This is a genomic window from Streptomyces iranensis (assembly GCF_017874715.1).
Classification (GTDB): domain Bacteria; phylum Actinomycetota; class Actinomycetes; order Streptomycetales; family Streptomycetaceae; genus Streptomyces; species Streptomyces iranensis.
On the sequence record NZ_JAGGLR010000041.1, the window covers coordinates 1 to 57671 of the forward strand.

Annotated in this window: 48 protein-coding genes, 5 tRNA genes, 1 pseudogene and 1 riboswitch (1 of these 55 running past the window's edge); of the genes and pseudogenes, 22 read left to right on the plus strand and 32 right to left on the minus strand. The window is 68.7% G+C overall.

The features are described from left to right. Window positions 1–259: 259 nt before the first annotated feature. The 4 genes from J2Z30_RS46720 to J2Z30_RS46735 form a co-directional block, all read right to left on the minus strand. Window positions 260–328, minus strand: a tRNA-OTHER gene (locus tag J2Z30_RS46720). Between the two features lie 57 nt (window positions 329–385). Further along, a complete protein-coding gene (locus tag J2Z30_RS46725; protein ID WP_044572147.1) occupies window positions 386–1495 on the minus strand; it encodes a DUF1152 domain-containing protein in 1110 nt (369 codons plus the stop codon). A gap of 81 nt (window positions 1496–1576) precedes the next feature. After that, the gene (locus J2Z30_RS46730) at window positions 1577–2335 is read right to left on the minus strand and encodes an SDR family NAD(P)-dependent oxidoreductase (protein WP_044572145.1); all 759 of its coding nucleotides are present in this window, start codon (window positions 2333–2335) and stop codon (window positions 1577–1579) included. A 181-nt stretch (window positions 2336–2516) separates the two neighbouring features. Continuing rightward, complete coding sequence (locus tag J2Z30_RS46735; protein ID WP_044572143.1) at window positions 2517–3878, minus strand: MFS transporter; 1362 nt, start codon at window positions 3876–3878, stop codon at window positions 2517–2519. Between the two features lie 286 nt (window positions 3879–4164). On the opposite strand from J2Z30_RS46735, the gene J2Z30_RS50500 reads away from it, so the two are divergent. Then, a complete protein-coding gene (locus J2Z30_RS50500) occupies window positions 4165–4701 on the plus strand; it encodes a hypothetical protein (RefSeq protein ID WP_245389271.1) in 537 nt (178 codons plus the stop codon). 134 nt (window positions 4702–4835) lie between these two features. Here the strand turns inward: J2Z30_RS50500 and J2Z30_RS46745 are convergent, their stop codons facing one another. The 3 genes from J2Z30_RS46745 to J2Z30_RS46755 form a co-directional block, all read right to left on the minus strand. Then, entirely contained in the window at window positions 4836–5510 is a 675-nt protein-coding gene (locus tag J2Z30_RS46745; protein WP_044572141.1) for a DUF4232 domain-containing protein, read from the minus strand. Window positions 5511–6071: 561 nt separating this feature from the next. Next, window positions 6072–6350 carry a hypothetical protein gene (locus J2Z30_RS46750; protein WP_044572139.1) on the minus strand — a complete coding sequence of 93 codons (279 nt, stop codon included), beginning with the start codon at window positions 6348–6350 and terminating at the stop codon, window positions 6072–6074. Then, the gene (locus J2Z30_RS46755) at window positions 6347–6700 is read right to left on the minus strand and encodes a hypothetical protein (RefSeq protein WP_044572137.1); all 354 of its coding nucleotides are present in this window, start codon (window positions 6698–6700) and stop codon (window positions 6347–6349) included. The genes J2Z30_RS46750 and J2Z30_RS46755 overlap by 4 nt, the downstream gene beginning before the upstream one ends. A 520-nt stretch (window positions 6701–7220) precedes the next feature. Here J2Z30_RS46755 and J2Z30_RS46760 point away from each other — a divergent pair. Next, window positions 7221–7517 carry a hypothetical protein gene (locus J2Z30_RS46760; RefSeq protein ID WP_044572135.1) on the plus strand — a complete coding sequence of 99 codons (297 nt, stop codon included), beginning with the start codon at window positions 7221–7223 and terminating at the stop codon, window positions 7515–7517. Window positions 7518–9070: 1553 nt separating this feature from the next. On the opposite strand, the gene J2Z30_RS46765 is transcribed toward J2Z30_RS46760, so the two are convergent. The 5 genes from J2Z30_RS46765 to J2Z30_RS46785 form a co-directional block, all read right to left on the minus strand. Further along, the gene (locus J2Z30_RS46765) at window positions 9071–9448 is read right to left on the minus strand and encodes a hypothetical protein (RefSeq protein ID WP_209469140.1); all 378 of its coding nucleotides are present in this window, start codon (window positions 9446–9448) and stop codon (window positions 9071–9073) included. A gap of 140 nt (window positions 9449–9588) precedes the next feature. Beyond that, a complete protein-coding gene (locus tag J2Z30_RS46770) occupies window positions 9589–10392 on the minus strand; it encodes an aminoglycoside phosphotransferase (protein ID WP_044572133.1) in 804 nt (267 codons plus the stop codon). 79 nt (window positions 10393–10471) lie between these two features. Next, window positions 10472–10612, minus strand: coding sequence for a hypothetical protein (locus J2Z30_RS46775; RefSeq protein WP_209469141.1), 141 nt, complete (start codon window positions 10610–10612; stop codon window positions 10472–10474). Window positions 10613–10615: 3 nt separating this feature from the next. Then, window positions 10616–11731 (minus strand): radical SAM protein, encoded by a 1116-nt coding sequence (locus J2Z30_RS46780; RefSeq protein WP_044572131.1) that lies wholly within the window; start codon window positions 11729–11731, stop codon window positions 10616–10618. Further along, window positions 11724–12167, minus strand: a complete 444-nt coding sequence (locus J2Z30_RS46785; RefSeq protein ID WP_245389272.1) for an ATP-binding protein — start codon at window positions 12165–12167, stop codon at window positions 11724–11726. Before J2Z30_RS46785 ends, J2Z30_RS46780 begins: the two co-directional genes overlap by 8 nt. A 161-nt stretch (window positions 12168–12328) precedes the next feature. Here J2Z30_RS46785 and J2Z30_RS46790 point away from each other — a divergent pair, with 161 nt between their 5' ends. Then, complete coding sequence (locus tag J2Z30_RS46790) at window positions 12329–13645, plus strand: NsdA family TPR-like regulatory protein (RefSeq protein WP_044572127.1); 1317 nt, start codon at window positions 12329–12331, stop codon at window positions 13643–13645. Here the strand turns inward: J2Z30_RS46790 and J2Z30_RS46795 are convergent. From J2Z30_RS46795 to J2Z30_RS46820, 6 genes are all read right to left on the minus strand, one after another. Beyond that, entirely contained in the window at window positions 13642–14184 is a 543-nt protein-coding gene (locus J2Z30_RS46795; RefSeq protein WP_044581629.1) for an NUDIX hydrolase, read from the minus strand. The two genes, J2Z30_RS46790 and J2Z30_RS46795, sit on opposite strands and share 4 nt — an antisense overlap. A gap of 143 nt (window positions 14185–14327) precedes the next feature. Beyond that, window positions 14328–14404 (minus strand) — tRNA-Phe (locus J2Z30_RS46800). A gap of 4 nt (window positions 14405–14408) precedes the next feature. Beyond that, window positions 14409–14483: transfer RNA gene (locus tag J2Z30_RS46805), tRNA-Asp, on the minus strand. Window positions 14484–14730: 247 nt separating this feature from the next. Further along, window positions 14731–15552 (minus strand): DUF1684 domain-containing protein, encoded by an 822-nt coding sequence (locus tag J2Z30_RS46810; RefSeq protein WP_044572126.1) that lies wholly within the window; start codon window positions 15550–15552, stop codon window positions 14731–14733. A 214-nt stretch (window positions 15553–15766) separates the two neighbouring features. Further along, window positions 15767–15842, minus strand: a tRNA-Glu gene (locus tag J2Z30_RS46815). Between the two features lie 81 nt (window positions 15843–15923). Continuing rightward, window positions 15924–17576 (minus strand): metallophosphoesterase family protein, encoded by a 1653-nt coding sequence (locus J2Z30_RS46820; protein ID WP_078956755.1) that lies wholly within the window; start codon window positions 17574–17576, stop codon window positions 15924–15926. Window positions 17577–17747: 171 nt separating this feature from the next. Here J2Z30_RS46820 and J2Z30_RS46825 point away from each other — a divergent pair, with 171 nt between their 5' ends. From J2Z30_RS46825 to J2Z30_RS46845, 5 genes are all read left to right on the plus strand, one after another. Next, entirely contained in the window at window positions 17748–18098 is a 351-nt protein-coding gene (locus J2Z30_RS46825; protein ID WP_037953306.1) for a metallopeptidase family protein, read from the plus strand. Window positions 18099–18499: 401 nt separating this feature from the next. Then, window positions 18500–18991 (plus strand): hypothetical protein, encoded by a 492-nt coding sequence (locus J2Z30_RS46830; RefSeq protein ID WP_078956753.1) that lies wholly within the window; start codon window positions 18500–18502, stop codon window positions 18989–18991. Window positions 18992–19214: 223 nt separating this feature from the next. Continuing rightward, on the plus strand, window positions 19215–21566 hold the full coding sequence (locus J2Z30_RS46835; protein WP_044572122.1) for a DEAD/DEAH box helicase: 2352 nt from the start codon (window positions 19215–19217) through the stop codon (window positions 21564–21566). A gap of 108 nt (window positions 21567–21674) precedes the next feature. Next, window positions 21675–21747, plus strand: a tRNA-Lys gene (locus J2Z30_RS46840). Between the two features lie 224 nt (window positions 21748–21971). Next, window positions 21972–23066, plus strand: coding sequence for a hypothetical protein (locus J2Z30_RS46845; protein WP_044572120.1), 1095 nt, complete (start codon window positions 21972–21974; stop codon window positions 23064–23066). Window positions 23067–23267: 201 nt separating this feature from the next. Here the strand turns inward: J2Z30_RS46845 and J2Z30_RS46850 are convergent, their stop codons facing one another. The 3 genes from J2Z30_RS46850 to J2Z30_RS46860 form a co-directional block, all read right to left on the minus strand. Beyond that, a complete protein-coding gene (locus tag J2Z30_RS46850; protein ID WP_044572118.1) occupies window positions 23268–23822 on the minus strand; it encodes a hypothetical protein in 555 nt (184 codons plus the stop codon). Between the two features lie 309 nt (window positions 23823–24131). Beyond that, window positions 24132–24725: a hypothetical protein gene (locus J2Z30_RS46855; protein ID WP_245389273.1), complete on the minus strand. Its 594-nt coding sequence runs from the start codon at window positions 24723–24725 to the stop codon at window positions 24132–24134. Window positions 24726–24851: 126 nt separating this feature from the next. Next, on the minus strand, window positions 24852–25211 hold the full coding sequence (locus J2Z30_RS46860; RefSeq protein ID WP_044572113.1) for a hypothetical protein: 360 nt from the start codon (window positions 25209–25211) through the stop codon (window positions 24852–24854). Between the two features lie 570 nt (window positions 25212–25781). Between J2Z30_RS46860 and J2Z30_RS46865 the strand changes: the two genes are divergently transcribed. From J2Z30_RS46865 to J2Z30_RS46880, 4 genes are all read left to right on the plus strand, one after another. Further along, entirely contained in the window at window positions 25782–26552 is a 771-nt protein-coding gene (locus tag J2Z30_RS46865; RefSeq protein ID WP_044572111.1) for a DUF6227 family protein, read from the plus strand. Window positions 26553–26848: 296 nt separating this feature from the next. Further along, entirely contained in the window at window positions 26849–28240 is a 1392-nt protein-coding gene (locus tag J2Z30_RS46870; RefSeq protein WP_052701442.1) for a PP2C family protein-serine/threonine phosphatase, read from the plus strand. 318 nt (window positions 28241–28558) lie between these two features. Continuing rightward, a riboswitch (cyclic di-AMP (ydaO/yuaA leader) is annotated at window positions 28559–28694 on the plus strand. A gap of 11 nt (window positions 28695–28705) precedes the next feature. Beyond that, window positions 28706–29959: a M23 family metallopeptidase gene (locus tag J2Z30_RS46875; protein ID WP_044572109.1), complete on the plus strand. Its 1254-nt coding sequence runs from the start codon at window positions 28706–28708 to the stop codon at window positions 29957–29959. A gap of 138 nt (window positions 29960–30097) precedes the next feature. Beyond that, window positions 30098–31042 (plus strand): aldo/keto reductase, encoded by a 945-nt coding sequence (locus tag J2Z30_RS46880; protein WP_044572107.1) that lies wholly within the window; start codon window positions 30098–30100, stop codon window positions 31040–31042. Between the two features lie 166 nt (window positions 31043–31208). Here J2Z30_RS46880 and J2Z30_RS46885 read toward each other — a convergent pair whose 3' ends face one another. The 4 genes from J2Z30_RS46885 to J2Z30_RS46900 form a co-directional block, all read right to left on the minus strand. Then, complete coding sequence (locus J2Z30_RS46885; RefSeq protein ID WP_044581623.1) at window positions 31209–31508, minus strand: hypothetical protein; 300 nt, start codon at window positions 31506–31508, stop codon at window positions 31209–31211. Window positions 31509–31582: 74 nt separating this feature from the next. Beyond that, entirely contained in the window at window positions 31583–31891 is a 309-nt protein-coding gene (locus J2Z30_RS46890) for a hypothetical protein (protein WP_044572104.1), read from the minus strand. A gap of 102 nt (window positions 31892–31993) precedes the next feature. After that, on the minus strand, window positions 31994–32203 hold the full coding sequence (locus J2Z30_RS46895; protein WP_044572102.1) for a DUF397 domain-containing protein: 210 nt from the start codon (window positions 32201–32203) through the stop codon (window positions 31994–31996). Then, complete coding sequence (locus tag J2Z30_RS46900; protein ID WP_044572100.1) at window positions 32203–33048, minus strand: helix-turn-helix domain-containing protein; 846 nt, start codon at window positions 33046–33048, stop codon at window positions 32203–32205. The genes J2Z30_RS46895 and J2Z30_RS46900 overlap by 1 nt, the downstream gene beginning before the upstream one ends. Window positions 33049–33268: 220 nt before the next feature. Between J2Z30_RS46900 and J2Z30_RS46905 the strand changes: the two genes are divergently transcribed. From J2Z30_RS46905 to J2Z30_RS46940, 9 genes and pseudogenes are all read left to right on the plus strand, one after another. Further along, on the plus strand, window positions 33269–33901 hold the full coding sequence (locus J2Z30_RS46905; RefSeq protein ID WP_052701441.1) for an ATP-binding protein: 633 nt from the start codon (window positions 33269–33271) through the stop codon (window positions 33899–33901). Window positions 33902–34118: 217 nt separating this feature from the next. Further along, window positions 34119–34523, plus strand: a pseudogene (locus J2Z30_RS50505) (transposase); the annotation flags it as partial. A gap of 777 nt (window positions 34524–35300) precedes the next feature. Further along, window positions 35301–35732 (plus strand): very short patch repair endonuclease, encoded by a 432-nt coding sequence (locus J2Z30_RS46910; RefSeq protein ID WP_245389275.1) that lies wholly within the window; start codon window positions 35301–35303, stop codon window positions 35730–35732. 272 nt (window positions 35733–36004) lie between these two features. Next, window positions 36005–38557, plus strand: a complete 2553-nt coding sequence (locus J2Z30_RS46915) for a Z1 domain-containing protein (protein WP_044572098.1) — start codon at window positions 36005–36007, stop codon at window positions 38555–38557. Beyond that, entirely contained in the window at window positions 38554–39579 is a 1026-nt protein-coding gene (locus tag J2Z30_RS46920; RefSeq protein ID WP_044572096.1) for a PD-(D/E)XK motif protein, read from the plus strand. The genes J2Z30_RS46915 and J2Z30_RS46920 overlap by 4 nt, the downstream gene beginning before the upstream one ends. Then, window positions 39576–41564 carry a hypothetical protein gene (locus J2Z30_RS46925; RefSeq protein WP_044572094.1) on the plus strand — a complete coding sequence of 663 codons (1989 nt, stop codon included), beginning with the start codon at window positions 39576–39578 and terminating at the stop codon, window positions 41562–41564. Before J2Z30_RS46920 ends, J2Z30_RS46925 begins: the two co-directional genes overlap by 4 nt. Continuing rightward, window positions 41561–42457 (plus strand): hypothetical protein, encoded by an 897-nt coding sequence (locus tag J2Z30_RS46930; protein ID WP_209469143.1) that lies wholly within the window; start codon window positions 41561–41563, stop codon window positions 42455–42457. The genes J2Z30_RS46925 and J2Z30_RS46930 overlap by 4 nt, the downstream gene beginning before the upstream one ends. Further along, window positions 42457–44301, plus strand: coding sequence for a DNA cytosine methyltransferase (locus J2Z30_RS51545; RefSeq protein WP_308280274.1), 1845 nt, complete (start codon window positions 42457–42459; stop codon window positions 44299–44301). The genes J2Z30_RS46930 and J2Z30_RS51545 overlap by 1 nt, the downstream gene beginning before the upstream one ends. A gap of 9 nt (window positions 44302–44310) precedes the next feature. After that, the gene (locus J2Z30_RS46940; RefSeq protein ID WP_078956750.1) at window positions 44311–45666 is read left to right on the plus strand and encodes a DNA cytosine methyltransferase; all 1356 of its coding nucleotides are present in this window, start codon (window positions 44311–44313) and stop codon (window positions 45664–45666) included. Window positions 45667–45775: 109 nt separating this feature from the next. Here the strand turns inward: J2Z30_RS46940 and J2Z30_RS46945 are convergent, their stop codons facing one another. The 7 genes from J2Z30_RS46945 to J2Z30_RS46975 form a co-directional block, all read right to left on the minus strand. Further along, window positions 45776–46975 carry a L,D-transpeptidase gene (locus J2Z30_RS46945; RefSeq protein WP_044572092.1) on the minus strand — a complete coding sequence of 400 codons (1200 nt, stop codon included), beginning with the start codon at window positions 46973–46975 and terminating at the stop codon, window positions 45776–45778. Between the two features lie 53 nt (window positions 46976–47028). Next, window positions 47029–47868: a hypothetical protein gene (locus tag J2Z30_RS46950; protein WP_044572090.1), complete on the minus strand. Its 840-nt coding sequence runs from the start codon at window positions 47866–47868 to the stop codon at window positions 47029–47031. Continuing rightward, the gene (locus J2Z30_RS46955; protein ID WP_044572088.1) at window positions 47861–48460 is read right to left on the minus strand and encodes a SigE family RNA polymerase sigma factor; all 600 of its coding nucleotides are present in this window, start codon (window positions 48458–48460) and stop codon (window positions 47861–47863) included. Before J2Z30_RS46955 ends, J2Z30_RS46950 begins: the two co-directional genes overlap by 8 nt. Window positions 48461–48525: 65 nt before the next feature. Then, window positions 48526–50523, minus strand: coding sequence for a PrsW family intramembrane metalloprotease (locus J2Z30_RS46960; RefSeq protein ID WP_372453417.1), 1998 nt, complete (start codon window positions 50521–50523; stop codon window positions 48526–48528). 62 nt (window positions 50524–50585) lie between these two features. Continuing rightward, complete coding sequence (gene trmB, locus J2Z30_RS46965) at window positions 50586–51326, minus strand: tRNA (guanosine(46)-N7)-methyltransferase TrmB (protein ID WP_245389284.1); 741 nt, start codon at window positions 51324–51326, stop codon at window positions 50586–50588. A 556-nt stretch (window positions 51327–51882) separates the two neighbouring features. Beyond that, a complete protein-coding gene (gene lhgD, locus J2Z30_RS46970; RefSeq protein WP_044572080.1) occupies window positions 51883–53097 on the minus strand; it encodes an L-2-hydroxyglutarate dehydrogenase in 1215 nt (404 codons plus the stop codon). Between the two features lie 327 nt (window positions 53098–53424). After that, window positions 53425–54888, minus strand: a complete 1464-nt coding sequence (locus J2Z30_RS46975) for an NsdA family TPR-like regulatory protein (RefSeq protein ID WP_044572078.1) — start codon at window positions 54886–54888, stop codon at window positions 53425–53427. A gap of 982 nt (window positions 54889–55870) precedes the next feature. Between J2Z30_RS46975 and J2Z30_RS46980 the strand changes: the two genes are divergently transcribed. Beyond that, window positions 55871–57671, plus strand: partial view of an asparagine synthase-related protein gene (locus tag J2Z30_RS46980; RefSeq protein ID WP_078956749.1) — the 5' portion only. 287 nt of this gene lie beyond the right edge of the window; 1801 of the gene's 2088 nt are visible here — the first part of the coding sequence; its start codon is at window positions 55871–55873; its stop codon lies beyond the right edge, outside the window.

Sequence of the window (57671 nt, forward strand, 5' to 3'; positions counted from 1 at the left end):
CCGACGAACCCGACCTGCCCACCGAACTCACTGCATAGCCTCAACAACGGATCACCGAGTGGCCGTCGATACACCACTCCAGCGGACGTGACCGCAGATCTCGGGGTCCAGGGGCGGAGCCCCTGGTTACGGGAAGGGGCGGGGAGGGGAAAGGAAAGCATCGCCATGCGGATCCGCCACGTGGTCCGCCGGACACCCCGGCAGGGGCGGGCACACAAAAAGTCCCTCCCCTGCGATCAGGGGAGGGACTTTTCCAAGGAGCGCCGAGCAGGCCTTGCACCTACATCCCTCGTTTGGAGACGAGTATCTTTCCTTAGACGACCGACGCATCAACTCCCGCCCTCCAGGGCGGCGTTGCGAGATCAACTGTACCCCATCCGGGGGATCACAGCCGCCACAGCGGGGCGTCGTACCGCTCGGGCTGAGTCCCGATCAGCAGCGCCCGCAGATCGGCGCGTTGGACACCGCTCAGCCCGAGGATCTCGGTGAGACGGCGGAAGGTGGTGTGGCTGACCCCGCGGGCGCGGGCCTCCTCCGCGAAGCGGGCGACCCCGGCGAGTACGGCCCTGGGCCGGAACGGCCCCTCGGGCGCCGCCCCGAACCGCGCCGCCTTCTCCCGTTCGTAGTCGATCTCCGAGTAGCCGCAGATCTCCCGGCAGTGCCGCTCGGCCTCGGCCAGTCCGGTGGTGTCGGCGATGGCCCCGGCCAGCCGGTTCCGGCGGAACGCGGTGTCGAGATCCGCCTCGTGGACCACGGCCCCGTCGTCCGTCAGGGGAATGGTGAGCCCCGCGTCCCGTACCTCGCACAGCCCGCGCACCCCCCGCGCCGCGGCCGTGAGCATGCCGGTGGCCTCCGACGGGTGCCATTCCATGACGGGGCCGATGGGCGCGACATCGTCGGCGGTCAGCGTATGGACCACCCGCTCCAGCCGTTCGTGCAGCACCCCCACCGGAATCTCCCCGTCCAACCCGGGCCCGGCGACCAGCAGCCGGATCTCCGCGTTCACCTGTGCACACGCGGCGAGCGACAGCGCGTCCCCGAGCGGGCTCCGCAGCGTCGGCTCATCGCCGTGCGCGAGGATGTCGCCGCCCACGTCCAGCAGGTCGATCGACGCCGGGGTCAGGTGCTCGAGCAGCTCCTCCAGCTGCCGGACCATGCCCTCCACGCCGTGGTGGGGGTCGAGCAGGGCGAAGGTGTGCGGCAGCTCGGCGGCCAGCCGGGGCAGCGTGGACCCGGCGGGGGCCACGGGCTTCGCGTCCTCGGGTACGGCGTACACGCTCGGCGTCAGCGCCCGCAGACCGGTGAAGTCGGCCGCTGCCCGGGGCCCGGGGACGGGGTCGACGAGCAGCCGGTCCCAGGCGTAGGTCAGGACCACCGCCCGGTCATCGCCCGTCCCGCGCCCACGCCCACGCCCACGCCCGTACAGGGCCCGGTCGAGCACCGCGGCGGCAACGGCGTCCCCGCCTCCTCCGCCCGCCACGATCAGCCGCGTCATCCGCCCAGCGTACGGCGGGAACGGACAATTCCGTCGAACGAGACGCTGTCGTCAGAGCCGCGATCGTCAGAGCCGCGGTCATCAGTGCGCGGTGAGCCCGCCGTCGACCACGAGCTCCGAGCCGGTGACGAACGACGACTCGTCGCTCGCGAGGAAGAGCATCGCCGGTGCGATCTCGTCCGCCCGGCCGGCGCGGGCCATCGGCGTCCGCACGATGTCCGGCTGCTGATCGCCCTGCTCGTCCAGGAGGTCCTGGATCATCGGGGTCGCGATCACCCCCGGGTGCAGCGAGTTGACCCGTACGTTGTCGCGCGCGTACTCGACCGCCGCGGTCTTCGACAGCAGCCGGACGGCGCCCTTCGACGCCTGGTACGCGGCCGCCGCACCGCTGCCCACCAGCCCCAGCACCGAGGATGTGTTGATCACCGACCCCCTGCCGCTCGCGCGCAACAGCGGCATGGCCGCCTTCATCCCCAGCCAGGTGCCCTTCTGGTTCACCTCGATGACGCGGTCCCAGGACGCCTCATCGGTGCCCTCGATGCCCGGCCAGTCCAGGATCCCGGCGATGTTGACCAGCACGTCCAGACGGCCGAAGCGCTCCCGTACGGTGGCGATCACGTCGCCCCACGCCTCCGCCGAGGCGACGTCCAGCGTGGCCGAGGCCACCTCGCTGCCGCCGCGCTTCCCGATCCGTTCCTCCAGAGCCTTCAGGGGTTCTGGGGCCACATCGGTGAGGAGCAGCCGTGCTCCCTCCTGCGCGAAGAGCTCGGCGGTCGCCGCGCCGATCCCGCCCGTCGCTCCGGTGATCAGGGCGACCTTGCCGTGCAGACGTCCAGACATGGGTGCTCCGTTCCTCGTCTCACTCTCGAGCCGACGACCCGAGACTCGACTCGCGTCTCGACCCGCGTCTCGACCCGAATCCCGACCCAGTCTGCGCAGGTCAGCGGGGGTCAACCAGGACGCGCGCTGCCTGGGTGCGGCACACCCAGGCAGCGATACGGGAACGAGGCCGACGGGCCCGTCAGACGGTCTGGGACTTCACCTCGGCCCCCTCCGGCTCCTCCGGCTCGCCCGGCTCCTCCCGACCACCCTTGCGGTCCTTGCGGACGGCCGGGTTGGTCTCGGGAGCGGCCGCCACGGCGAAGACCGTGACCGCGCCCATGCCGATCAGGAACAGCGCGATCGGCCAGGACGCGTCCGCCCAGGCGAGCAGCGCGGTGGCGACGATGGGGGAGAACCCGCCGACGATCATCGACGCGAGCTCATGCCCCAGGGCGAGGCCGCTGTAGGCCACCCGGCTGGCGAAGAGTTCGGTGAAGAACGCCGGCTGGGTGCCGATCATCGCCCCGTGGCCGATGACGACCGCCACGAAGATCGCCACGAAGATCAGCACCGGATTGCGCGAGTCGAACATCGCGAAGAACGGATAGGCCCAGACGATCACCGCGATCGCGCCCCCGATATACACCGGCCGGCGCCCGATGCGGTCGGAGAGCGCCCCGAACATCGGCATCGCGAACGACTCGCACAACATCCCCACCACGAGCGCGGCCAGCACCACCCCCTTGCCCACCCCGACCTCGGCCGCGTAGGAGAGGCTGAAGGTGAGGAAGAGATAGCTCGCACCGGTTTCGGCGACCCGCGCCCCGAAGGCGATCAGTATCGACTTGGGGTGGGTGCGGATGACGTCGAGTAGCGGCGGACGGGACTTCTCCGGTTCCGACTCCGTATCCCGGAACGCCGGCGTCTCCATGATCCGGAGCCGGATCAGCAGTCCGACGGCGGTGAGCAGGATGCCGACCACGAACGGAATGCGCCATCCCCAGGCGAGGAAGGACTCCTCGGTGGTCACCGACTGGGTCAGCGCGTAGGCGGAGGCGGAGAGGACGAACCCGAGCCCCACCCCGGTCTGGCTCCAGGCCGAGTAGAAGCCGCGGCGGTGGCTCGGCGCGTGTTCGCTGACGATCAGCACGCCGCCGCCCCACTCACCGCCGACGGCGATGCCCTGCACGATCCGCAGCGTTATCAGCAGCACCGGCGCCCAGGCCCCGATGGTGGCGTACGTGGGCAGCAGACCGATCAGACAGGTCGCGACGCCCATGATCACCAGAGTGGTCACCAGCATCGACTTACGGCCGATCCGGTCACCGAAGTGCCCGAAGATGATGCCGCCCAGCGGCCGGGCGAGGAACCCCACCGCGTTGGTGCCGAAGGCGGCGATCGTTCCCACCAGCGGATCGAAGGTCGGGAAGAAGAGGGAGTTGAAGACGAGCGCGGCGGCCGTGCCGTAGAGGAAGAAGTCGTACCACTCCAATGCGCTACCGAACAAACTTGCGATCGCCGCCTTGCGGACTTCGCGCTGGGGGCCCTTCACGTCTGCCATGTCGGCTCTCCAATGGCCGCTTCGAATGGGATCAAGACCTGCGGCTCGGGTGTGTTGGGGGATTGTTCGCAGCTGGTTCTCATGGCGGGAATGGCGGCGTTCCGCTCACCGGGACAGGACGCGAACCGGCGGTCTTAGGCCTCTTGGGAGAGCTGCACCCGTACGCCTCTCACACGTCCCACGTTCGTGGGATTTGCATACTTTCATGCCTTACTCTCCGCTTCGCCTGGTCACGCCTTCACGGTGGCGGTCCCGTCCAGGGGCCCGTGACGAAGGGAAGACACACATGCGTGGAAGGCTCGTCATCGCTGCCGCGGCATTGACCATGGCGCTGACGCCAGGCGTCGCGTCGGCGACACAGGACGGCGACGACCAGACGACCGGCTCTTACAGCGCCGAGGCGACCATGCCGCAGGGCTCCGAGGGGACCGAGTCCCACGGCTCCGGGGCGACCGGTTCCGTCAACTCCGAGGCGACGGCTTCCCAGAGCGACGAGACGACTGGTGCCCAGAGCGACGAGACGACTGGTGCTCAGAGCTCAGAGGTGCCCGCTTCCCACGAAGCCTCCGGTCCCGACGAGGGCGTGCCCGGCTACGAGGTGGTCACCCTGCCCAATAAGAACGTCCCGAACTTCCAGCGGCGCACGGTGTACTGCCCGCCTGGGAAGAAGGTCATCGGCGGCGGTGCTGAGGCCCGGGGCGACAGCGCCATCCTCGTCGGCAGCTTCCCCACCGATGACGCACGGGGCTGGATCGGGCTGGGCCGCCAGACCACCACCGACAACGTGGGCATCAGCGTCTTCGCCATCTGCGCCAACGTCTGATCGTTCATGCGGGACAAGGGCGCCCCCGTGGGCGCCGCAGGCAAGGAAGAAGCCCCCTCCGGATGCACCGGGAGGGGGCTGTGCCCTGGTGGGAGCGTCGGTGGCCGGGGCCGACCGACCGTCCGCGCCGAGGCTTATTCCGGCGTGCTGACCGGGCTGACGAAGGTCCCCGGGTGGGTGGCGCCCGACTGGTCCAGCAGCGCACCGCCGTACGGCCAGTCCAGCGAGAGGTTCGTCTCCTCGTTCGGCGGGGTGATCACGACCTGGTCCGGCGCGAACTTCTTGTCGTCGTCGCGGGTTGACGCCAGGAAGGTGATGTCGAAGGTGACCCGCCCGCCGGCGTCGACCCGGACCGGCTTCGGCTTGTCGTCGGTGCGCCGCAGGTCCCAGGTCTGGCCGTGCTCGGTCTGGAGCTGGACGCCCGGGAAGCCGACCATGGTGCAGTCGGTGCTACCGGTGTTCTTCAGCACCACCCGGGCGGTCTGCTGCCCGTCGTACTCCATGTCCGGACCGCCCTCGAAGTTCGACCACGCGGCCTCCAGGTGGTCGCTGGTGCAGCGGCTCGCCGACGAGGAGCCGCCCGAGGCGCTGCCCGCCTTGGCGTCGATGTCCTCGCCGGAGCCACCGGTCGAGCCCGAGCCACCGCCAGAGCCCCCCGACGTGCCGTTCGCGGTCGCCGACGGCGAGCCCCCCTTGGCGTCGCTGTCGGATTCGCCGCCTCCGCAGGCCGTGAGCGAGAACGCGGCAGCGGCGATCAGCGAGGCGACGGCGACGGTGCGGGTGCGGCGGAGAACGGTCGTGCGCGACATGGGATCCCCCCAGGGATGGTTGACGTGTGGGCCGAGGACGCGGTGCGTTGTCCACGGTGCGTTCCGCGTCCTGGGAACAACCTTGTTCGCCGCCGCTGCCGATCGGCTAACCCACGGCTAACACGCCGCTGTCGCACTCAACGCGATGGCCCCGAAGCCCTCCCCGGACAAGGAAGAAGCTCCGGTGAGGGCTGCGGTGGCTGGGGCCGGGGTCGAACCGGCGACCTTCCGCTTTTCAGGCGAGTTGATCAGGCGCAGTGGATCACGCTCCGGCCTGGGAAGGTTCCAGGCTGACGGCCCGTGGTGTGCCGCTGTTGACCGTGGTTGTCCGCCGCCGTTGCCGTCAGACTGCCGTCAGGCGAAAGGTGTTGGCGGACCGAGGTTGAGGTGGTTGCTTCACTTCCCTGGAGTCCGGTGCCGTGGATGTCAGCCGGAGCCAGCGTTTCTTGCGGAACCTGCGTTTCATTCCCTCGGCTTCCTTCTTCTTACGCTATGCCACGCCGCACGCGGACCACGGACCACGGACGCTGACACCATCTCTGTCTTGGCCGCGCGCCACACCTAGTAGAGAAGGCCGCGCTGATCTATCAGCACTCCGACGAGGAGCGCCAGTTCGAGCCGCTCCAGGGCCATGAACATGAAGAAGCCCCGCCCTCCGAAAACGTCTTGTGTCCGCAGACCTCCGCCGTGCGGGTTTCCGCGTCCGACGTCGATGGCGTCGCTGCCCAGGACCGTCAGCTGTTCAGCCAAGCGCTCCACCTCGGCCACGACTTCGTGCGGCAGGCCGCCTACGACGTGCTCGGCATCGGGGTCGTAGTCCCAGGTCCAGTTATCGCTCACACGGAGATCTCGCGCTGCGCCACGTCTGTGATCTGTCGCATCTCGGCGAGTGCGGAGCGCAGGGCCTCGCGGTCCGTTGCTTCTTCCGCTGCGGCTTCCAGTTCACGCAGGCGGGCCGCTCGCGCGGGGTAGCGCTCGATGGCGACGAATTCTCCCCACCACAGCAGGAAGGTGCGCAGCGGAGCGATAGTGCTCTGAGTGGCGGCTTGTTCGACCACGCGGTCGAGGTGTTCGGCGAAGGAAGGCAACTGGGCGGGGGCGATCTGGGCGACGGCTGCGCGGAGCGCTGCCGGAGTGAGCGCCGGCATGGAGATCAGGGGCCCGCCGGGAGCAGAGGGCTGCTCGGCCATCGGAACGTCTCCTGGGCGGCGGTCTGAGTGATCATCGTGAGCATGGCCGTTGTCGCGGACGCTGGGCTGAGCCTACGCCCGCGCCTGGTCCGCCACACAACACCCGATGCGTCTCGATCGCTTTGGCCCAAGTGTGATCGCGCTGTGCTGGAGCTTGGTGCGTCGCCGGGAGTCGCCGGAGACGCCAGCGGCCCGGGGCAACAAAGAAGCCCCGGGCCGCTGGCCTGGGGCTTCTGTCTGGAGCGGGTGACGGGAATCGAACCCGCGCTCTGAGCTTGGGAAGCTGCGGCTCTTTGAAGTCGGGTCGGTCGCTGAGATGGGCAAACGACCCGGGCGATGTCCCGTCGCGCTTGGCGGTTGCCCCAGACTCGGTATCGATCTAGCACACCTCGGGCTACGTAGCGTCTCCTGCTCACAGTCCCGCTGTTCCCGACCTGCTTCCGTATGCGCTCTTCTTCCGATTCGCACGCGATGGTGGCGCGGACATGGCAGCCTATGAACGGCAACGAAAGGACCAGAGATGCCCATTCTTTTCTTCGCCGCCGCTGGTGCCCTCTTTGCAGGCGGAGCTGGCGGAGGGCGGTACCTGTGGAAGCGTGGTCTACAAGAAGCGGCCAAGCGCTTGCAGTATCAGGACGCCGAGGCCGCGAAGCAGGCGCTTAGGGATGCCATCGACCTTGCTGACCTCCGTAGCAAGGCGCAAGAGGCAGGCCTGGACCCGGATGAGGTCGTTGCCGGATACGAGACATTGCGAGACTCACAGTTGTCTCCTGAGGACGTACTCAAGAGGCTGCGCGAGGCTGCCATCACCGGCTAAGCAGCTCTGCCCCGCCATACGAATCTCGCATCCAACTGTTCGTGGGCGGCTGTTACTCACGGGGCAAGCAGGCTCACTTGGGCCTGGTGGTAGCTCCCTGGCCAGCGGGCGGAAACCCAGAGAGCGTCTGCGCACGGTTCCGGAAGGCCCTCGGGTTCCAGGAAAAGTGGCTGGTCAGGGCCTTATAGGTGCCGGGCTGTGCCACTGCTATCCACAAATAGGCCATGGTCGGCCGACTACCGATCTCACGGGGTTTCTCCGTCATCCTGGCTGAACATACGGAAACGGTCCTGAACCTGCTGTATCTCGGGGTGGCTGCCGTCCTCACGCATGACTCGCATGGTCAACAGGTGAAATACATGCAGGCGGCCTTACTCCGGTCCAGTGCTGTGTGCATGTTGCCTTCTGGGCCGGGGTGGTCGGGCCGATCCTCGCCTTGGTATTTAGGTCCCAGGCCAAACCGGCGACTCTAGCCTTCGCCAGAGGTTCTCCGACGGCCGCGGCAAGCCACACGACGTCCTCGTGCCATGCCATTGTGATACGGGCGGGGGTCGTGGAGTTGACTAATGTGATCAGCACGAATCTGCCGGTCTGCTTGTCGCCCTTGTGCCTCAATCTGCAGCTTCATCTGTGATCGAGCAAAGAAGCCTGATACCCCGGCTGCCGCTGCTGTACCCATGGCGCCAACGGCTGCGCCAAGTAGTGCTGCAAGACCCGCATCCATGCTCTGAGTCTGAAGCATCCGTGCCTGGCATGTCCCGCACATCCGAGGTCGGCGGGGTCTCAGTGACGAGTCAACCTGGTCCCGCTGACGTGTCCCCTCGATGCGAACTACGGGCGGGGAAGTGGCAAGGTCTGCTGGGCTGCTCTCTGCATCAGACTGCTTGCGGTTCAGGAGGCCGGGAGCAACGGCGAGCGAAGCGAGTCCTTGAAAAATGAGGTAGAGATATCCGTAAGGGCGAGCTGCCCGTCATCCGGTCGCTTCAGCGGATCAACGGGGAGTTTGGTGTCGGCCCAGCCCAAGACGCGGTACTCGTGCCGGACGATCCCGCTCCCGCCCTTCGTCCTGGACGCCCTCCGGGAGCGGCGCGAGCAGCAGCGGGCGGAACACGGCTCCTACGGGGCTGAGTGGCTGGGCACGTGCACGGGGTCTTCACGACGGCCGTAAGCTCACCCGTGGATCCGCGCAACCTGAACCGCCACTGGTAGGCGACGCGCAAGCGGACCGGCCTGGACGGCTACCGCTTCCATGATCTGCGTCACTCGTTCGTCTCGCTGCTCCTGGACCTCGGGGCCGCGACGCACATCGTGCGGGAGATAGCCGGGCACAGCGATCCCCTGTCGATGATCTCAACAGGGGTCTTTTCGCTGTTCAGCGATGGTGGCTGGGGCCGGGGTCGAACCGGCGACCTTCCGCTTTTCAGTCCGAGCAAGGCTGCTTCCGGTGGCCGGTTCGCCTGGCTCGGCGGTCCGTTGACGTCTGCTGCTGGCGTCAGCGTTCGCGGCCGTTGGCGTCATGGCTGGCGTCAGACGGATGTCACCTGACCATCGCCTTAAGAGTCATCCCCAGATGGCTGCCGCTCTCGCATCAGTCGCTGTCGGCTTTCACCGCCCGATGCTTCAAAGAAAAAGCCGTAGACGCATGTCAGGATCACTGGAAGCGCCAGCAATAGCCACAGCAGCGTCCAACCACCGGCAGTTATAGCCCAGGTTCCAAGCGCGCTCGCGGCAGCGCCGAGGACCAAACTTCCTATGATTGAACTCCACTCGATCTTCACCTGAACCTGAACTGACCGCTCTGGTACATAGTGTTCAGTCATCCATTCCAAGTGATCTCTTAGCTGCTGACGTGCTGGTGAATCTTCGGGAAGTTCGTTCAGGAGAGCAGCTTCCTCCTTCATGGCGCTTAGCAATTTGTCAGCCATGCTCACTCGGGCGGACCTGATGGCTACCCAGGCTGTAGCGGACCCCAAGACCAGTGTCCCCACAGCGGTAGCCAGAGCCGTCGCCGATTCAACACGCATATGATCTCCCTGTTTGGACCTGCACTCGCCGACTCGTCTGCGGACGGTCACCCACGGCGGTGGTGCCGCCATTTCATCGCGGCCGAACGTAGGCGCGCTGTCCAGACGTCTGGAGAGTCCCCCGCGATCTCATTCCACAGCGCTGCGTTCGCGTCGGCGAAAAGATCCACGGCTGTGGGAGGCGCTGTGGCCCAGGCGGGGATGTGTTGTCCAATTTCTTCAGCTTGGGCCGGGCTGTGTCCGGAGGCGATGAGCCAGATGATCCAGTAGGCGGGGTCGAGCCAGGCGGCTCCTCGGGTGGCCCATCCCCAGTCGACAAGGCGGGCTCGGGCACCGGTGATGAGGACGTTGTCGTTGTTCCAGTCAGTGTGGAGCAGGGCATCGCCCGCGAACGCTTCTGCATCGGCAGGGTGGGTGACGTACTTGGACAGGCGCTGTTCCGCTAGGCGGAGATCGATGTTGGGGCAGGGCATGTCGTCAAGCCTGCGTAGGGCTTGGACGACCTTCGGGATGTCCGGCGAGCCGGGAGAGTAGTCGGCGTGATGGCCGTCGAGTAGTTCGAAGCCGAGGATGTCCCAACCTTCGACGACGAGGTGGAAGAGCATGCGGGGAGCCAGGGGCGTGACATACGGGTTGATATCCGCCTCGCATCGCTGGGTCCAGACCCAGCGGTGCTCGCTGTTCAGTCCCTTGAGGAAGACAGTTCCTCCGGTGGTGTGGACGCGTGCCGAAAGAGCGCTGTTCTTGCCAGCGGTAACCGTCTCGGTTTCAAGGACCGCGCCTGTCTCGGCCTCAATCGAGCTACGGACCGAGCGGGGAAGGTCGTCGAAGGCGACGGGGGGCAGGGCCATGACGGAAAGGCTTCCAGACGGGACGTGCGCACGGGGCCTTCCGGCGCACGAACACGTCGGAAGGCCCCGCCACGGGTGATCAGTTGTAGGGGTTGTCGTCGCCGCAGCCAGGAGTGGCGGCTCGAGCGAAGGTGTCGACGTCGTCGAGGATCACGATGTCCTCCTTGGTTCCAGCATCTCCGGGGCGGGGCGGCGCGATCTCGACCATCACCGTTGTCATGGTTCAGCTTCCTTTCGCGGTGTGTTGGCAGTAGATGTGCAGTGGTGCCTTCGCCTCCTGGTAGACCTTGGCCAGCGGCCTGCATACCCGGCAGGTGCCGGAGAGCTGGCAGCCGGAGCAGCCACCGGTGCGAAGCATCAGGGAATCGGCGATCCCGCCCAGGCGGCTGAGGCCCTCGACTCCTTCGGCCAGCAAAGGAATCGCGTTGTCGCGGCCGACTTTGCAGATGGACGCCATGCCGTGTGGGTCGACGTGGAAGAAGGTGTGGCCGGCGTTGCAGCCGCGGAACGGTTCACGGTCGGTGAGGTAGTCGGGTGCCTGGGAGGCGAGTGTCTCGGCGCCGCCATAGATGGTCGGGGACATATGGGTGTACTCGCGGTACGGCAGGGCGTACTGGTCTGCGAAGGCGCGCATCCGGTCGTGCTCGTGGGCGTTGTGCCGTGTGATGATCAGCGCCAGATCGAGCGGCAGCCCGGCCTCATTGGCGGCGTTCAGGCCCTTCATGAACATCCGGTACGCACCCTTGCGACGGGTGAGTCCGTCGTAAGACTCCTCTGTGGCGCCGTAGAGGCTGAGCGTGATCCGGTTCGGACGGCGCTCCGTGAGCAAGGTGAGGTTCTTGGGGGCCGCGAGACGGGAGCCGTTGGTGAGGATCTCGACCATCATGCCCAGCTCGTGCGCCCGCCGGTATGTCTCGGCGAACAGCTTGTCGATCATTGGCTCGCCGCCGGTGAGCTGAAGCCATAGCACGCCAGCGTCATGGATGACCCGCAGCAGCCGTTCGCGCTCGGACCATTCGAGCCCCGAGAATCGCTTTAGACCTAGGTAGCAATGCTCGCAGTCGTAGTTGCAGCCCAGGTTCAGCTCGTACGACGCACGTCCGTAGCCGTGCGGCGAGAGGGAGCGGACGAGGACGGTATCGCGCGTCAACCGTTCGTCGAGGCTTAGACCCCATACCTTCCGGGACACGTCCACCAGCCAACCGGGTGATGCCGCACCGGAGGCTACGGCCGTCTCCAACTCCCGGTACGCGGTGGCCGGGAGCCGGGCGGCTTTGGTGCTGCCGGGACGGACGAGGAGGTGATGGTCGAGGAATGGAGCGGCGATCAGCTCATGCACGGGTTTCCTCCTCCGGCGTGGCGAGAGCCACGCGGGCCCAGACGGTTTTGCCGATCGGGTTGCGGGCGCGGTGTCCCATCTCCTTGGCCAGTGCGGAGACGAGTTGGAGACCTCGACCGTGCTCGTCCTCATCGCTGGTCTCCATGACGCGAGGAAACCGACGGCTGCGGGCGTCGGAGACCTCGACCAGGCACGTGGCGCCTTCGCCGCTCAGACGGACTTCGAAGCGGTGACCGCGCCTGTGGCCGTGCCGCACGGCATTGGTCGCCAACTCGCTGCAGACCAAGACCGTACGGTCGATGTCTTCTCGTCCGTAGCCCCAGCTCAGCAGGGTTTTGTCGACCAGGCTCCGGACGAGGCGGACGCACCTGGGCGTGGAGGTGAATTGCATCGCCCAGCGCTGGGCGATGGTGTGCTGCTGGTTGTCGTTGGTCATCGGGAGCATTGCGTCCCCTCGTCGCGGGTGGTTCCAGGGGGCTAGCTCATCGCAACGGTCGTCACCGAAATAGGTCATGGTGATTACCCAACGTGGGTAAAATCATCAGCGCTTGACCGCCCGGACAGCCCGCCGCCGCGGGGCGAGGGAGAGGGGCACGAGTGTCCGCACCGCAGCCTCATCGACTGCTGCCACCAGCCTTGTTGGCCAGCCCTGAGTGGCAGGAAGCATGCCGGAAGCGCGACTTCACCCGCATCTTCCAGCTGGTCAAGCTCAAGGCAGGGATCTATCCCTCGCGCATCGCCGCCCTTTGCGGCATGACGCCCAGCAGGGTCGGCGAGATCATGGCTGGACGTCGTGGTCTGGCCCACATCGATGTGATCGAGAGAGTCGCCGATGGGCTGCGCATCCCCGGCGCGATGCTGGGCCTGGCACATCGGCCCTGGGAAATTCCCGCATCGGCTCCGGAGAGCGAGCGGAGCCAGGCATCCGAGCCACGGCTCGCACAGAGGGCAACGGCTACCGGTCCTGCTGCTGGGGAAAGCCTGGATGACCTACTGCCACTGGCCGACTCACAGGTCACCCGCTCCACGCTCGCCGCGCTGCGCTCCTCAGTGGAGGACTACTGGCGTCGGGACGACCAGCACGGTGGTGCGCCAATGCGGCCTGCGGTCGTCGGAAGTCTCACTTACGTCACACAGGTGATGCGGCACGCCGGGGATGCACTGGGCCGGGACCTGCGGTCCCTCGCCGCAGAGCTGGCCCGCCTTGCGGGCTGGGCGTATTTCGACGCCTGTCAGTACAGCACGGCACGTATCTACTTCAGCCAGGCCCTCAGCCTCTCGCGGGAGCAGGAAGATCGTCTCTTCGTGGCCAATGTGCTGTCCTGCATGAGCCTGCAGGCCACCTATGACGGCAATCCGGCAGAGGCCATCACTCTCGCATGCAAGGCTCAGGACGTCACTCGGGCAGCGGGTGACCAGCCTCTGGTGATGTCCATGCTGCACATGCGCGAAGCGTTCGCCCACGCCACCCTTCGCGACGCCTCCGCCTGCAATCACGCCATCGACCGTTCCCGCGACTCCTTCGAATGCGCACGCGGCCGGACGGACGAGACGCCCTCCTGGGTGCGCTATTTCGACGAGACCAAGCTCATCGTCGACACCGGAATCGCCCTGGCCCGTCTTGGCGAGGCACCACGAGCCGAACCTCTCATCGCCGAGGGACTGCGCCGGGAAACATCCGAACAGCAGCGCGGACGGGCTCTCCACGCCTTCTGGCTCGCCAGCACCCAGCTCGAGCAGGGCAAGCTCGGCGACGCCTGTCACAGCGCCGGACTCGCACTCGAACTGAGCACCGTGATCGACTCTCCCCGGGTCGCTGGGCATGTCCATGAATTCCACCGCCGTCTGGCTCCGTACGCCCGTGAGGCACCGGTGATCAGGTTCGAGCAGCGGATGCGAGAGTCACTTGGCTAGTCGGCGCTCTTGGTGGCCTCGTCCAGCAGCAGATACAGCAGGCCGACCAGACTGCCGCTGCTGACGATCTCGCGGCGGTCGATCATCCCCCTTATCTCCGATAGGGCGATCCACTCGATCCGGTCCGATTCGTTCAGCTCTGTCGGCGGCCCGGTGTAGGTGGCCCCATCGGCGCGGAAGACGTGGTGCTCGGAGTCGGTGATCCCGTTCGCGGGCTGTGCGTACACCAGGGGCTTCATCGCCTCGACCCGCCAGCCGGTCTCTTCTTCGACCTCGCGGGCGGCTGCCTGCACCGGGGTCTCGCCGGGCTCGATGAGTCCCATGGGCAGTTCCCAGCCCCAGGCGTCGGTGATGAACCGGTGGCGCCACATCATCAGGACGCGCTTTTGGTCATCGACCACGGCGGCAACGGCGAGGTGTCGCATGCGTACGACGTGGTGTTCCCAGCGGCGCCCGTCGGGCTGCTGTACGTCGACGAGCCACAGGTTGACCCAAGGGTTGCTGTAGATCTGCCGTTCGCCGTGGACGGTCCACCGCATGAATCCACTCCCCTTCATCGACGCGGTGCCCAGCATGTCACTTCCTGGTCCGCCGCTCTTACGGTGCGTGCCGAGGGCGTCACGGGCAACGAAGAAGCCCCCTCCGGATGACCCGAGAGGGGGCTTTGCCCTGGTAGGGGCTGTGGTGGCTGGGGCCGGGGTCGAACCGGCGACCTTCCGCTTTTCAGGCGGACGCTCGTACCAACTGAGCTACCCAGCCGCAGCGGTCCTGACGGGATTTGAACCCGCGGCCTCCACCTTGACAGGGTGGCGAGCACTCCAAACTGCTCCACAGGACCTTGCGTGTACGAGCACGAGTCTCGCACATATGGGGTGCGCTCCCAACGGGATTTCCCGTCGTGGATTCGCACTCCTTGCGATCTTCGAACCGGGGCCTTGATTTCTCTCCGCCGCGTCGTTGTCGCTGGATCAGCGTATCAGACCTCCGGCCGTGTTCTGACCGCTCACCGGGCGGGCCGGGCCTCGGTCGGTGAGCGGTGGGGCGCGGTCGGAGGTCTGTCCGGCTCGGCCCGGATCAGGGGCGGATCAGGGGCGGCCGCCGCGTTCCAGGGGGAGCTTTTCGCCCGCCTCGATCGCGACCGGCAGCCGGTTCTCGGTGGGCGGCAGGGGGCAGGTCGCGAGGTCGGTGTAGGCGCACGGGAGGTTGGTGGCGCGGTTGAAGTCGAGGGTGACGCGGCCGGTCTGGTCGGGGGCGTCGATCTGCAGGGAGCGGTTCGCGGCGTACGTGGTCACGCCCGAGGTGGCGTCGGTGAGGAGCACCATCAGGGCGCCGGGCCGCTTGCCGTTGAAGGCGGTGAGCTGGAACGTCTCGCCCTCCAGCTCGAACTCGACCTGCCCGGGTGCGTCGTAGACGTGCTCGAGCCCCTCCGCCACGGCGCCCACGGTGATCGCGCGCGGCTCGTCGAAGGGGAGGTAGCGGCCGGGGCGGACCCAGTGGGGGTCGGGAGCGTAGGCGGGGGTGTGGGTGAAGTCGGTACGGAGGGGGTTGCCCGGGTGGCGGGGGCGGACGATGTTGTGGCCGCCGCGCTTGGCGATCTCGATCACCGCGTCGCCGTACCCCGCGTACAGGCTGGCCCGCTCGGCGATCGCCCCGAAGACGTACCGCCCGTGCACCGCCGTGCCGTCGATCGTCAGCTCCTCGCCGTCGGCGAGCTCGACCACCACGCCCTCCGGGCCGCTGGACCAGGCCCCGGGGGCGTCCTCGAAGCGGGTCGGCTCCGGGCTCAGCCAGCGCAGGCTGGTGATCGCGAGAAATCCGTGGGGGTTGGCCAGCGCCTGCTCATGGGTACGGTGCCAGCGCTCCCACTCCTCGGCGAAGCTCACCTGGTCGACGTCCTGGACGGTCATCTGCGCTCCCTAGCGTGGGGCCTGCGGCGGGTCCGGTGCCGTTGCGTACGTACAACCGCGTGGGGGAGGGAGACATTCCGGGAGCCGCGGGAGCCGCGGGAGCCGCAGGAGTCGCCGGAGCCGAGGAAGCCGCCGGAGCCGCGGGGCCGCCGTGCGGCGCGCATGAAAAAAGTCACCGGCAGGTACGTTCCGACCTGCGGTGACTCAAAGAAGGTGGTGCCCCCAACGGGATTCGAACCCGTGCTACCGCCTTGAAAGGGCGGCGTCCTGGGCCACTAGACGATGAGGGCCGATGGCCCACCTGGGCGCCTTGCGGCGCTTTCGGGGACGCGAGAAGCATATGGGATGCCGGTGAGGTTCGCCAAAACGGTTTACGGAGTGGTGGGCGTCGGTGTCGCCCCCGGGCGGTTCTCGGCCGGCAGATGTCGGCTGACCTCGGCCTTCGCCAGACCCAGACCGCCCAGATCGATCTCGTCCCATGCCTGGAGCCGTCGCGTGTCCCGGTCCAGGTAGAGAACCGACGCCTGCACCGTGTCCGGTGTGCCGTCGTCCACCGCGCGCAGCCCGCTGCCGCCCGTCGACCCCTCGGTCATCAGCCGGGTGCCGCCGGGGAGCACCTCCGTACGGCGGTGATGGACATGCCCGGTGAGGGCGAGCGGCACGGTGCCGTCGGTCTCGCGGGCGGCGATCGGGTTGTGGGCGAGGGCGATGTCGACCGGGGCGCCGGCGGCCTTGCGGTCCCGGATCGCCTCGGCCAGTTGCCGTCCGGCGCTGTGCTCGGCCGCGTCACCGGCGGCCGCGGCGGAGCGGTCGGGGGTGAACTGCGGATCGCCGATGCCCGCGATCCGCAGCCCGGCGACGGTGACCACATCGCCGTTGTCCGCCACATGCGCCCCCTTGCGCTTGGCCAGGTAGCGCTGGGTCGACGCCGAGTCGTGGTTGCCGCGCACCCAGACATAGGGGGCGCCGAGGTCGGAGACGGGGTCGAGGAAGCCGTTCTCGGCGGAGGTGCCGTGGTCCATCGTGTCGCCCGTGTCGATGATCACGCTGACCTTGTACTGCCGCACCAGCGACTGCACGATGTGCCACGCGGCCGGATTGAGATGGACGTCCGAGATGTGCAGCACCCGCATGGTGGTCGGATCGGGCTGGTACGCGGGGAGCGTCGAGGTCGCCTCGTAGAGCTGGGTGACATTGGTCACCAGCCGGGCCAACTCCCGCTGATAGACGTCGAAGTCGGTCACGATGCTGCGCGCGTTGCCCACCACGGAGGGGGCGCTGGAGAGCAGCCCGGAGTAGCGCGGCTCCAGTACGGAATTCGGATTCCACGTGGCGTAGACGGCGCCCCCGGAGGCGGTCAGCAGCGTGAGCGCGAGCCCTCCGGCGGCCAGCGCCCGGCGGGGGCGGCGGTAGACCGCCAGGCCCAGCGCGGTGGCGCCGAAGACCACGGCGACGCAGGAGCGGAGCGCGAGGCCGAGGGTGCCGCGGGTGATATCGCTCGCGACCTCGTCCTGGAGCCCGGAGAGCCGTTCGGGGTGGTCGACGAGGGCCTGGGACCGTATGGGGTCGAGCCGGTCCACGTCCACGTCCAGACGGAGCGGGGCGTGGTGGCTGTTCAGCTCGAGCGCGCCCAGCGGGGCCACGTTGATCTTGGTGCCGCCGGTGAGGGACGGCCGCAGCGCCATCCGCGTGTCCATCGGGCCCACGGAGATGTGGACGCTGCCGACCACCAGCAGTCCGATCCAGGCGCCGAGGACGGTCACGGCGGCCAGCCCGGCGGCGCGGACCAGGGGGCGGGCGGGCGCGGGGGGATCGAGCGCCGTGGGGTCGAACGGCGTGGGGCCGAACGGCGTGGGGTCGAACGGCGTGGGCATGCGGCTGGGGGAAGCGGCGGCGGAGGGGGGCTGCGAAGGGCGGCGGAAGCGGCGAAGAGTAGGGCGGCGGAAGCGGCGAAGGGGGGAGACGGCCGCGGTGCCCGCGCGCTGAGCGGTGGCACGGAGCAGCCGGAGCGGTTCGCGGGCCATTGGTCCCGTATGCCCGTCCGCGCGGGGGCGTATGCCTGGGCGGCGCGGGGGTGGGCCGACACCGGGGGGCGGTACGTCGGGTGGCGGTGCGCCGGGCGGCCGGAGACGTCCGGCGCGGATAGCTTGGCGCCGACGGCTCCTTTCCGGGCCCGGCTGCCCGACAATGGCCTGGTGCTGGAGATGACGCGCGAGGAGTTCGAGGAACTGGTCGCCGAGGCGCTGGACCGGATCCCGCCGGAGCTGACACGGCTCATGGACAACGTCGCCGTGTTCGTGGAGGACGAGCCACCGACGGACGATCCCGAGCTGCTCGGGCTCTACGAGGGGACGCCGCTCACCGACCGGGGTGAGTGGTACGCGGGCGTCCTGCCGGACCGGATCACCGTCTACCGGGGTCCGACGCTACGGCTGAGCGAGACGCGGGAGGACGTCGTCCAGGAGACCGAGGTGACCGTGGTCCACGAGATCGCGCACCACTTCGGGATCGACGACGCGCGGCTGCACGCGCTCGGGTACGGCTGATCCTCGGCCACGGCCTGTTCGCGGGCTCCGGCTGATTCCGGTGCCGGTATTCCGGCTGATTCCGGTGCCGGTATCCGCCTCCGGCCGCCCCCGCCCACATCCGCCTCCGGCCGGGCCCCGCCTACGACCGACGCCGGACGCGCGGTCTACGCGACGGGCCGGGTCCGCACCGCATGCGTGTCCTGGGCGGGGCGGGGCCAGTTGGGCAGGGCGTCACATCCCTGCCGTCTGGAGGTGTCCCGCGCATGCCCGGATCCCCCGTGCCCGGATCCCCCGCTCCTCGCACCGCCCGTTCCCCCCGGTCCTCCCGGTCCTCCCGGTCCTCCCGGTCCCCCCGGTCCTCCCGGATCTCCCGGCCCTCCCGGATCTCCCGGCCCTCCCGGCGCGCGCCCCGTGCCGCCGTGCGCGGGGCGGCGGTCGCGGCGCTCGTGGCCGTCGCCCTGGCGCTGGGCGGCTGCATGAGCATCTCCGACGACCCCGAGCGGCCGGACAAACACCGCGGCTCCCACCAGAAGGGCGGTGCGGCGGACACGGGCGGCGCCGTGGTGCGGTCGGACGGCAGGGGGCGGCCGTATGCGGACTCCGACCGGGACGAGAAGGACGGGAAGGGGAAGAAGGGCGAAAAAGGGAAGAAGAAGGACGGCGAGGACCGGTCGGCCTCGGCCTCCGCGACCGACCCCGGGGCCGAGCCCTCGGCCCCGCCCGGCAAGAAGGGCGCCCCGCACCACCGCCCGGCCCCCTCCGCCCCGTCGCAGCCGGGCGGCGCCACCACGTCCGACGCGCCGCCCGCGCCCCGGCCGTCGAACCCACCGCCGAGCGCGCCGGACCCGAAGCCGACCGCCCCCGAGCCCCCGACCGCGCCCGCCTCCCCGTCGGACCAGCCCGCGGGGTAGGCCACAGTCGTCGCCGGCCGGCGCGGATGGAGTGAATTTGCTCTTGGGGGGTGGAGGTGCGTATGGTGGTAGATCGTTTGATCCCATTTGCCCGGCGCCTCGTAATAGTGCGCCGTGAGGCGCGTTCCTTGCCATCCCGTGGCTGACCGCATAGAGGCGGTCGTTTGCGACAACACACGGAGTTTGGGCGCGTGCCGAGACTCCGGAAGGTTTCGCATTTCGCATGTCCGTTTCCACTGATCACGCCGTCATGCCCGCTCACGAAGAGCCGAGCGAGCCGAGCGAGTCGAGCGAGCTGACCGCCCCGGCCGAGCCGTTCGAGCCGTCGGAGCAGGACGAGCAAGCCGCCACGGAAGCCCCCGACACCCCTAAGGCGCCCGACATCACATTCGCCGACCTCGGCCTCCCTGAGCAGATCGTCCGCAAGCTGGCGCAGAACGGCGTCACCACGCCCTTCCCGATCCAGGCCGCGACCATCCCCGACGCCATGGCCGGGAAGGACATCCTCGGCCGCGGCCGCACCGGCTCCGGCAAGACCCTCTCGTTCGGCCTTCCGCTGCTGACCACGCTGGCCGGCGGCCACACCGAGAAGAAGCGCCCCCGGGGCCTCATCCTCACCCCGACCCGTGAGCTCGCGATGCAGGTGAGCGACGCGCTCCAGCCGTACGGCGACGTCCTCGGCCTCAAGCTCAAGGTGGTCTGCGGCGGCACCTCGATGGGCAATCAGATCTACGCCCTGGAGCGGGGCGTGGACATCCTGGTCGCCACCCCGGGCCGACTGCGCGACATCATCGACCGCGGCGCCGCGTCCCTCGACAAGGTCCAGGTCGCGGTCCTCGACGAGGCCGACCAGATGGCCGACATGGGCTTCCTGCCCGAGGTCACCGAGATCCTCGACCTGGTGCCGCAGGGCGGGCAGCGGCTGCTGTTCTCCGCGACGCTGGAGAACGAGATCGACAGCCTGGTCAAGCGCTACCTGGTCGCCCCGGTCACCCACGAGGTCGACTCGGCGCAGGGCGCGGTCACCACGATGACCCACCACGTGCTCGTGGTGAAGCCGAAGGACAAGGCTCCGGTCACCGCCGCCATCGCGGCGCGCAAGGGCCGCACCATCATCTTCGTACGGACCCAGCTGGGCGCCGACCGCGTCGCCGAGCAGCTGTGCGACGCGGGCGTACGCGCCGACGCGCTGCACGGCGGCATGACGCAGGGCGCGCGCACCCGCACCCTGGCCGACTTCAAGGACGGGTACGTCAATGTGCTCGTCGCCACGGACGTCGCCGCGCGCGGTATCCACGTCGACGGCATCGACCTGGTGCTGAACGTGGACCCGGCCGGTGACCACAAGGACTATCTGCACCGCTCGGGCCGTACGGCCCGAGCGGGCCAGAGCGGCACCGTCGTCTCACTGGCCCTGCCGCATCAGCGCCGTCAGATCTTCCGGCTGATGGAGGACGCGGGCGTCGACGCCTCGCGTCACATTGTCGGCGGCGGCGGAGCCTTCGACGAGGACGTGGCCCAGATCACGGGCGCGCGTTCGCTCACCGAGGTGCAGGCGGAGGCGGCCTCGAACGCGGCCAAGCAGGCCGAGCGCGAGGCGCAAGACCTCACCCGGGAGCTGGAGCGGGCGCAGCGGCGCGCGGCCGAGCTGCGCGAGGAGGCCGACCGGCTGTCCGCGCGGGTGGCGCGCGAGCGCGGCGAGACCGTGACACCGGCGGAGTCCGCGACCGCGACCGGGGCCGAGGCAGGGGCGGAGACGGTGGCCGAGGCCGCCGCCGTGACGCTGCCCGCGCAGCGTACGGCGGAGCCCGCGACCGTGCCCGCCGTGAAGGGTGCGGGGGCCGAGGCCGTCGAGGGTGCGGGTGGCGGCGAGGCGCCGCGCCGCTCCTCGTACGACCGCCGGGACAACGACCGGGGCCGGGACGACCGTGGTGGCCGTTCCTTCGACCGCCGGGACGGCGACCGGGACCGTGGCTTCAACCGTGACCGGCGGGACGACCGCCGCGATGACCGTGGCGGCTTCAACCGCCGTGACGACCGTGGTGGCCGTTCGTACGACCGCCGGGACGGCGACCGGGACCGTGGCTTCAACCGCGACCGTCGCGACGACCGTCGCGACGACCGCCGCGATGACCGGCGCGATGACCGGCGCGACGACCGCTTCGGCCGCGACCGCGACCGGGACCGGGACCGTCGGGACAACGACCGTGGCTTCGGCCGGGACCGCCGTGACGACCGCTCGTTCGGCCGCGACCGCAGGGACGACCGTGGCGGCTTCAACCGCCGTGACGACCGTGGCGGCAGCCGTCCGTACGAGCGCCGTGACGACCGGGGTGGCCGTTCCTTCGACCGCCGGGACAACGACCGTGGTGGCCGCTCCTTCGAGCGCCGCGACCACAACCACCGTGGCGGGGACCGTCCGTTCAACCGGGACCGTCGCGACGACCGTCCGGGCCGCCGTGACGACCACCGGGGCGGTGCTACCGGCGGCCGTTCGTACGAGCGCTCCCACAGCTCGCACGACCGGTCCTTCGACCGCCGCGCCGACAAGCCGCGCTGGAAGCGCAACGGCTGATCGGGCCGTGCTGGAGGCCGTGCAACACCACGCTGTTGCACGGCCCTTCGCTCCCGGAGGGTATTGGCTCGGGTGTTGGCCGCTCGCCGAGCTATGCTGCGGGGGTGCGGGTCATTAGCTCAATTGGCAGAGCAGTGGACTTTTAATCCATTGGTTCAGGGTTCGAGCCCCTGATGACCCACTTCGGAAACCGCAGGCGCCATCGGCGACCTGCGGTTTCCTCGTTCCTGAGGGTCCCGCCGCGCTGTCTTCCGTGGCCCGGGATCGGGGGGTTCTCACCCTCGTCGCACAGAAGATCGAGTCTCACTCGACCGGCGCTTGAGCGGATGCCGAGCGGTACTCGACCGCAGAGTCTGAACCTGCTGCGTCTGGCCCGCTGCTCGGAAACGCGTAAGGAGACTCCTCGTGCGACTCGCGACAACGATCCGGGGTTTGATCCCCGTCATGGCGCTGGCGGTATCGGCATGGGCGGTCTCCGCTCCGGCGTCCGCCGAAGGAAAGGGAGGCGGCGGAAAGGAGGGTGAGAAGGCGGCCCCGGTGCCCTGTGGGGACTCGGCGGCGCTGGTCAACGCGGTGAGCGAGGCCAACAGCTCGCCCTCGGGAGGGTCCGTCGTCCTGACCCCGGGGTGTGTGTACACGCTGGGCTCCGCTGCGTTCACCGGTCCCAACGGAGCCGATGGCCTTCCTCTCATCACCCGCGACGTGTCCATCACCGGCACCCAATCCACCATCAGACGCAGCGCGTCCGCGGGAGACTTCCGGATCGCGGAGATCGCGCCCGGCGGAAGTCTCACGGTCAGCGGCGTGATCTTCTCGGGCGGCCGGGCGACCTCGGGGGCGGGCACCGACGGCGGTGGCATCCTCGACCAGGGCGCGCTGAGGCTGACCCAGTCCACGGTCACGGGCAACACCGCGAGCAACGTCGGCGGAGGCATCGAGGTCGCCTCGGGCGGCTCCGCGGTGCTTTCGGCCACGGATGTGACACTAAATTTCGCGGGGGACGGCGGCGGTATCCACATCAGTACGTCGGCCACCCTCAGTGTCTCTGGCGGCAACATTTCGGACAATACCGCGGACAGCTCGGGCGGTGGCGTCAGCAACTTCGGGACGACGCTGCTGAGCGCCGTCACGGTCGCGAGGAACAGGACCACCAACTTCGAGGGCGGCGGCATCTCCACCGCGATCGGAGATCTCACGCTCAACGGCAGCCGGGTGCTCGAGAACACCGCGGGCAGTTTCGGTGGCGGTATCGCCAATATGGGCAGCGCGCTGCGCGTGCTGGCCACCACCGTGTCCGCGAATACCGCCACGCTGAATGGCGGCGGTGTGTTCCAGCACGCGGGCACCACACAAATGACCGGCGACATCGTCACCGGTAATACGGCCAATGGCGGCCAGGGCGGTGGGATCTTCACCGACGGCGGCTCGATCGCGCTCTCCGCGACCACGGTCACCGGGAACAACCCGAACCAGTGCGTACCGGCTCTCGCGGGATGCTGAAAGAAGCGTGACGACCGCTCCTGAAAGAAGCGTGACCACCGCTCCTGGAAGAAGCGTGACGACCGCTTCTGAAAGAAGTGTGACCACCGCTTCCGAAAGAAGTATGACGACCGCTGAAACGATCCGGCCGAACGCCGCGGCGCCCCCGGAAGCCATTCTTCCGGGGGCGCCGCCTGCCTGACCGCGTGCTCGACTCGACCGTCAGTGCTTGCAGTCCTTCTTCTTCGCCTTGACCTTGGCCTTGTGGTGCTTCGTCACCTTGTGCGAGCACTTGGCCTTCTTGTGCGGGTCCTTGGCCTTCTTGTGCGGGTCCTTGGCCTTGGCCTTGTGGTGCTTCTTGGCCTTGTGCGGGTCCTTGGCCTTGTGCTGCTTCTTCGGCGGGTCCTTGTGCACGACCACGACCGGGTCCGGCTCGTCGAGGGCGATGTTCGTGCAGTTGGAGCCGATGTTGGTGTCGCCCGTCGGGGCCATGCCGCCCGTGATGACCGTGGTGCCGGTGGTCGTGTCACAGTCGTTGGCTTGGGACGCCGCACCGCTGTTGGTGAAGTTGATGCAGTCCGAGCCGAGGTTGAAGTCGCTGGTGGGGGCGGCGGCGCCGGTGTTGGTGGTGGCGCCGGTGGTCGTGTCACAGAGGTTTCGCTGAGCCCCGCTGGACTGCGGGAAGAGGCCATGGGCACTCGCGCTAGCGGCGCTGCCGACCACCATTGTGCCCGCGGCCGCCGCGGCCATGAGAGCTGCCTTCTTGCCGATCTGCATTGTTCTGGTGCCTCCATATCGGGTTCTCCGCGAATAATCCGCAGACACCTTTTGAACGATATTTCCGGAGGCCCGGATCCGGGAATAGTCGAAGGATCACCCATCCGCCACAGTAAAGGTATATTCAGTCGGTGCGGAAGTCGGTGGAGTTCTATGCGGCGCCGAGTCGTGTGACGTCCATTGATAACGAAAAGTGTGACGTCCATGGAAACGAAAAAAATGAACGCGGCCCCGGGGGAATTCCCCAAGGCCGCGTTCATGGCGAACGGACGTCCGGAGCTCGGTCGCGAGTTCCGGGGGTTCGGTGCTTCAGGATCGCTGGCGGTTTCCCTGGCCACCGCTCTTGCCGCTCTTCGTGCCGTTCGCGCTCTTCCCCTGACTTCCGTTCTGGGGGCCGGCGCCGGCGGCATTGACGCAGTTGGTCTCGTTGGTGACTTCGGAGCCGGGGCCGATCGTGATCGGGCCCGTCACGGAGGTGGTGCGACAGTCGTTGGTCTGCTTCGTGACCCCGCCCGACTCACTGACGTTGACGCAGTTGGTCCCGTTCTTGATTTCCGATCCGGGAGCCAGCGCGACGGTGATCGGACCGATGACGGAGTGGGTACGGCAGCGGTTCTCCTGCGTCGTCACACCCGATTCGGCGGTGTTGACGCAATTGGTCTCATTGGTGATCTCGGTGGGGCCGGCCGCCACGGTGACGGTGCCGATGACGGAACTGGTGGTGCAGCGATTGCTCTGCGTCCCGCCGTTGGCGCCGGCCGAGCGGCTGGGACCTGGGTCGGCGGCGTCGGCTCCGCCCGCACTACCGATGAGCAGCGCGCCCACGGTCGCCGCAAGAAGCGCCGTCCTTTTGCGCATGTGCATAAAGAGCCTCCAATCGGGCTTCGGGTGCGGTGCGTTCATCACCGTCGCCAAAAGCCTTTTTCATGGCAGCGGCCCTGGAAGGGAGGCTTCCAGGGCCGCGATTCCCAACGGGGGGATGCCTCACAGTGTTACCGCGGGCGGGAACACCATGAAAGGGTCAGCGACTCAGTGGCGGGTGACGCTGTCATCGTCGACGGCGATGTTCGCGCAGTTGGAGCCAATGTTGGTGTCGCCCGTCGGGGCCAGGCCGCCCGTGATGACCGTGGTGCCGGTGGCCGTGTCGCATTCGTTGGCCTGGACGACCGAACCACCGGTGTTGGTGAAGTTGATGCAGTCCGAGCCGAGGTTGACGTCGCCGGTGGGAGCGGCGGCGCCCGTGTTGGTGGTGGTGCCGGTGGCCGTTTCACAGCTGTTGAGCTGCACGATGAAGTCGTCGTTGGCGTTGGCCAGGGCACCGCCCGCGCCACCGATGACCAGAGCGCCGGCGGCCGCGGTAAGGAGAACTGCCTTCTTGCCGATGTTCACTTGATTCCTCCGTCTGGGTTGCTCCGCGAATTCACGGACGCATGACACAACGAAGCTCATCAGTTAAGGCTTCGGGCCGCCAGTCAGCTTCACCCGTCCGGCATAGTGCGGTTCTTGCGCGGCGTGTTATCGGAGAATCCCGCTAAGGGGGACCAATGCGACGACCATTTGGCCCAGCAGAATCTGAATCCCCGTTATGCGAAGAGGGCCGGACGGCTCTCGGGCAGCGGTGGGGCAGGGGCGAGGCGGAGGGACGGGAGCGGCGCGAACGCTCGACGGCCGGACGCTGGCGGGGTGGTGACGGGGCGGTGGAGCTCCGATGGCCGCGTGGCGGCCGGGAGACGGCCTCGCGCCGACCGACCGGGCCGCCCCGACCCCGCCCCGGGACTTGTTCGACCGGTCGGACGAGTGATACATCCAGGCTCTACGACGCAGGAGTGAGTGAGGCACAGTCACACCGACAGCTTCGCGGAACCGCAGCGCGGCGCGTGTTCACGCCGCTACGCTAAGTGCGCGAAGTGGTCGCCCGGGGGGCGCGGCGAATCAACGCCGGGAGGCGGGAGGAGAGACATGGGGCACTCACGAAGGGAAGGGACCCCTTCCGAGCTGATGGACGGGCTGCTCGCCCGTGCGCAGAACGGCTTCGAGATCGGCGAGCCGGTGCTGGCCCAGGCGCGGAGCGCCCTGATGCACCAGTCCGAGCTGCGGTCCTGTCGGCAGTGCAATGAGCGGTGCGGCCAGCTCGGGTACAGCACCTATCGGCACGTCTTCCTGCTCCCCGACGGCAGCAGCCTGCTGCTGTGGGAACTGGAACACAACACGGGCGAGGGCGGCCGCCCGCTGTACGAGCTCTACGCGGACGAGGACGCCCTGTCGCTGGCCGAGCGCCGCGTCCATGAGCGCCTCGGCGGCGCCCGCTGGGAGGAGCTCGACGGGTTACCGCTGTGGCTCCCGGACCAGCTGCTGCACACGGCCGAGCCGGTGGAGAGCTCCCGTGCGTATGTGGCCGACAATTCGGCCGACCACGCCCGTCGCGTCCTGCGCCGCGCGGAGAACCCCGACCGTCCGGACGAGGAGACCGAGCGGCTGCTGGCCACCGCGTTCGCCCATGACATCGCCCTCGCGCCCAAGCCCCGGCGCCGCTCCGGCGGTCCGGACGCGACCTGGTGCCGCTTCTATGAGCACGCCTTTCTCCTCGCCGGAGGGGACGAGATCGTGCTGTGGGAGCTGGAGCACAATCTGACCCGGGACGGTCGGCTGGTGTGCGAGGTGTACCTCGACGAGGTCTCGGCGGAGCTCGCGGCGGACCGCCACGCCCGCGCGCTGGGCGTCGATCTCTGACGTACGCGGGGCCTCCTGGCGTACGCGGGATCTGCTGACGTACGCGGGATCTGCTGACGTACGCGGTATCTGACGCTTCGTAGCCCCCGGTCGCGGCCTTGACGCGTCCACACCCCCCGCTGCACGGGGGAGTGGCGAGACGTCCTCATACGGCGCCCAGCACCCGCTTGGCCGACACCGGCTCGCCTGGCGGCCCGTCAGCCGGAAGCCTGGTGACGACGGTGGCGCCGTGACGACGGTGGCGCCGTGCCGCTGTGACGGCGGCGGGCCGCGGACCAGGGAAGCGAGAGAAGCCGGTGCGGGTGCGAGGGAGCAGGGCTCGTACGGGCGCCCGTACGGAGGGCGGTACGGCGGGCGGTACGGAGCGGCGTACGGCCTGGCCCCGGCTGAGCCGCCCGCTCGCCCGCCGTCCCACCACCCGCCTCCGTACGCTCATCGACACCGGTGCCGCGGCCGGTGCCGCCGCCGACGCGTCCGCCGGTTCGTCCATTCCGGGGCCCGCTCCGGCCGAGGAGAGCGGTAAGGAGCCCCCGGGCCGCCGTATGGCCCGCTGGGTGCCCGCCATCCTCGTCCTCGGCGGCATCGCCTTCGACCTGGCCGCCCCGCCCGGCTACACGGCCTCGCCCTTCTTCGCCGCCGCCCCCTTGGTCGCCGCGGCGCTCTTACCGCTGCGTCAGACCCTCGTCATGGCCGTCGTCGCGGTCCTCGTCACCTGTCTGCTGGCGGAGTTGCACGGGGTAAGGGACCCGACCCAGGCGGCCACCGAGATCATCACGGTGGCGACCGTGACCGTGCTGGCGGTGGTGATCAACCGCGTCGTACGCCGCAGTTACCACCGGCTCGCCTCGGCGCGCGGTGTCGCGGAGGCGGCCCAGCGCGCCGTCCTGCCCGCGCCGCCCGCCCGGCTCGCCGGGCTGGAGATCGCCGCGCGTTACGTACCGGCGGAGAAGTACGCGGCGATCGGCGGTGACCTGTACGCGGTCCAGGACACTCCGCACGGTGTACGGCTGACCGTCGGGGACGTTCGCGGCAAGGGGCTGGGGGCCGTGGAGGTCGTGGCGATCCTCCTGGGCTGCTTCCGGGAGGCGGCGGAGCAGGAGACGACGCTGGAGGCGCTCGTGGGCCGCCTGGAGCGGGCGCTGCAGCGCGAGGGCGCCCGGCGGGCCGACCTGGAGGTGGTCGAGGGGTTCACGACGGCCGTGGTGGCCGAAATTCCGCGCGGTGACTCCACCCTGCGGCTGATCAACCGCGGCCATCCGGCGCCGCTGCTCCTGGAGGAGGGCGGCGCGGTGCGCGCCCTGGAGCCGGAGACGTCGGCGCTGCCGGTGGGGATGGGGGAGTTGGCGGGTTGGCCGGACCGGGTGATGGAGCTGGCCTTCGCGGAGGGCGAGACGCTGCTGCTGTTCACGGACGGGGTGACGGAGGCCCGGGACCGCCATGGCGAGTTCTATGACCCGGAGGAGCGGCTGCGCGGCCGCCGCTTCGACGGTCCGCAGGAGCTGCTGGATGCCTTGGTGGCCGATGTCGAGCGCCATACGGGTGGCGGGACGCCGGACGACATGGCGCTGCTGGCGGTCCGTCGGACACCGGCCCGCGGCAACGGGCGGGACAACGGGCGCGGCAACGGGCGCGGCAACGGGCGCGGCAACGGTGAAGGGACCGACAGGGCGAACCCCACGCCGTCGTAGCCGACCGACCGACCGACCGACCAACCGCACCGCACCGCGCCGCACCGCACACCGTGCGTAACCGACCGAGCCCCCTCCGCATAACAATTGACGCACGATCGATCCGTATGCGGTTTTGCCAACTCTTGCCCAGTACGTCGACTCGCCCCTATCTGTCCCTTCTTGAGCGCTAAGTTCATGCCAAAGGTGCGCGGATTCCTCTGAACAGCTTGGAATCACATCGCGCTCTCTATTAACGTTCGATAACGCAGCGCGGTCGTCACAACCGTCGCAAGGGCGGCACCGTGCGCCGTCGCCGAATCCCGTACGCACAGCGGCAGTACCGCACCACCAGCAGCACCAAGGGAACCGGGGAACCAACAACCTTGGGGTGAATCGGGTCGAACCTGACCCGTAGGAGACCTTCCTGCTCCGAACCCGTCAGCTAACCCGGTAGGCGAGAAGGAAGGAAAGGAGTGCGCCTCCGTGGCGTCCAACAGGTCTGTCCTGGACGAGGCTCCGTATCGCACACGGGGAGGCGGTTTGGGGACCGCCACCGCCTACGGCCCCGGCTTCGACGCCGGCGGCAGGATGAGCTCAGGGGGCGGCCGATTCGCCCCCGACGACCCTTACGCGTTCGCGCCCGACGACCCGTACGCGTTCGCCCCGGACGACCGCTATGCGGATGAGGGCGCCTCCGAGGGCCCGGGTGCCGGATTCGAGGCCGAGACCTGGGAGGAGTGGAACCCCACCGAGGAGTCCATCGCTCCCGTACGCGGTCGGCACCGCGTGGCCAGGCAGCGGGGCGGAACCATGGCGCGCAGCGGCGCCGTCCTCGGGGTCGGCGTGATCGCGGCGGTCGGTGCGGGCGGTATGGCCAGCGCCAAGGACCGTCCCGCGCTCCCCATCTCCATGCCGGACCTCGGCCATGTCGCCGATGAGGTCAAGGCCGGCCTGCCCGCCGCCAAGGACCTGCCGGGCATCGGCTCCTGGGCGTCGGACGACAGCAGTGGCGCGCAGACCGCCGCCGCCCCGCTCTCCCAGGCCGGTCTGACCAGCGAGGACGAGCAGCGCGGCACCACCGACGCGGGCGAGGCGCTCCGCGCCCGCATCCTCCAGCAGGCCGAGAACCAGCAGAACGCGGCGGACGAGGACAGCCGCACCGCCGCCGCGAAGGCCGCCGCCAAGGACGCCAGGGCCGCCGCGGACAAGGCCGCCGACCAGGCCGCGGAGGCGGCCGCCAAGCGGAAGGCCAAGGCCGAGGCGGAGAAGAAGGCCGCCGAGCAGCGGGCGAAGGAGGCGGCCGAGAAGAAGGCCGCGGCCGAGCGCCAGGCCAGGCTCGCCGCCGCGTACACCCTCCCCGTCGGCTCGTACACCCTGACCGCCGGCTTCGGCCAGGCGGGCGACATGTGGTCGGCCGACCACACCGGCCAGGACTTCGCCGCCCCGACCGGCACCCCGGTCAAGGCGGTGCACGGCGGCACCATCACCCAGGCGGGCTGGGCCGGTTCGTACGGCTACCGCATCGTGCTGACCCTGAGCGACGGCACCGAGCTCTGGTTCTGCCACCTGTCCTCGATGGTGGTCACCTCCGGCAAGGTGTCGGCGGGTGACGTCATCGCCCGCGTCGGCGCCACCGGCAATGTGACCGGCCCGCACCTCCACCTCGAGGTCCGGCCGGGCGGCGGCTCGCCGATCGACCCGATGCCCTGGCTGCGCCAGCACGGGCTTAACCCCTGATACCCCGGCGGCCCTGGCGCTCTCTCCCCCCTTGACGCCAGGGCCGTCGGCTTTAGGCCCCTTACGCCCGACCTTCAGGAACACATGCGGGAACAACAGGCCGGAACAACCCCGTCCAGCCAACCGTTGTAGAGACGTATGTCTGACAACACACAGAAGATCGGTGACCTGTCCGTCTTCCCGCTCTCCCTCGGCGGGAACGTCTTCGGCTGGACCGCGAACGAGGCCGAGTCCTTCCGGGTGCTCGACGCCTATGTGGCGGCGGGCGGCGACTTCGTCGACACCGCCGATGTCTACTCCGCCTGGGTACCGGGCAATGAGGGCGGCGAGTCCGAGACCGTCCTCGGCAACTGGTTCGCCTCCCGTGGCAACCGCTCCGACATCGTCCTCGCCACCAAGGTGGGCGCCGGCTCCCCGGAGCCGCGCGGGCTGACCTCTTCCGCCATCAAATCGGGCGTCGAGGAATCCCTCCAGCGGCTGCGCACCGACTACATCGACCTCTACTACACCCACTACGACGACCCGTCGGTGCCGGTGGAGGAGATCATCACCACCCTGGACGAGCTGGTCAGGGAGGGCAAGGTCCGCGAGATCGCCGCGTCCAACGTCGGCGCGGACCGTCTGGAGGCCCAGCTGGCCTTCTCCACCCGGGAGAACCTGGCCCGCTACGTCGCCCTCCAGCCGCACTACAACCTGGTCTCGCGCGACACCTTCGAGGGCGAGCTGTCCGAGGTCGCCGCCCGCCACGACCTGGCGACGATCCCGTACTACTCCTTGGCGTCCGGCTTCCTCACCGGCAAGTACCGACCCGGAACGGCCGTCGACAGTCCCCGCTCCACGGGCGCGGCCAAGCACCTGGAGACCGAGCGCGGCCAGAAGGTCCTCGCCGCCCTGGACGACGTCGCCGCCAACCACCGCACCGAGCCCGCCACGGTCGCCCTGGCCTGGCTCCTCGCCCAGCCCACAGTCGTGGCCCCCCTGGCCAGCGCCAGCTCCGTCGACCAGCTCCCTGCCCTCCTGGCCTCGGTCGACCTCAAGCTGACCCAGCCGGAACTGGACCTGCTGACGTCGGCGTCGGACTGACCGGAAGACGGGGCGGGACGGGCGCCAACCGCCCGGCGGGCGGTAGGACGGCGGGCGGGCGATATTGGAGCCCCGCCCGCCTGAGCCACCCGCGCGTACGCGAACCGCGACGCACGACCCAGGATCCCTTACTGCCGTCGGACGCGTTACTGCCGATCGGCGAGGTCTACCGCCGATCGGCGAGGGCCCAGGACGCGAGGGCGACGCCACCGGCGACGGCGAAGACGGACGGCCAGGCCCCGACCTTCTTCGCCAGCGGATGCGACCCGGCGAACGCGGCGATGTATGCCGCACTGAGCGCGGCGGCAGTCCCGTTCCCCGCCTTCTCCCGCCACCCCCGAGCGGCCACCGCCCCCGCAGCGGCCAGGGCAACCCCACCCAAGGGCCGCCTCTTGGTCCACCGAGCCACGCCATACCCCCCGACCAACCCACCCGCAGCCACAACCCCCGCCGGCACACCAGCCATCCCCATACCTCCCACTCGAAGGATCTCCTGGCCCCGACCCTACGCAGCAGACACGAGGAACCGTCGCCGGCCCGTCAGCCTTCCTCCACGAGCCCCGCATTCAAGGCCCGCGTCCAGAGCCGGTCCTGCCATTCGTTGGCGTCCGGCGCGGGCTTGACGGTGAGGACGGGGTTCGGGCCCGTCTCGATGAGGTGCAGCAGCGTCCAGGCGACGCCATGGCAATCGTCCGGACCGAAGCAGTCGGCCAGCGCCCTGGCCTCCTGGGCCGTGACCGGTCTGGAGATCGCATCAAGCTGCTCGACGCGCCTGTCGATCTCTTCCCCACTCGCCCCCACATCGGGAAGCGGCCCATCGGCAACGAATACCCGCACCTCGGTTCTCATCCCCGAATGATCGTCCGCAGCCACTGCCCTGGGCAAGACGCCTCGGCAAGGCGAGCATGCCGACGCACGGATAAAGCAGTCAGGCCTCCGTCAACGCGGACCTCACCCCAACTGCCCATCCCGCACGGCCGCCACGAAGTCCGCCCACGCCCGGCGCGAGACCCCGATCACGGGCCCGCCCGGATCCTTGGAGTCCCGCACGGCGGACGATCCCGGCCGGAAGGCGACCTCGACGCATTCGGTGTTGCCGGCACCACTGTAGGAGGACTTGAACCAGCCGCCGTCTCCGTCGGATATGCAGGGCTCGCGCATCAGATCTCCTCACGGACGCGTTCGATGAGGGCGGAGGACGAAGCCATGTCCAGCGCCTGAGCGCGAAGGTAGTCGAACGCGACCCGGTAGCGCTCCAGTTCCTCGTCCTTCTCCATGAAGAGCGAGCCGACGTGGATGTCGACGTACACGACGTCCAGCGAGGGCTCGGCACCCCCGAGAATCACGAAACTCCCCATGGCCGCTGAGTGGGCGCCCTTGGCGAATGGCAGCACCTGAAGCGTGATGTCGGGCGACTCGTTGGCGCGCAACAAGTGACCCAGTTGCTCCCGCATCACCTCACGCGAACCGACCACGCGCCGGATCACGGACTCGTCGAGGATGGCCCACAGGCGTGGTGGCTTCGGTCGGCTCAGAACCTCCTGCCGCTTCATCCGAAGGTCGACGAGGCGCGCGATCTCCTCCGCGGACAGCCTCATCTCCGACGCGTGCTGCACCGCTTCCGCATAGCCGCGAGTCTGCAGCAGCCCCGGCACGTACAGACAGGCGAAGTGATCCTCTCGGACTGCCTCGTCCTCCAACGTGAAGAGCAGGTTCATGCTCTCCGGCAGAGAATCCGCGAAGGAGGTCCACCACCCCTGCCGCTTCGCGTCCTTGGCAAGGCCGACCACGGCCTTCCGCTCAGCCTCGCTCGCTCCGTACTCACGGCACAGCGCGTCCACGATGGGCCACTTCACAGGCCCTTCCTGCGTCTCGTACCGGCTGACGGTCGCCTTCGAAACCCCGACAAGCCGACCCGCCTCCTCCAGGGTCATCCCCTTGCGGGCCCGGAACTTGCGCATCATGACGCCGAGCTGTCGTCGACGAGTAGTGGCCCGCGCTGGCATGACGGCTACCTCTCCCTCCGAGCTGGCCACGACGGGACCAGCGGCAACAAGGTTATGGGCGGCTGAAGTTGCCACACCACCGGATTCACCCTTCCGAGAATTCGTGAGAAGTTACATAGAGAGACTTCTCAATGCCATACTCGCATCAGCCAGACTACGCAGCGCGGTCGTACGGACACGGCTGGGCACAGCGCTGACGTAGCGCCCAAGGAGTGTGGCCATGTACCGCTACTCAGTCACCGAACCCCACCCTCGCCGCTGCATCCTCCCCTTCACCGCCGAGCCGCTCCAGCTGGCCGGCCTGCGCCGAGCGGTAAGAGCAGAACTCGCGGCCTGGGGGATGCAGACTCTCGTCGAGGAAGCCCAACTGATCACCACCGAGCTGGCGTCGAATGTGATCAAGCACGTCGGCCAGGGCTCCGTGGCCACGCTCGTCCTCGATGCCAGCACGGACCAGCTCCGCGTGGAGCTGCACGACAAGAGCGACAAGGAGCCTCATCGTCTCAACCCGACGTGCGACGAGGAATCCGGCCGCGGGCTGCAGCTCCTCGCGGCCCTGACTCCCTCCTGGGGCACGATCCGCACGGTGGCCGGCAAAGCGGTCTGGTGCGAGCTGCCGCTGGCCCCGGACGAAACCCGCCGCCGCATCCAGCGCGCGACGACCGTAATGGAGACCTACGGCCTCGCGGTCGGCAGCCCGACCACGAGGCTCACCCACCGCCCGGTTCTGGAAGAGTCGGCGACCAGCTTGATCCTGGACCTGCTGCACTGGCTGGCGGCACAGGGCCTCGACCCCGACGACATCCTCGACCGAGCCCAGATCCACTTCGAATCCGGGCGAGAGGTCGCCTGACGATGTCATGGTTGGCTCCGCGAGTACGGCTGCTCAGCCAGCTGCTGACCGCCCTCAGCGCTGCAGGAGTGCGCCGCGCGGCTGGCTGCAGACTGCGGGTGATGCTCCACATGCCGAGGCACTTAGGAGCCCTTGCGGAGTGATCTTCGTGTGACACGGTGGAACGGTAGGTGATCTCGTTGCTGGGGGGTGAGGACGGCTCAGCCGAAGCCGTGAGATCAGTGATGAGCTGTGGGTGGTGATCGAGGTTCTCCTGTACAGGCATGAACGCCGCCACCAACACCCGGGCCGTAAGCGAATCGATGACCGCAAGATCCTGCAGGGGCTCATGTTCGTCTCTACACGGGCATCCAGCGGGATTCCCTGCTGCAGGAGTTGGGGTTCGGTTCGGAGCCGACGGGCTGGCGGCGGCCGGCTGAGCGGCAGGCAGTCGGTTTCTGGGATGGGCTCCAGCGGGTTCTGCTGGAGCGGTTGCGGGCGGCGGATCGGCTGGACTTCTGCCGTGCCACGGGCGATGACTTTTTCTACAGGATAATCGGGGCGAGGCCGCCTAAAAGTAGACCTGAGTCCGGCTGACCGCGCACGGCCGGGCTCGAAACTGGTCTGGGCGGGTGGGACACCCGGTGGAGGTGCTGGCTGCAGCGCTCGGGACGGTGCAGGTTGCCCGAGCGTGTTTCTGGAGTCGCGGGGGCCGAGACCGGGCGGTCGCCGGGGCGAGGTGGCCTCGATTGCGCGGGAGGCCAAGTGACCTGCTGCGACGATGAACTCCGCTCCGAGTATTGGCCCCATGTTCTGCCAGGAACTCGATGATGGCGGTCTGGAGGTGGGTGCGGAAGGGTTCGCGGATCTGCTGGTCGATGTGCTTGATCCGCTCGTTCAGGGCCAGGAGTTGGCTGGCGAGGCGGCTGCGACGCCCTGGACTGGCAGCGTGGTGTGCTGTGCGTCGGCGGCCTGTAGAGCCGCGGTGGTCCCTGTGTCGGGGCTGTGCACGCCTCGGGCGGTTCAGTACAGGCGGTGGGCCGGGCCTGGTCGGGCGGCAGATGGCTGTCGGGGTCTGATAGCCGCTGTTCAACGCACGCATCACCACATAGAACACGATCTTAGTGCGGTTTACCGGCGCGAGATTGTCAGTGACATGCTCATGGCTGCCTCGCACTCGGAGTGCGGCTTCGATTTCTGCCGCCTGCTCCACAATGAAGGTCCAAGCCACAGACCTGGGCCGTGTTTCTTGTCCGGCCTCCCCTGCCCGTTGCACGGACTCGACCCCAAACGGCGCCCCGGCTAACGACGACGAGTTAGTGGGCACGGGCTGGTCGTGCCAGGTCAGTCATGGCGTGCGTGTTGCCTGATCATGCACAGTGCGTCGCATTACCTTGACACCCTGGTGGAGAATGGTCCTATGTCCCCGACCGCATCATCACTGGCGGTTGCCGCGCGCATGAGCCGTCAAGCCTCCCGTGACACGTCGCAGGAGTTGGCCGTTCGCCGATTGCTGCACGGCGACGGTCTGCGCTACCGGCTGCACGTTCCCGTTCCGGGGATGCCCCGTCGGACCGTAGACATCATGTTCAGCAAGTTGAAGATTGCAGTATTCCTGGATGGCTGCTTCTGGCACGGCTGCCCGGATCACGCTACAAGCCCGCGCGCGAACGCCGAATGGTGGCGCTCCAAGCTCGACCGGAACATGGAGCGGGATCGAGAGACGACGGACCAGCTGCACTCGATGGGCTGGACGGTCTTGAGGTTTTGGGAACACGAGTCGGCCGAGGAGGTCGCGCGCCGGATCAGCGCCACAGTGGTGTACAGGCGGTCGTCCCCGGGCGGGTCCTGACCCGAGATGCGGGCACCTGGGCTTCTCTCTTCCCGATTCCTGTCGGGTCCGCCGGACAGGTGCGCGTTCGCCGGCTCCGCGACCATCGGCTCGTGAGTTTCGGTCCAGATCTTGACTTGCGCATTAGGGGTCGTGCCACACAAAAATTAGTAGGTTGTAGGGCGGCATACCGGTGTGAGCCGCAGAGCGTGTTGCTCATGGAGCAATCCACGGAGGCGGCGGGGCCTGCGGTCCACCGGTCCAGCGAACGAGGGTGGGGGACGGGTGACTCGATGACCGACGAATTCGACAATATGTACGAGACGTTCCAGGCGCTCTTGGACGCGTTTCCCCCCTCAGAGTCGGTCAAGCGTCTTGAGCAACTCGGAATCAGTGCAAGGGTCATCCAGCGAATCCGGGAGCGGCACGAGCAGCGAACCGTCCGCATCAAGGAGCTTGAGGAACCTCACGCGATAGTTTTGGGTAACCGCGACACCTGGTACACCGGTCCGCAGGCCAGGGACAAGTGCTGGCCGGCCATCGTGGGCCTGCTCCGCAAGGACGGCTGGCCGCAAGAACCTGCGATCAGGTCCCTCGATGATTCCTCCACTCGGGTCGTCTCGTTGCTGAACCATCCCAAGGAGAAAGCATTCTCCACGCGGGGCCTTGTCGTTGGATACGTGCAGTCCGGCAAGACGACAAACTTCACCTCGGTCATGGCCAAGGCGGCTGACCGCGGCTACAAGCTGTTCATTGTCCTGGCTGGTATCCACAACGGCCTTCGGCGCCAGACCCAGGATCGACTGGTGCAGCAGCTCGTGGAGTCGAATCCGGCGATGTGGTCACAGCTGACCGGCCTCGACAAGGACTTCACGCCACAGGAAAACCCTGCCTCGTACTTCGGGAAGAACAACAAGACGCACGTGCTATGCGTGGTGAAGAAGAATGCCACGGTATTGCGGAAACTGTCCCGGTGGCTCGAGAAGGCGTCGGACTACCTAGAGGACTGCCCGGCGCTGATCGTCGATGACGAGGCCGACCAGGCCACCGTGGCAACGAAGTCGATCAACCCTCTGATCTTGAACATCATGAGCTGCCTACCGAAGTCAGCCTACGTGGGGTATACGGCCTCGCCGTTCGCCAACCTGCTGATCGACCCGAGTGCCGAGGATCTCTATCCCAAAGACTTCGTCGTCAACCTGCCCAAGCCCGAAGGACACTTCGGTACCGAGGTCCTCTTTGGGCGCTATGCGCTGGACGGAGAGGACCCGGAACAGGTCGACGACGGATACGACATGATCCGGTCCATCCCCGAAGACGATGTGTCCTGCGTACGCCCCGAGACCAGGGCCGACATCGACGGCTTTCAGCCCGTTGTCACTGGGGCTCTCCGCAGGGCAGTTGAGTACTTCTGGCTGGTCACGGCCGCCCGGCGGGTACGCGGTACTGGTAATCCGCACAGCACCATGCTGATTCATACCAGCGTGAACACCGCGGTGCACAACAGTTTCAGGAGTCCCTTGGAGTATCTGCGCAACCGGTCAGCGCGCTCCCTCGCGGACGCCGACTTCTTGTCCCGGCTGCGTGGCCTGTGGGAGCAGGAGGCCGACCGCGTTCCGGCCGAGGACTTCGGCGAGACGAGAGTGCCATTCGAGAAGTTGGTGCTGGAGCTGCCGGGAGTTCTCGACAGCTGCCGTGTCATCATGGACAACTCCAGCAGTGAGGACCGCCTCGACTACGAGAACGGTCCGGTCGTGGCAATCGCCGTGGGCGGCAATACTCTCTCCCGGGGACTGACGCTCGAAGGCTTGTCAGTGAGCTACTTCGTCCGCGCGGTTTCGGCGTACGACACTCTATTGCAGATGGGGCGTTGGTTCGGCTTCCGGAACGGCTACGCCGACCTGCCTCGAATCTGGATGACGGACGAACTGGCCGAGTGGTTCCGTCACCTCGCCACGGTCGAAACCGAGATGCGGCGCGACATCGACATTTACATGACCGAGGACGAGACACCTCTCTCCTTCGCCGTCCGGCTGCGTACGCACCCGGCACTGCGCGTGACCGCAGCGGCCAAGATGCGCGATGCTGTCACGGCGGCGTCGTCCTACGGCGGCAAGCGAGTGCAGACCCATTACTTCCACACGAACGCCGACTGGCTGCGTGGGAACATCGGCGCCGCACGCACTCTGGTTGCCGCTTGTGTCGCCAACGCGGTGAGGACGGAGGAACGCTCGGAAGAGGGCCGGTACATCTTCCGTGGCATACCTCACGACATCGTGACCGACTTCCTCTCGATGTACAGGTTCCACGAGAAGTCCCCGGAGAACGACGCCGACCTGATCACCGACTACATCCGAAAACGCGTCGCCACGGCTGGCTCGCTGGGCCGGTGGAACGCCGCCATCGTGGGCAACCCCAAAGGTGATGGCTTCACCTTCACCCCGGATGTGACCGTTGGGCGCAACATCCGCGCCCGTCTTGCCGTCACCAATCCTGCCCCGGACTTCGCCGACATCAAGACGCTGATGAGTCGCCGCGACGCCGCGGTGGACCTTACGGGCGATACGTCCAAGTTGACCGAGAAGGGCATCATGGAGCGGCGCCGCATCGAACTCCCGGACACCGGCCTGCTGGTCCTCTACCCGATCGACAGGGTGTCCGCGCCGAGCCCGTCGAAGAAGCTGCGTGCACCGTTGAACGCAGAGGAGCACGTCATTGGCGTCGGCCTTGTCTTTCCCAAGCCGAGGGACGGGGACAGCGCGGTGGAGAAGTACATCTCCGCCAATCTGAGCAATGTCCGGATCGAGGACGAGGACTACAGCCTCCTCGACAGCGAGGACGCATGAATGACGATGCCCTCCGCAGGCTCGTCGAGGAGTCCTGGACGGCGCTCGAGGCCGAGCAGGTCACCGGTGCGCGCCGCCTTCGGGTTTCGCAGCTGCCTGTCGTTGTCGACCACGGTCCGTTGGCGGTGGCAGTCGACCACGACGGGCACCGCCATGTCCTCGTGCCGACCCACGCCCACAGCAAGGTCCGATCCGGGCCGGACGGGCCGGTACTCCGGTTGCGCAAGCGCGCGCTGGAGGACGAGGAGACCTACCAGACCTACGCCGACCTGGCCTGCTTGCAGAAGGACTTCAGTGATCTGTTCACGGAACTGTGCGTTGACGTATTGGGTGCTGCCGAAGAGTTGCCCGAGCATCCCGTCAAGGCGCTCTATCGTGTCCTCGACCGCTGGAAGGCCCTCTTCCGGACGCAGGGAATGCCACTGGATCCCGAGCAGCTCGCCGGACTGTTCGGTGAGCTGACGGTGCTCAATCGACTTCTCGAGAGGGACTCGAGCGCCCACCGGGTGTGGCGCGGCCCTGAAGGACACCGTCACGACTACTCGACCGGGACCACTGCTGTTGAGGTCAAATCGAGTACTGCCGACGAAGGGCGGAGGCCGCGCATCCACGGACTTGACCAACTCGAGGCGCCGGAGGGCGGGACGCTCTGTCTGGTCTGGTTCCGCCTGCAGAGCACCGGAGCGAATGGACCTGGCATTGCGTTCGTGGAGTTGGTGGAGCGGACACTTCAGCTGTGCGACGACGAGGGGGCGCTCCTCGCACTACTCGCACGGGCCGGATACCGTCCCGCTGATGGTGACCGCTATCGCGATGTGCGATTCGTGATCGGCGAGGAGAGGTGGTACCGAGTCGACCCCGGATTTCCTGGACTGTCGGGCCGGGCACTCACCGCGGCCGGTGTGCCGGTGTCGGTAATGGACGTCGAATACACAATTGACCTATCCGGTGAGACGCCCTCTCCCCTGACGCCTTGCCAGGTGTCCCAGGTGATCCACAGCCTGATCCAGGAGTCCGTATGACGGAGCCCCGCTGGCTCTCCCAGCCCTATCCGCCGGAAGGCGCGAGTGCCGCGGAGGGTATTCGCAACCAGCTCGGACGTCCGGAACTCGACTTGCTCACCATCTTGGTGCGCGAGTCGGCCCAGAACAGCTGGGACGCCCGTCTCATGACGTCCGCTCTGCCGGTCGACTACCGCATCGACATGTGGACGGTCGGACCGGCCCACGCCGCAGCATGGCGGGAGCTTCTGCTCCGGGGCGCACCCGCCCGCGCGGAGAACTTCCCACTTCGCGAGAGTCTCAGGCAGAACTCGGTGCGGGTCCTGGCAGTCTCCGACCGCAATACCCGCGGACTCGGAGGTCCCACCCGTGCTGATGACGCCGTGGGCTCGGAGCACGACTTTGTCTCCTTCGTCCGAAACATCGGCGAACCGCGCGACACCGCGCTGGGTGGTGGCACGTACGGCTTCGGGAAAGGCATTTTCTACCTGTTGTCCAGGCCCGGAACCGTGGTGCTGCATACACGCTGCCGCACCTCTCGGGGAGGTTATGAGACGCGACTCATCGGCTGCACGCTGTGGAAGAGCTACGTCACCACTGAGGAGCAGGGAGATCGTCGCTACACAGGGCGGCACTGGTGGGGTGATACATCAGGAGAGGTTGTCGAGCCCTTGGTCGGCCAAGAGGCTGAGGCAGCGGCTCATCGGCTGGGCCTCAAACCTTTCGGCATCGAGGAGACCGGCACGACCGTCGTCGTCATTGATCCGCACCTGGACGACCTCGAGCCGTCCGAGGCGGCCGACTACTTGGCCGAAACCGTTGCCTGGCACCTCTGGCCAAAGATGATCTCCATCGGAGACAAACCGCCTGCCATGAGCTTCTCCGTCACCTGCCACGGCGTCCCACAGCCCGTGCCGGATCCCCGGGAGACCCGCCCTCTCAACATGTTTGTTGCCGCCTTCGAGGCGATGACCGGTCCCGAGGGCAGCGACCTGGAGTGCATGAAGCCCAAGCGTCATTTGGGGCGCCTCGGACTGGTGAAGCGGATCACGCCACCTCTGGAGCCGACTCGTGCATCCCGCATGCTCGACATTGAGGACCTCGTCCACCATGTCTGCCTGATGCGGCCCGCGGAACTCGTCGTCACCTATCACCCCGGACCGAAGCCCCCGAGCGCCAATCAGGGCTACGCAGGGGCCTTTCGGGCCGACGAGACGATGGACGAGACCTACGCCAGGGCCGAACCACCCACGCACGATGCCTGGAACCCACAGTCGCTCGAAAGGCCCGAGAGCACCTTCGTGCAGACGACGTTTCGTCGTATCGCCGAGGCGCTCGACCGTCTGCTCTCTCTCGGCGGCGTCGCCCGCCCCGGAGCGAGCAACGTCGCGCTGGGTGCTGCCAGTTCGCTCTTCTCCGGGTTGGTGGGTGGGGCCTGGGGCATCGGCGGAGCCACCGCTTACTCCAAGCCGGGCAGCACTGCAATACGCTCCTCGAAGCAGAATGAGAGTACGGCCCTACCGACCTCGGACCGGCCCGTTCGGTCAGCAGCACGGTCGGGTACGGATCGGCCTGCCCTCGACGACACGGGCGGTCAAGCGACATTCAGCGCCGATCGCCGCACGTTCGCCGACGCGACGGACAACGGTGGAGCCGGCGTTCTGCGCGGTCGTCCCCGAGTGCAGTATGTCGGCGACCCCTACTACGAGGATCGTGGCAACACCTCCGTGCTCGTCCAGGAATTCCGACTGCCAGTGCCGGGACTGCAGCGGGTGCGCATCGATCTGGCCGTCACACTTCCCGGCTCCAGCGGCCGCGAAACGGATCCGCCGCTCGGGGCAACCATGCCCACGCTCATCGGATGGGAGTCCGGGGAGGATCTCCTGGATACCTCCGAGGCGTGCGTGATGGAAGGCGGCGAGCTTGTACGGCGCGCTCTCGTGCGTCCGGCCCCGGACACCATGACCGAGATCGGCATCAAGGTCGAGGCGGTGAAGACACCGTGACCCGGCGCGTTCTTCCTTATCGCATCCCGCCCGAGGACGTCGTCGTCCCCGAGGCATGGTTGCTGGTGAACGAGGCGGGCGAACTCGATATGCCCGAGGCGCTGCCCGACTGGGACTACCGGATGAACCTGCATCTGCGCAGACGCGTCAGGGTCGACTTGGACCGGGCGCGTTCAGGGTCAGGTCTTCCGGACGACGCAGCGCTAATGCTGTCGGCTGTCTGGACGGCCACCGGGTCCAACCTCGGCGGGCCGGCGCAGCATGTGCGCTTAGCCGAGGGCGGCACGCGTACCGTCGACTTCGACGTTCGACTGCGCGGTGCCGATCTGGGCGGTCTGCTGCTTCTCGACACCGCCCTCGTACTGGCCGAGCGCCGAAGCGATGCCCGACCGTCCTCGCCCCGCAGGGCCGGTTCTGTGCTGTGGAGCGATCGGGATTCGTTGCGGCTCCAGGGCGATGCGCCCCAGTTCCCGATGGCCGTGATCGACTTTGCTCGAACGTCCTTCCCCGACGAGGCAGCCTGGCACTTGCAGATCAGCGGTGGCATGGAGAGCGCCACAATGGGATCTTTGCTCCTGCTGGTCAACGAACGGAACACGATCACCACCACCGCATTCGAGAATGCAGGGAAGCCCCGCCCGGTCGACCGCATCGTGCTCTCCGCGGTGTATGCGGACGCCGCACGAGTCATGATCGAACACGCACTCAGTGTCGACGATTTCGGCGAAGACGCCGACTTCCCCGACGGCTCGCTGGGAGCCACCCTGCTGAGTCTCTTCGAGCAACTCTTTCCGGGGCAGTCGATCACTGACGTCCGGCTGCGCCAGCGGCAGTCACCCGCATTGTTCGCTTCCGATCTGCAGGCAGCGGTCAAGATCTTCGAGGTGTCGTGATGAGCTTCCTTTACCCTCGATTGCTCGCCGAACAGGCCAGACCGCTCTTCGTGGAGTACCAGCACTTGACGGCAGCTGAGTTGACCCGTCAAGTGGCCGTCGCTCATGAGTCGGCGGTGTACGTGGCCACCGGTGGTGACCGAGTCTCCGCTGCCCAGCTCCATGAACTGCGGGCAGGGGTCGTAGAACTCGCACAGCGTGCTGGTTTTCCTGACAAGTCCGACCGCGCGAGCAATGCCGACTTCGATCTTCGGCTTGCCGCTCTGCTGCACGCCGAGATGGGTATGGTGCCCGCGGAGGCAGCCTCACGGGATGTCTGGGTCTTTCTCGCGCTCGTCCTGCTCCCGGACGTCGCCTTCTGGCGCTACCCTCGGCCGCCCAAGGATCGCATCCTCGGCACGGACCTCACCCGGCACGTTTTCGGACGGTTGTGGTGGCGGGCTCAGCTGGTTCGCTCGCCCGACGACCCGGATCCGTACGCTGCCCTCGAGATCCTGGGTGAGGCGGCGTTCGACCAGATCTATGCACGACGGGCCGCGCTCGGTGGAAGCCCGCACATGGTCCGGGCCATCCTCCGGGTCTGGAAGAACCTCGACCTGACTGGGCTCAACGAACGCGAGACGCTTCGAGATTTCCTCAAGAGACTGCTCCGGCTCGCCCCGTTCGTACTCTTCGATGGCATCGAGACGGACGCGCTGGACCACGAACTGCGCGCGGTTGCCCAAGAGTCGGTGGATGCCCAACGGGTGTCAGCCTCGATTCGCAGGACCGAGAGCACGCAGACCGGGCAGGACGGACCCGTAGACAGCATCAATGGTGAAGAACGACTCCCGACCTTGCCGGAGGAAGAGTCGCCGATTCCCCGACGCGCTTCGGTCGTGCCAGCTGATTCGCGCCGTTTCACGTCAGTTGAAATATGCGCTGGTGCCGGCGCGCAGGCTCTGGGGCTCGAGAATGCCGGCTTCGATCCGGTACTACTCATCGACAGTAAGGCCGATGCCTGCTTCACGATCGACCTCAACCGGTCGGAATGGGATGTCGTCTGCATGGACGTCGTTCAATTCCACCCGCGCATGCGTCCGGAGACGCTGGGGGTTGATCTCGTCAGTGGTGGGCTCCCGCGGGTGAAATCGTCCGCCACGGTCGGTCGTGCCGAGGACTCGGAGGAACGGAGGGTGCTCAGGGCTGCGGTCGATCTGGTACGTGACATCCGACCAAAAGCCTTGCTATTGGAGAACGTCCCAGACCTCGTTGAGGTCCCGCAGTTCGATGCCGAGCGCTCATGGATCGAAGCTCAGCTTCGGAGTGCGGGCTATCGCTCGAGTTGGCGGGTCCTCAATGCCGCAGACTTTGGCGTGCCGCAGAACCGCAGCAGCGGCTTCCTGGTTGCCCTGCAGGATCCATATTTCTTCCGATTTTCTTGGCCCGAGCCGAGTGAGCTGCCGCCGCCGACCGTTGGACAGGTTCTCGGCCCTTCCATGTCCGCACACGGTTGGCCCGGCGCCGCACGCTGGGTCAAGGGCGCGGACCGCATTGCGCCCGCCCTCGTCGGAGGCTCCGACCGCAGAGGAGGGGCCGACCTTGGTCCCACCGGCAGCAAGAAGGCCTGGGCCGCGCTCGGTGTGAACGGCACCAGTCTGGGCAACGAGGTCCCAGACGCGGACTTCCCCGTAGACGGTCAACCGAAGCTGACCATCGACCAAGCGGCCAGCATCCAGGCATTCCCTCCGGATTGGCGCTTCTTCGGCGGCAAGACATCCAGGTACCGTCAGATCGGCCACGCGATGCCGCCACCGCTCGCGACGGCCGTCGGAAGCGCGATCGCGGCGGCCCTGCGAAGCTAGGATCAGCACATGCGCGCGCCCCGTCCCTACACCCCAGAGCCCGTCACAGTCGTCGACTTGTTCTCCGGCTGCGGTGGCTTCACTCAGGGATTTCACGAGTTCCGCCCCCAAAGGGTACCGGACGGCGGTCCTGTCTTCCACAGCATCGCGGCCGTCGAACACAACGCTGCTGCAGCAGCAACATACGCGGCGAATTTCGGAAGTGGCCAGCCCGACAAACACCTTCCACAGGCATGCGTCCATCTGGGCGACATTGAGCAGTGGAAACCAACACCAGCCGCGCTCCATGCGGACGTGGTGGTCGGGGGACCTCCCTGCCAAGGATTCTCTGCCTTGAATCGCGGCAAGAAGGGCAGTGAACGTAACCGCCTGTGGGAGGAATACGTTCGGATCGTTGCCGAGATCCGTCCGAAAGTGTTCGTGATCGAGAACGTCGATCGCTTTTTGAAGTCGGATGAGTTTCGTAATCTTCTGAGTCAAGTGGAAGGGGGCGGCCTGCTGCACGAATACATGCTCGTCGATCCTCCCGGACATAAAAAAACAGATACTATCGAGGATAAAAACAAGCGCTACCTGCTCAACGCGGCCGACTACGGTGCGGTTCAAGCGCGTCGGCGAGCCATCGTCATCGGTGTGCGTCGCGACATCGACAACGGTCGTGAGTTGACCTATCCTGTGTCGACGCATATTCGCCGTCCGAGAAGCGGCAGAGGTACCCTCGCTCAGCCGCTGGAAGGTGTCGATGCAGGGCGGCCCCTGTATTGGCGGGCTGTCGACAGTGTGTTCCATGAGTCCGAGCAGCTTAAAATACGGGGCACGGAACTCCCGGATGGCAAAGAATTTGTCGCCGAGGTCGATGCGTTCGTTCCTGGTATCTTCACCACCCTGGATCTCCATTTCGGCCGTACTCCAGAGGCTCTCTCCAGAGCCCGTTATCGCGCAATCCCCCTTGGTGGGAACCGGAAGGATCTGCGGGGCAAGTGGTACACGGTTGACGAGTTCGGTGAGATTTCCATTTTTGACGTTCCGAATCCTCCGAACATAAAGACAGCAGTCGAGTACCTGTCGACCGAGAGCTGGGACAATCATAATTCCGGCACCGGTGATGTAATGGGAAGGCTCCGCCTGGGTGAGCCATCCGTCACCATCCGAACTGAATTCTTCAAGCCTGAGAAGGGCCGCTACCTTCATCCGACAGTTTCGCGTCCAATCACCCATTACGAAGCGGCTCGCATTCAGGGCTTCCCGCTCGAATTTCGCTGGTGCGGATCGAAGACCGATATCGCCAAACAGATCGGCAACGCCGTGCCGATCCCACTCGGCACGGCCATCGCCTCCGCTATCCACTTCTATCTGCGCGGATAACCAACGCGGTGCGGTAAGGGCCATGCCCTTGGCCCTTGTGACAGCTCGATACACGAGCGTGCGGGCACCCGCGCCCTGCTGGCGCGGGTGCCCGCAGGTGCGTGGGGGCTCAGTGCAGGGCGCTGAGCTTTTGCCAGGAGGGGTAGGGGAGGTTCCAGTCGCCGAAGCCGTTGCCGGTGGAGACTGTGGCGCGGGTGGAGCCCGTTATCTCGACGATGTCGCCTCGGGTGGCGCGGTTGTAGAACCACTTGCCGTCGGCGAGGGACATGCCGACGCAGCCGTGGCTCTGGTTGGACTGGCCGAAGTAGCCGAGGCCCTCGTTCCAGGGGGCGGCGTGGGCGTAGGTGCCCGAGGTGGTGAGGTGGACGGCCCAGGGGACGTCCTTGTTGTAAGGGTCGGCTATGCCGACGGACTCGCTGGTCATGTTGACCATGGGGGCTTTGTCGAGGACGACCATGGTGCCGTTCCAGGTGGGGTAGGAGGGCTGGCCGGCGGATATCGGGATGGTCTTCTGCTTCTGGCCGTCCTCGTAGACGGTCATCGTGTGGTTCTTGATGTCGACCTTGGAGATCCGGGGCGTGCCGATGGTGAAGGTTGTCGCGACATCGCGACGGAGGTAGCGGGAGTCGCCGGTGTTCACGCCGCTGAGGCGGGCGCGGAGGGTGACCTTGGTGCCCTTGTGCCAGTAGGTCTTGGGGCGCCAGTCGACGCGCTCGATACCGGTGAGGGGGTCCTTGACCCAGCCCCAGGAGCCTTCGACCTTCGGGCTGGTGGAGATGGAGAGGCTGCGCTCCACCGCTGCCTTGTTCGGCACCGGGTGGTCGAAGGCCAGGGAGACCGGCTGGCCCACGCCGACGGTGGCGTCCTTGGACGGGGTGACGGTGACGCCGTTGATCTGCTGGGCGGCGCGGGTGCGGAAGGTGGAGTGCTGGACGGCGGACTTGCCGGCGGCGTTGGTGGCCGTGGCCTCGACGGTGTAGGTGGTGCCCGGGGTCATGGTGCGGTTGGAGCGCCAGCTGGTCTTGGAGTGGGAGAGGGCGCCGGTCACCGTGACGGCCTGGGAGCCGGCGCCGTCGGGGGCGATGCGGACCTTGGTGAGGGTGCCGTGGGAGGCGGTCACCTTGACCGGGGCGTCGGGGGCTATCGCCGCCGAGTCGCTGCCCGGGGTGATGGTGATCCGGGCGGGCTTGGCGTCGGCCGGGTCCACCGAGGCGGATTTCGACGCCGACTGGCATCCGGCGAGCAGGGCGACGGCGATGGCGGGCACCGTGAGGGTGCGCAGGGAACGTAGGGAACGTAGGGAGAGCACAGAAGACCTCTTGCGGGAGTCGTGAGGGGCGGTGGTGGGTGGGGAGGAGTGGGTCAGCAACGCCTCTTCACCTCCTCGGGGTTGGCCCGGTACGGGCCGGGGGAGGCGGTGGCGGCGGGATCGAGGCGCCACAGCGAGACCGATATGCAGTAGGCGGAGGGGCCGTCGGTGTATTCGCCGGACGGGCTGCCGATCCCTCCGGCCTGCAGGACCCCGACCCGGGCGCCCGAGCGCATCAGGACGACCTGGGCGTCATGCGGTGCGCGGGACGGGTGCCAGCCGTAGGTCATGGTGGTCGGCTCGTCGGCCGCGAGCTTGGGTGACGAGGTGGTGCCCAGCGCCTTGGGGCGGGCGCATCGGTCCTTCAGCGTCTCCTCGAGGGAGACGAAGACCATCGCGGCCTCGCCGTCGCTCGCATAGGCGTTGATGGTGTGCCGCGCCTGCTCCGCCTTGTGGCCCTGATAGTCGCGGGTGCGCTGGGCGAGGGGGCGCGGACCGTCGAGGCGGCAGCTGGGGGAGAAGTCGAGCAGCGGTGCCCGGCCGTTGTCGGTGGAGGTGGTGGAGTCGGCCGTCTTCCAGCGCACCATCGCGTCGAACGGCAGCGCCGAGGGGCGAAGAAGGGCGCTCGCGGGGATCGGCGCCCCCGGGACGCGGTCCGTTCGCGGGGTGGGCGGGGCCGCCGGGAGCGTACGGGTGGAGTCGTCGCCCGGCAGCAGCCGCCAGGAGCCCGCGGTCACGGCGGCCACCGCCAGGACGGCCGCGGCGGCGATCGTGGTGCGCTGCCGTGCCCGGCGCCGACGGCCGCGCGCACGCACGGCTTCCGGGCCCGCCAGACGTATGGAGGGCTCGACATCGCGAGCGATATCGCGCAGGCGCTCGTCCAGATCAGCCATGGGAGGGCACCTCCTTGGGGTGGCAGACGGGCGGATGGGGGGACGGTGCTGGTGTCGGTGTCGGTGTCGGTGTCGGTGCCTCGGCGTCCGCATCGGCTTCGGCTTCGGCGAGATGGGAGCCGAGGGCCTTGCGGGCACGGCTCAGCCGGGTGCGCACGGCGCCGGGGGAGACGCCCGTCTCCCGGGCCACCTGCTCAATGGGCAGATCGAGAAGGTGGTGCAGGACCACGGCCGTACGCTGCTCGGGCTTCAGCCCGCGCAGGGCATGGACCAGCGCCACTCGGTCCGGGGCGAGATCGGGGAGATCGGGGGGCGGACCATGGCGGAAGTGGGCCCGCATGCGGTTACGGGCGCGGCGCCAGGAGCTGACGGCGAGGCGCAGGGCGACGGTGCGCACCCACGGCGTGGGATCACCCTCGGCGGTCAGCCGGTCCCAGCGCTGCCACGCCCTGGCATACGCCTCCTGTACCGCGTCCTCGGCCTCGGCGAGATCGCCCGTCGCCGCATAGACCACGGCCACGAGCCGCTTTGCCGTAACCGTATAGAACTGGTCGAAATCGGATGGTGTGGATGAAGGTGATGGTCCTGACATGAATCCCCCGCGCCCCCGCGTGCTCCCCGCTTCTATGTAGGAACACGTCCGAAAGGGGCGGGAGGTTACAGACGACTTTCGGGGCCGCCGGATCCGTACGGCACGGGGGAGGTGTGAGGCGTCGCCGAATTCGCGTGCGGCTGCGGGCTCCGCGGTAGTTGCGGGGTCTGCGATGGCCGCTGGGTCTGCAGGGGTTGCGGGGTCTGCGGTGGTTGCGGCGTTCGCGGTGGCTGCGGGCCGTGCGGGGGAGGGGCGCCCCACGGTGCGTAGGTGGGGTGGGGCGCGTACTGCGCCTGGGCGCCGGAGCCGGGGTCGTGGCCGGACCCGGGGCTCCCGTGGCCGGTGCCGGGTCCGGGGCTGCCGTGGCCGGTGCCGGATCCGGTGCCGCCATAGCCGTAGCCGGACGCGCGGCTTCCGTAGCCGTAGCCGTACCCCTGACCGCTTCCGTAGCCGTATGCGTACCCGCCGCCGTACGGCCCCGCGGGCCAGAACGGTGCGGGCATCGTCCCCGGGGCCGGCCGGGGTACGCGGCGCGGCCGGGGGAGCGGCACCGACAGCGCCGCGTGGGCCAGGGCGGGCTGGGCCGTCTCCCGCCGCTCCCACAGCCGGTCCAGCAGTTCCTTCTCGCGCGCGGTGAAGTCCGGCCCCGCCGTACCCCGGTACGCGCGCCGCCGCAGCAGGGCCAGCGAGGTCGCGAAGGCGGTGTACTCGCCGACCGTACGGGCCGCCACCGCGCCGTGGGTGCGGCGGGCGAGGTCGCGGGCGATCCCGCGGGCGCGCATCGAGGACAGTGCGAGCGGCTCGGGCGGGGTGAGCCAGCCGGCCGTCTGGTAGGCGGTGAGCTGCTCCCGTATCGCGCGCAGCTCCTTGGTGCGGGACCAGATCGTCAGCCAGGTCAGCAGCCCGAACACCGGGACCATGAACAGGGCGTAGACGATGAGGAAGCCGTAGCCGCCGAGGGTCGCCGAGCCGTTCCAGACGCCGTGCAGGACCATCGCCGTCAGCAGCATCGCGATCGGTATGAGGACGCGGCGGACGCGCTGGTGCCGCGCCGCCGCGGCGGCTATGCCGAAGCCCACACCCGTCATCGAGGTGAAGAGGGGATGCGCGAAGGGGGACATTACGGCGCGGATGAAGAAGGTCGCGGCCGTGGTCGACCGGATGCCGGAGTAGCCGAGCGTCTGGTCGCTGACGAAGGCCGAGCCGAGATAGAGGATGTTCTCGGTGAAGGCGAAACCGGTGGCGGTGATTCCGGCGACGACGACCCCGTCGACCAGCCCGTTGAAGTCACGGCGGCGGAAGAGGAAGAGCAGCAGGACGGCGGCCGCTTTGGCGCTCTCCTCCACGAACGGCGCGATGAAGGTGGCGCCCCAGGTGTCGGCGTCGGCCTGGCCGGTCGGGGACGAGGAGTCCACGGTCGTCATGAGCCACTCGGTGGCGAAGCCGTTGGCTATCAGCGCGACCAGCGTCGCCGCGCACGCCCCCCAGGCGAAGGCGAACAAAAGGTTTCGCCAGGGCTTGGGGTCCACGCGGTCCAGCCACCGGAAGACCGCGATGATCAGCGGCACGGGGAGGACGGCGAGGCCGAGCCCCACCAGGAAGCCCTTGGTGCCCGTCTGCTCGCGCACCAGCGCCAGGATGATCAGGCCGGAGAGCGAGAGCAGACCGGTGAGCGCGGTGGCCCTGAGCGCCTTGTTGTGCCAGACGCGGGCGAGGCGGCCGCCCGGACCCCACAGCCGCTGGCGGGGCGGTTGCGGCCAGCCCGCCGGTGCGGCGCCGGTGTGGAACCACGGGTGCTGGTCACCGTACGGAGAGCCGTAGGGCGTGCCGTACGGGGCGTCCGCGTGCGGGGCGTCCGCGTGCGGGGTGCCGGCGTGCTTGGCGTCGGCGTGCGGCGCTGACTGTGTCGCTTCGAACGGTGCGTCCCCGTGCGGGGCGTCGTCCTGCGGTGTCCCGTGCGGCGCGCCGTGTGGTGCGTCGTGCCGCGCTCCTTGCGGCGCCTCGTACGGCGGCGTGGCCGGTCGTGGTTCGGGCGGCTCTTGCGGGGGCGGGGACTGATGCACTCAACCGACCCTAACGAAAGGGGGAGGGGGACTCAGGGGTTATGCCCATCCCCTTGGGGTCGTTATGTGTCGTTGCGGCGGAAGATCAGGTCATGGACGAGGTGTCCCTTGTCCAGCCCCTGGCCCTCGAACTTGGTGAGCGGCCGGAAGTCCGGGCGCGGGGTGTAGCCCCCATCGGCCTGGGAGTTGTCGAAGGCGGGGCTCGTGGAGAGGACCTCCAGCATCTGCTCCGCGTACGGCTCCCAGTCGGTCGCGCAGTGCAGCAGCGCACCGGGCTTCAGCCGGGTGGCGGCGAGTTCGATGAACTCGGGCTGGATGAGGCGGCGCTTGTGGTGCCGCTTCTTGGGCCAGGGGTCGGGGAAGAAGACCCGCAGCCCGGAGAGCGAGGCGGGGGCCAGCATCTCGCGGAGCAGGATGATCGCGTCGCCGTTGGCGACTCGGATGTTGTCCAGGCCGCTCCGTTCCGCGAGCGCGAGCAGATTGCCCTGGCCGGGGGTGTGGACGTCGGCGGCGAGGATGCCCGTGCCGGGGTCGGCGGCGGCCATCTGCGCGGTGGCCTCCCCCATGCCGAAGCCGATCTCCAGGATGACGGGGAGGTCCGGGCGCGGGCCCGCCTCTGTGGCGAACAACTCACCGAGGTCGATACGGCTCAGCCCGTCGATGTCCAGGCCCCACTGCGGCCACAGGCGGCGCAGCGCCTCGCCCTGGCCCGGGGTCACCCGGCCGCGGCGGGGGCGGAAGGAGCGGATGCGGCGCTCGTGATGTGAGCCCGCCGGGTCGGCCACGGGGCCGCCGGGGAACATCGGCTCGCTGCGGTCACGGGGGGCGGGCAGAGCGCGCTCCACGTGGGAATCGGGGGCGGTGGGCTTCTCGGACACAGTGCTTCGATTCTACGGGCGGGGGCGGGGGCGGGGAGGCTCGGCCGTGCCGACCCGGTGGGGGTGGGTGACCGGGTCCTGCCCGTGCCCCGGTGGTTGGGCTCGTCCGTGCCCTGGCGGTTGGGTTCGTCCGTACGGCCGCGGCTCGGTTCGGCCCGTACGGTCGCGGGGCTTGGTTCCACCGTACGGTGGCGGTTGGGCTCGGACCGTACGGACGTGGCGGGCACCGGCCCGTACCTCGGCAACGCTCTCCGGCCGTACGGCGGCGGTGCGGCCCGGCCCGTACCTTGGCGATGGGGCCCGGCCCGTACCTCGGCGGTGCGGCCCGGCCCGTACGGTGGAGATCCCCGGCCCGTTCGGTGGCGATCCCTGGCCCGTACGGCCGCGGCAGGCCCCGACCCCGACCCCTACCTTGGCGACGGCTCCGGCCCTACAGCGGCGGTGGACCCCGGCCCCTACCCCCTCAACCCCTCCCGCTCCGTCACCCCGTCCGCAGGGTCTCCAGCACTCGGCGGGCGACCTCGCGGCCGATCGGCAGGGAGGCCGTGGCCGCGGGCGACGGGGCGTTGAGCACATGGACGATCCCGGGCGACTGCGAGATGAGGAAGTCGTCCACCAGCGTGCCGTCCGGCAGCACCGCCTGTGCGCGCACGCCCGCCGGGGCCGCTATCAGGTCGTCGGCCGTCACATCCGGCAGCAGGCGGCGCACGGCGTCGGTGAAGGCGCGCTTGGACAGGGAACGACGCAGCTCACCCGCCCCGTACCGCCAGTGGCGGCGGGCGATCCGCCAGGAGCCCGGATACGCCAATGTGCCGGCCAGCTCCTGCGGGCGCACCGTATGCCAGGCGTACCCCTCGCGGGCCAGGGCCGGCACCGCGTTGGGCCCGATGTGGACGCCGCCGTCGATGCCGCGGGTCAGATGGACGCCGAGGAACGGGAACGCCGGGTCGGGCACCGGGTACACCAGACCGTTCACCAGCGAGGCGCGGGAGGGCACCAGCTCGTAGTACTCACCGCGGAAGGGCACGATCCGCATGCCTGGGTCGTCGCCCGCCAGCCGGGCGACGCGGTCGCAGTGCAGACCCGCGCAGTTGACCAGGGCCCGCGCGCGCAGCACCGTGCCGTCCGCCGTGCGCACCGCGACCGCGGAGGGGCGCCGGCCGATGGTGCGCACCTGCGACCCGTACCGCACCGAGGCGCCCGCGTCCTGGGCCAGCCGGGCCAGCCGGGCCGCCACCGCGCCGAAGTCGCAGACGCCCGTCGTGCCGACATGGATCGCGGCGAGGCCGCGCACCCATGGTTCGTACTCCGCGATCTGGGCGGGGCCCAGCTCGCGCACCGGAATGCCGTTCTCCCTGCCGCGCTGGACGAGGCCGTGGAGCCTCGGCAGCTCGGAACGCTCCGTGGCGACGATGAGCTTGCCGGTGACCTCGTGCGGGATGCCGTGCTCGGCGCAGAACTTCACCATCTCCGCCGCGCCGCGCACCGCGAACCGCGCCTTGAGCGACCCCGGCCGGTAGTAGATACCGCTGTGGATCACGCCGCTGTTCCGCCCGGTCTGGTGGCGGGCCGGGCCCGCTTCCTTCTCGAGCACGGTCACGCGGGTGCCGGGCGCGGCGCGCGTGATCGCATACGCCGTCGACATGCCGACGATCCCGCCCCCGATCACCAGCACGTCGCAGTCCAACGCCGTCACGCCATGTCACCTCCCCACGCGCCACACCGTCCAGTCGCCCGACCGTCGATCCCTATCATGACCTGCGCCACTGACAACGGCCCGAAACCCATGTGAGGACTAGGGCCTGGGCTAGGTCCATCGGCCATATGGATCGATTCATGTCGAATCGGCCATTTCGGGCGGCTCGCCTCTGAATCGCTTATTCCGGGCTGCTCTCACCTCGCCGCTCATCCCCGGCCGTTCACCACTCATCGCGGCCGCTCGCCCCCGCTCTCATGCCGCTCGCCCCCGCCCTCATGCCGCTCGCGTCCGGTCCCATGCTGCTCGCCCCCGCTCCCATGCCGCTCACGCCGGGGTCACCAGCAGCGGCCGGGCCTGCTCGCGCAGCTCGGCGACGCGCGGCTCGTCGCGGTACGCCTCAAGGCGCTGCATCAGGTCGCGTACGTACTCAGTGGTGCGCGCGGACGAGATCCGGTTGGCGACCTCCACGGCACGGGCGCCCGCCGCACAGGCCGCGTCCAGATTGCCGGACTCCAGTTCAGCGACGGCGGACACCACGAGCCGCAGCCCGTGCGACCGTACGAACTCCTCCGTCGGCCGGGCCAGCGCCTGCTCGGTGAAGCGCCGCACCTGGCGCGGCAGCCGGAGATCGCGATAGCACTCGGCGGCGTCGGCCGCGAACCGCTCATGGCTGTAGAAGTCGAGCCAGGACGGATCGGGGTCGCCCGCCCGCGAGCGCTCCAGCCAGCCTTCCGCGGACTTCAGGGCCGCCCCGCAGGCGGGCCCGTCCCCGGACTTGGCCTGGGCGCGCGCCTCCACGAGCCGGAAGAAGCTCATGGTGCGTGCGGTGGCCAGGCCGCGGTTGCGCTCCAGGGCGGCCTGGGCCAGGTCCACGCCCTCGTCGGCGAAGCCGCGATAGGTGGCCTGAAGGCTCATCGACGCCAGCACATAGCCGCCCAGGGGGACGTCGGCCGCTGCGCGGGCGAGGCGCAGCGCCTGGATGTAGTACCGCTGTGCGGCCTCCTGTTGGCCGGTGTCGAAGGCCATCCACCCGGCGAGCCGGGTCAGTTCGGCGGTGGCGCCGAAGAGGGAGCGGCCGACCTCGTCGCTGTACGAGCCGAGCAGCAGGGGAGCCGCGTCCACCCGGAGGCACTCGGGAACCATGGAGGAACGCCAGTCGCCGCCGCCGTACTTGGAGTCCCAGCGGCGCGCGTCCTCGGCGGCCTCGCGCAACTTGGTGACGTCACTGTGGCCGACGCGCTGCGGCGGTATGGCGTCCGGCGCCGCCGTGCCCGTGGTGCTCGCGGCGGTGGTTCCGTCCTCGGCGTCCTTGGGCTCGCGGGCCACCGAACTGTCGGCGGGGGATATGAGCCAGCGCGAGGCCGGGGTGGCGTATGCGCTTACTGAGAAAGATCCGGCCAGGCTCTGCCAAATGCCGACGCCACCGCGCCGACCCGCGAGATCCAGCCGGTAGAGCTCGGTCGCGGAGCGGACGGCCTGGCCGATGTCGCGCGGGAAGGCAAGCCCGACCTCGGGGGCCGGATCGGCATCGGCCAGGCCGATTTCGTGCAGGGGGACGGGGCGGCCGAGTTTGCTCCCGATCGCAGCCGCAATGAGGTGTGGCGCGGCGCCTTGGGGCACCATGCCCTTGGACACCCAGCGCGCGACGGACGTCTTGTCGTAGCGAAGCGTCAGGCCACGCTGGGCGCCGAGGTCGTTGACTCTGCGCGCGAGCCCGGCATTGCTGATCCCAGCGAGGGCGAGAACGGTGCCGAGCTTTTCGTTCGGCCCGCGTGGCTCCCTGGACATGCGCACCCCTCGACAGCACCGACGGCCGCCCCGGCATAAGCGCGGGACATTCGTAAACCCAGCGTAGTTCGCCGCATCCCGACCGTTAAGAGGTGGTGTCCCGGATGGCGAGATTCTTGTACGAACGGGCGTGCGGGGCGTGACGTGTGCTCCCGGTGTGTGTGGCTGTGCGCCCGTGTGTGCGCTCTGTCTCAGTCGCGGCGGGGACGTTTCGATGGGTCCTGCGTGGGTCGGCCCGCTGTACTGGATCCAGTGGGCTGGGGGACGCCGCCGCCTCATTCCCCGCGGGTGGCGGAACGGTCCGGGAGGCGAATGCCGCCTCCCGGACTGTCGTGTCGGGAGGCGCGAGAGGCGGAAGTCGAGTCCCTACAGGTCGTCCGCAAGACCAACGAGAGCGCCACGGCAATTTGGCTGAATATTGCCCCTCACGGCCGGGCTCCCGCGTCGGGCCGGGGAGGGGGAGGCCCGACGCGGGAAGCCCTCTTCCGCGTAGAGCGCGCCCGGATTCGGCATGGATTCCGCCTAGTTCTCCCTCGGAGCGGTGAACCACCTAGCACATGCCGCGGATGTCGCCGCGCGTGGTGGCCGCCGCGGCACGAGGCGGTAAGGCCCCCGTGTGATCTGCGGATTGGCGCTCGGGCGGCGCTCTTTCCGTGCGCCCCTTCGTGCGCCTTTTGTGCGCCGCTCCGCACACTCGTCGATGCCCTTGCGCTCTTGTGCGCCCCAATCGTGGCAGCATGGGCCATGGCGGAACGGTGGGTCGCTACCGGCGGTGGTTCCCTCGGCGGGCTCCTTACGGATGCCTTCGTGAGAGGTGCCACCCCCTGGGATCAACTCTGCGATTCCTGCGGTCATCTGTGGTCACAGGACATCCAGGAGATCCATGTTGTTGTCCGGTTCGATGCCGAAACCGTCAACATGCTGTGCATGATGGCACCTACTTCTTGGTTGCCCTGGATGCCCACAGCCTGTGGAGGCGGCGATGCGGTGGTTGGTGGGGTGGAGCAGTACCGCATCCGGCCCGGTCTCCTCGGAGGGCCGTGCGATCCAGCCGGTCGGTGCCCAACTCCTGTGGTCCGACCCCGATCCGCTGTGGGCGGTCGGCGACTGGCGGCCCGATGAAGTACGCGTGGTCCAGACCGACCCCTTCACCCGCCTCGCCGTCTTCGGCTGCTGCGGCGCCTCCGACGAGGAGCTGCGGGTGGGACTGTTCGCCGCCCGCGGCGGCGCCCTGCGCCATCTGACCGCCTGGCCCGGCAGCTACACGGCCGTGGCCCAGGCCGGCCGCCGCGTCACCATCGTCGGCGACCTCGCGGGCGCCCGGCCCGTCTTCCACACCGACTGGGGCGGCGGCACCGCCTACGCCACGGCCGCGCTCCCGCTCGCCGACCTCATCGAGGCCCAGCTCGACGTCGGCCACCTCGGCGCGCTGCTCGCCTGCCCCGACTCCCCGGAGGCCATGGGCGACGGCACGCCCTATATGGGCGTCAGACGCGTGCCCCCGGGCCATGCGCTGATCCTGCGCGACGGCGCCCGCGACATCACCGGCTACGAGCCCACCGCGTCCCTCGCCGTCGCCGCGCCCCCACTCGACCAGGACAAGGCCGTGGACGCGGTCCGGGACGCCCTCGTGGAGGCCGTACGGGCCCGGCTCACCGCCCCGCGCCACGCCCCCGAGACCGATGACCTCGACCCCGGCCCGGTGCCCGGCATGGGGCCCGCCGAACGGCGGGCCGCCCGCGGCGCGCCGGCCCCCGGCCTCGGCGCCGATCTGTCCGGAGGCAGCGCCTCCGCCACGCTCGCCCTGCTCGCCGCCGGTCTCCCCGGAATGCCCGGGACCCTCTTCGGGCACGGCACCGAGGCGGGCGAGCGGCTCCTGGCCGTCACCTTCAACGACCTCGCCACGGCGGGCGGCGCCCGCACCCGCGAGGCCGAACTCGAACGGGCCGGAGCCATCGCCGCCAATCCACGGCTGCACCATGTGGTCGTCGCCGCGGGCGAGGACGCCCTGCCGTACGCGGGCCTCGACACCGGCGCCCTTACCGACGAACCCGGCCCCTCCCTCGTCATCGCCGAACGCCACCGGCGCCGGCTCGCCGCGGGCAGCGCCGACCACTTCATCGGGCACGGCGCCCGCCAGGTGCTCGACGCCCACCCCGCGCGCCTCGCGGACCTGCTGCTCGACCGCCGCAGACGCCATCTGCTGCGCCCCGCAACGGCGCTCGCCAAGGCCGACGGCCCCTCCGCGCAGTCCTTCTTCGTGCCCTTCACGGTCTACCGGGCCGCCCGACGGCTGGCCCGCACCTCCTACCGCGACGGCGTCCAGGAGGCCGCCGCGCGCCTTATGGAGCGCCACTTCATCGACGAACAGGCGCTACACGGCCCCGGCGCCGTATCCGCCTCCCTCGCCGCCCTGACGTGGTGCCGCCCCGGGCCCGCCGCCCGCTGGCTCACCGGGGAGACGCTCGCCGAGGTGTCCGTACGGCTGGAGGAAGCGGCCGTGCGCCCCGTGCTGCTGCGCCGCCCGGGGGAGCGCCGCGCCGACGCCGCCCTCGCCCGCTACGCGGCGGACCACCGCGTCTTCGAGCAGGCCGCCGAGATCCGCAGCCAGCGCCTGCACGCGCCCTTCCTCGACAACCAGGTGGTACGGGCCTGCCGTGCGCTCCCCGAAGCGCTTCGGGTGCAACCGGGGGCGCGCGCCGCGGTGCTGCGTTCGGTCCTCGCCGGAGCGGGCATCCGGGAGCTTCCCCCCGGCTGGGGCGCCACCTCCCACGCCGCCCACA

Excerpts from the sequence above, each read along its gene's own strand:
- J2Z30_RS46725 (WP_044572147.1), bottom strand. The coding sequence starts at position 1,495 with ATGACGCGGCTGATCGTGGCGGGCGGAGGAGGCGGGGACGCCGTTGCC.
- J2Z30_RS46730 (WP_044572145.1), bottom strand. The coding sequence starts at position 2,335 with ATGTCTGGACGTCTGCACGGCAAGGTCGCCCTGATCACCGGAGCGACG.
- J2Z30_RS46735 (WP_044572143.1), bottom strand. The coding sequence starts at position 3,878 with ATGGCAGACGTGAAGGGCCCCCAGCGCGAAGTCCGCAAGGCGGCGATC.
- J2Z30_RS50500 (WP_245389271.1), top strand. The coding sequence starts at position 4,165 with ATGCGTGGAAGGCTCGTCATCGCTGCCGCGGCATTGACCATGGCGCTG.
- J2Z30_RS46745 (WP_044572141.1), bottom strand. The coding sequence starts at position 5,510 with ATGTCGCGCACGACCGTTCTCCGCCGCACCCGCACCGTCGCCGTCGCC.
- J2Z30_RS46755 (WP_044572137.1), bottom strand. The coding sequence starts at position 6,700 with ATGGCCGAGCAGCCCTCTGCTCCCGGCGGGCCCCTGATCTCCATGCCG.
- J2Z30_RS46760 (WP_044572135.1), top strand. The coding sequence starts at position 7,221 with ATGCCCATTCTTTTCTTCGCCGCCGCTGGTGCCCTCTTTGCAGGCGGA.
- J2Z30_RS46770 (WP_044572133.1), bottom strand. The coding sequence starts at position 10,392 with ATGGCCCTGCCCCCCGTCGCCTTCGACGACCTTCCCCGCTCGGTCCGT.
- J2Z30_RS46775 (WP_209469141.1), bottom strand. The coding sequence starts at position 10,612 with ATGACAACGGTGATGGTCGAGATCGCGCCGCCCCGCCCCGGAGATGCT.
- J2Z30_RS46785 (WP_245389272.1), bottom strand. The coding sequence starts at position 12,167 with ATGACCAACGACAACCAGCAGCACACCATCGCCCAGCGCTGGGCGATG.
- J2Z30_RS46795 (WP_044581629.1), bottom strand. The coding sequence starts at position 14,184 with ATGCGGTGGACCGTCCACGGCGAACGGCAGATCTACAGCAACCCTTGG.
- J2Z30_RS46810 (WP_044572126.1), bottom strand. The coding sequence starts at position 15,552 with ATGACCGTCCAGGACGTCGACCAGGTGAGCTTCGCCGAGGAGTGGGAG.
- J2Z30_RS46820 (WP_078956755.1), bottom strand. The coding sequence starts at position 17,576 with ATGGCCCGCGAACCGCTCCGGCTGCTCCGTGCCACCGCTCAGCGCGCG.
- J2Z30_RS46835 (WP_044572122.1), top strand. The coding sequence starts at position 19,215 with ATGTCCGTTTCCACTGATCACGCCGTCATGCCCGCTCACGAAGAGCCG.
- J2Z30_RS46850 (WP_044572118.1), bottom strand. The coding sequence starts at position 23,822 with ATGCAGATCGGCAAGAAGGCAGCTCTCATGGCCGCGGCGGCCGCGGGC.
- J2Z30_RS46855 (WP_245389273.1), bottom strand. The coding sequence starts at position 24,725 with ATGAACGCACCGCACCCGAAGCCCGATTGGAGGCTCTTTATGCACATG.
- J2Z30_RS46865 (WP_044572111.1), top strand. The coding sequence starts at position 25,782 with ATGGGGCACTCACGAAGGGAAGGGACCCCTTCCGAGCTGATGGACGGG.
- J2Z30_RS46880 (WP_044572107.1), top strand. The coding sequence starts at position 30,098 with ATGTCTGACAACACACAGAAGATCGGTGACCTGTCCGTCTTCCCGCTC.
- J2Z30_RS46885 (WP_044581623.1), bottom strand. The coding sequence starts at position 31,508 with ATGGCTGGTGTGCCGGCGGGGGTTGTGGCTGCGGGTGGGTTGGTCGGG.
- J2Z30_RS46890 (WP_044572104.1), bottom strand. The coding sequence starts at position 31,891 with ATGAGAACCGAGGTGCGGGTATTCGTTGCCGATGGGCCGCTTCCCGAT.
- J2Z30_RS46895 (WP_044572102.1), bottom strand. The coding sequence starts at position 32,203 with ATGCGCGAGCCCTGCATATCCGACGGAGACGGCGGCTGGTTCAAGTCC.
- J2Z30_RS46900 (WP_044572100.1), bottom strand. The coding sequence starts at position 33,048 with ATGCCAGCGCGGGCCACTACTCGTCGACGACAGCTCGGCGTCATGATG.
- J2Z30_RS46905 (WP_052701441.1), top strand. The coding sequence starts at position 33,269 with ATGTACCGCTACTCAGTCACCGAACCCCACCCTCGCCGCTGCATCCTC.
- J2Z30_RS46910 (WP_245389275.1), top strand. The coding sequence starts at position 35,301 with ATGTCCCCGACCGCATCATCACTGGCGGTTGCCGCGCGCATGAGCCGT.
- J2Z30_RS46915 (WP_044572098.1), top strand. The coding sequence starts at position 36,005 with ATGACCGACGAATTCGACAATATGTACGAGACGTTCCAGGCGCTCTTG.
- J2Z30_RS46920 (WP_044572096.1), top strand. The coding sequence starts at position 38,554 with ATGAATGACGATGCCCTCCGCAGGCTCGTCGAGGAGTCCTGGACGGCG.
- J2Z30_RS46925 (WP_044572094.1), top strand. The coding sequence starts at position 39,576 with ATGACGGAGCCCCGCTGGCTCTCCCAGCCCTATCCGCCGGAAGGCGCG.
- J2Z30_RS51545 (WP_308280274.1), top strand. The coding sequence starts at position 42,457 with ATGAGCTTCCTTTACCCTCGATTGCTCGCCGAACAGGCCAGACCGCTC.
- J2Z30_RS46940 (WP_078956750.1), top strand. The coding sequence starts at position 44,311 with ATGCGCGCGCCCCGTCCCTACACCCCAGAGCCCGTCACAGTCGTCGAC.
- J2Z30_RS46950 (WP_044572090.1), bottom strand. The coding sequence starts at position 47,868 with ATGGCTGATCTGGACGAGCGCCTGCGCGATATCGCTCGCGATGTCGAG.
- J2Z30_RS46955 (WP_044572088.1), bottom strand. The coding sequence starts at position 48,460 with ATGTCAGGACCATCACCTTCATCCACACCATCCGATTTCGACCAGTTC.
- trmB (WP_245389284.1), bottom strand. The coding sequence starts at position 51,326 with ATGTTCCCCGGCGGCCCCGTGGCCGACCCGGCGGGCTCACATCACGAG.
- J2Z30_RS46975 (WP_044572078.1), bottom strand. The coding sequence starts at position 54,888 with ATGTCCAGGGAGCCACGCGGGCCGAACGAAAAGCTCGGCACCGTTCTC.